This is a genomic window from Streptomyces sp. NPDC058284 (assembly GCF_042881135.1).
In the GTDB taxonomy this organism is placed as follows: Bacteria; Actinomycetota; Actinomycetes; order Streptomycetales; family Streptomycetaceae; genus Streptomyces.
The window spans coordinates 610369-668039 of sequence record NZ_JBHVYE010000001.1; the positions used below are offsets into that span (position 1 = coordinate 610369).

39 protein-coding genes, 1 tRNA gene and 1 pseudogene (2 of these 41 only partly in view) are annotated in these 57671 nt (G+C 68.5%); 30 read left to right on the forward strand and 11 right to left on the reverse strand.

Annotation, left to right across the window (positions count from 1 at the left end):
* The 3 genes from ACFVYR_RS02355 to ACFVYR_RS02365 form a co-directional block, all read left to right on the forward strand.
* On the forward strand, positions 1-543 hold the final stretch of the coding sequence (locus tag ACFVYR_RS02355) for a hypothetical protein (protein WP_384247726.1). 564 nt of this gene lie to the left of the window's left edge; only the last 543 of its 1107 coding nucleotides appear in the window; the start codon falls outside the window, past its left edge; it ends in the stop codon at positions 541-543.
* Positions 544-567: 24 nt separating this feature from the next.
* On the forward strand, positions 568-1431 hold the full coding sequence (locus tag ACFVYR_RS02360) for a phytanoyl-CoA dioxygenase family protein (protein ID WP_384247728.1): 864 nt from the start codon (positions 568-570) through the stop codon (positions 1429-1431).
* A 63-nt stretch (positions 1432-1494) separates the two neighbouring features.
* On the forward strand, positions 1495-2352 hold the full coding sequence (locus ACFVYR_RS02365; RefSeq protein ID WP_384247729.1) for a class I SAM-dependent methyltransferase: 858 nt from the start codon (positions 1495-1497) through the stop codon (positions 2350-2352).
* Between the two features lie 30 nt (positions 2353-2382).
* Here the strand turns inward: ACFVYR_RS02365 and ACFVYR_RS02370 are convergent, their stop codons facing one another.
* A complete protein-coding gene (locus ACFVYR_RS02370) occupies positions 2383-3339 on the reverse strand; it encodes a Gfo/Idh/MocA family protein (RefSeq protein WP_384247730.1) in 957 nt (318 codons plus the stop codon).
* A gap of 59 nt (positions 3340-3398) precedes the next feature.
* The gene (locus ACFVYR_RS02375) at positions 3399-4400 is read right to left on the reverse strand and encodes a zinc-binding dehydrogenase (RefSeq protein ID WP_384247732.1); all 1002 of its coding nucleotides are present in this window, start codon (positions 4398-4400) and stop codon (positions 3399-3401) included.
* Between the two features lie 273 nt (positions 4401-4673).
* Here ACFVYR_RS02375 and ACFVYR_RS02380 point away from each other — a divergent pair, with 273 nt between their 5' ends.
* On the forward strand, positions 4674-6194 hold the full coding sequence (locus ACFVYR_RS02380; protein WP_384247733.1) for a glycoside hydrolase family 3 protein: 1521 nt from the start codon (positions 4674-4676) through the stop codon (positions 6192-6194).
* A gap of 38 nt (positions 6195-6232) precedes the next feature.
* On the opposite strand, the gene ACFVYR_RS02385 is transcribed toward ACFVYR_RS02380, so the two are convergent.
* Both ACFVYR_RS02385 and ACFVYR_RS02390 read right to left on the reverse strand, forming a co-directional pair.
* Positions 6233-8590, reverse strand: coding sequence for a collagenase (locus tag ACFVYR_RS02385; protein ID WP_384247734.1), 2358 nt, complete (start codon positions 8588-8590; stop codon positions 6233-6235).
* A gap of 191 nt (positions 8591-8781) precedes the next feature.
* Complete coding sequence (locus ACFVYR_RS02390) at positions 8782-9930, reverse strand: MFS transporter (protein WP_384248015.1); 1149 nt, start codon at positions 9928-9930, stop codon at positions 8782-8784.
* Positions 9931-10098: 168 nt separating this feature from the next.
* Here ACFVYR_RS02390 and ACFVYR_RS02395 point away from each other — a divergent pair, with 168 nt between their 5' ends.
* The 7 genes from ACFVYR_RS02395 (at position 10099) to ACFVYR_RS02425 (ending at position 17353) form a co-directional block, all read left to right on the forward strand.
* On the forward strand, positions 10099-10845 hold the full coding sequence (locus ACFVYR_RS02395; RefSeq protein ID WP_384247736.1) for an AraC family transcriptional regulator: 747 nt from the start codon (positions 10099-10101) through the stop codon (positions 10843-10845).
* A 167-nt stretch (positions 10846-11012) separates the two neighbouring features.
* Positions 11013-12215, forward strand: coding sequence for an NAD(P)/FAD-dependent oxidoreductase (locus ACFVYR_RS02400; RefSeq protein WP_384248016.1), 1203 nt, complete (start codon positions 11013-11015; stop codon positions 12213-12215).
* 57 nt (positions 12216-12272) lie between these two features.
* Entirely contained in the window at positions 12273-12596 is a 324-nt protein-coding gene (locus tag ACFVYR_RS02405) for a (2Fe-2S)-binding protein (RefSeq protein WP_384247737.1), read from the forward strand.
* 40 nt (positions 12597-12636) lie between these two features.
* Positions 12637-14463: an FAD-dependent oxidoreductase gene (locus tag ACFVYR_RS02410; protein ID WP_384247738.1), complete on the forward strand. Its 1827-nt coding sequence runs from the start codon at positions 12637-12639 to the stop codon at positions 14461-14463.
* A 107-nt stretch (positions 14464-14570) separates the two neighbouring features.
* Positions 14571-15479 (forward strand): dihydrodipicolinate synthase family protein, encoded by a 909-nt coding sequence (locus ACFVYR_RS02415; RefSeq protein WP_384247740.1) that lies wholly within the window; start codon positions 14571-14573, stop codon positions 15477-15479.
* A gap of 86 nt (positions 15480-15565) precedes the next feature.
* A complete protein-coding gene (locus tag ACFVYR_RS02420; RefSeq protein ID WP_384247741.1) occupies positions 15566-16570 on the forward strand; it encodes a proline racemase family protein in 1005 nt (334 codons plus the stop codon).
* A 93-nt stretch (positions 16571-16663) separates the two neighbouring features.
* Positions 16664-17353 (forward strand): GntR family transcriptional regulator, encoded by a 690-nt coding sequence (locus tag ACFVYR_RS02425; RefSeq protein WP_384247743.1) that lies wholly within the window; start codon positions 16664-16666, stop codon positions 17351-17353.
* Between the two features lie 329 nt (positions 17354-17682).
* Here ACFVYR_RS02425 and ACFVYR_RS02430 read toward each other — a convergent pair whose 3' ends face one another.
* The 3 genes from ACFVYR_RS02430 to ACFVYR_RS02440 form a co-directional block, all read right to left on the reverse strand.
* Positions 17683-18084, reverse strand: coding sequence for an integrase core domain-containing protein (locus tag ACFVYR_RS02430; protein WP_384247744.1), 402 nt, complete (start codon positions 18082-18084; stop codon positions 17683-17685).
* 188 nt (positions 18085-18272) lie between these two features.
* On the reverse strand, positions 18273-18554 hold the full coding sequence (locus ACFVYR_RS02435) for a hypothetical protein (protein ID WP_384247746.1): 282 nt from the start codon (positions 18552-18554) through the stop codon (positions 18273-18275).
* A 24-nt stretch (positions 18555-18578) separates the two neighbouring features.
* Positions 18579-18767, reverse strand: coding sequence for a hypothetical protein (locus ACFVYR_RS02440; RefSeq protein ID WP_384247747.1), 189 nt, complete (start codon positions 18765-18767; stop codon positions 18579-18581).
* Positions 18768-19035: 268 nt separating this feature from the next.
* Here ACFVYR_RS02440 and ACFVYR_RS02445 point away from each other — a divergent pair, with 268 nt between their 5' ends.
* From ACFVYR_RS02445 to ACFVYR_RS02495, 11 genes are all read left to right on the forward strand, one after another.
* Positions 19036-21147 (forward strand): helix-turn-helix domain-containing protein, encoded by a 2112-nt coding sequence (locus ACFVYR_RS02445; RefSeq protein WP_384248018.1) that lies wholly within the window; start codon positions 19036-19038, stop codon positions 21145-21147.
* 942 nt (positions 21148-22089) lie between these two features.
* A complete protein-coding gene (locus ACFVYR_RS02450; RefSeq protein ID WP_384247748.1) occupies positions 22090-24213 on the forward strand; it encodes an AIPR family protein in 2124 nt (707 codons plus the stop codon).
* A gap of 228 nt (positions 24214-24441) precedes the next feature.
* Positions 24442-26592, forward strand: coding sequence for a restriction endonuclease subunit M (locus ACFVYR_RS02455; RefSeq protein ID WP_384247749.1), 2151 nt, complete (start codon positions 24442-24444; stop codon positions 26590-26592).
* Positions 26589-27872 carry an AAA family ATPase gene (locus ACFVYR_RS02460; RefSeq protein ID WP_384247751.1) on the forward strand — a complete coding sequence of 428 codons (1284 nt, stop codon included), beginning with the start codon at positions 26589-26591 and terminating at the stop codon, positions 27870-27872. The genes ACFVYR_RS02455 and ACFVYR_RS02460 overlap by 4 nt, the downstream gene beginning before the upstream one ends.
* Entirely contained in the window at positions 27869-28513 is a 645-nt protein-coding gene (locus tag ACFVYR_RS02465; RefSeq protein ID WP_384247752.1) for a hypothetical protein, read from the forward strand. Before ACFVYR_RS02460 ends, ACFVYR_RS02465 begins: the two co-directional genes overlap by 4 nt.
* A complete protein-coding gene (locus ACFVYR_RS02470; RefSeq protein ID WP_384247753.1) occupies positions 28510-29925 on the forward strand; it encodes a restriction endonuclease subunit S in 1416 nt (471 codons plus the stop codon). Before ACFVYR_RS02465 ends, ACFVYR_RS02470 begins: the two co-directional genes overlap by 4 nt.
* Positions 29925-34208, forward strand: a complete 4284-nt coding sequence (locus ACFVYR_RS02475; RefSeq protein WP_384247755.1) for a protein kinase — start codon at positions 29925-29927, stop codon at positions 34206-34208. Before ACFVYR_RS02470 ends, ACFVYR_RS02475 begins: the two co-directional genes overlap by 1 nt.
* The gene (locus ACFVYR_RS02480) at positions 34199-35842 is read left to right on the forward strand and encodes a hypothetical protein (RefSeq protein WP_384247756.1); all 1644 of its coding nucleotides are present in this window, start codon (positions 34199-34201) and stop codon (positions 35840-35842) included. The genes ACFVYR_RS02475 and ACFVYR_RS02480 overlap by 10 nt, the downstream gene beginning before the upstream one ends.
* A 5-nt stretch (positions 35843-35847) precedes the next feature.
* The gene (locus tag ACFVYR_RS02485) at positions 35848-41382 is read left to right on the forward strand and encodes a hypothetical protein (RefSeq protein ID WP_384247757.1); all 5535 of its coding nucleotides are present in this window, start codon (positions 35848-35850) and stop codon (positions 41380-41382) included.
* Positions 41383-41452: 70 nt separating this feature from the next.
* On the forward strand, positions 41453-42934 hold the full coding sequence (locus ACFVYR_RS02490) for a hypothetical protein (protein ID WP_384247759.1): 1482 nt from the start codon (positions 41453-41455) through the stop codon (positions 42932-42934).
* A 275-nt stretch (positions 42935-43209) separates the two neighbouring features.
* Entirely contained in the window at positions 43210-43653 is a 444-nt protein-coding gene (locus tag ACFVYR_RS02495; RefSeq protein WP_384248020.1) for an NUDIX domain-containing protein, read from the forward strand.
* 24 nt (positions 43654-43677) lie between these two features.
* Here the strand turns inward: ACFVYR_RS02495 and ACFVYR_RS02500 are convergent, their stop codons facing one another.
* Positions 43678-44445: an IclR family transcriptional regulator gene (locus ACFVYR_RS02500; RefSeq protein WP_384247761.1), complete on the reverse strand. Its 768-nt coding sequence runs from the start codon at positions 44443-44445 to the stop codon at positions 43678-43680.
* 278 nt (positions 44446-44723) lie between these two features.
* On the opposite strand from ACFVYR_RS02500, the gene ACFVYR_RS02505 reads away from it, so the two are divergent.
* Positions 44724-45245 carry a hypothetical protein gene (locus tag ACFVYR_RS02505; RefSeq protein ID WP_384247762.1) on the forward strand — a complete coding sequence of 174 codons (522 nt, stop codon included), beginning with the start codon at positions 44724-44726 and terminating at the stop codon, positions 45243-45245.
* Between the two features lie 210 nt (positions 45246-45455).
* Here ACFVYR_RS02505 and ACFVYR_RS02510 read toward each other — a convergent pair whose 3' ends face one another.
* Entirely contained in the window at positions 45456-45776 is a 321-nt protein-coding gene (locus ACFVYR_RS02510; RefSeq protein WP_079259476.1) for a helix-turn-helix transcriptional regulator, read from the reverse strand.
* Positions 45777-45797: 21 nt separating this feature from the next.
* Between ACFVYR_RS02510 and ACFVYR_RS02515 the strand changes: the two genes are divergently transcribed.
* Both ACFVYR_RS02515 and ACFVYR_RS02520 read left to right on the forward strand, forming a co-directional pair.
* Entirely contained in the window at positions 45798-46802 is a 1005-nt protein-coding gene (locus ACFVYR_RS02515; RefSeq protein WP_384247764.1) for a hypothetical protein, read from the forward strand.
* 194 nt (positions 46803-46996) lie between these two features.
* Positions 46997-48697, forward strand: a complete 1701-nt coding sequence (locus ACFVYR_RS02520; RefSeq protein WP_384247766.1) for a hypothetical protein — start codon at positions 46997-46999, stop codon at positions 48695-48697.
* Between the two features lie 242 nt (positions 48698-48939).
* Here ACFVYR_RS02520 and ACFVYR_RS02525 read toward each other — a convergent pair.
* Positions 48940-49027, reverse strand: a tRNA-Leu gene (locus tag ACFVYR_RS02525).
* A 137-nt stretch (positions 49028-49164) separates the two neighbouring features.
* Between ACFVYR_RS02525 and ACFVYR_RS02530 the strand changes: the two genes are divergently transcribed.
* Positions 49165-50508: a DUF2254 domain-containing protein gene (locus ACFVYR_RS02530; RefSeq protein ID WP_384247768.1), complete on the forward strand. Its 1344-nt coding sequence runs from the start codon at positions 49165-49167 to the stop codon at positions 50506-50508.
* 150 nt (positions 50509-50658) lie between these two features.
* Here ACFVYR_RS02530 and ACFVYR_RS02535 read toward each other — a convergent pair.
* Positions 50659-50819: pseudogene (locus ACFVYR_RS02535) on the reverse strand (aldehyde dehydrogenase); the annotation flags it as partial.
* A gap of 227 nt (positions 50820-51046) precedes the next feature.
* On the opposite strand from ACFVYR_RS02535, the gene ACFVYR_RS02540 reads away from it, so the two are divergent.
* The 4 genes from ACFVYR_RS02540 to ACFVYR_RS02555 form a co-directional block, all read left to right on the forward strand.
* A complete protein-coding gene (locus ACFVYR_RS02540) occupies positions 51047-52747 on the forward strand; it encodes a thiamine pyrophosphate-binding protein (protein ID WP_384247770.1) in 1701 nt (566 codons plus the stop codon).
* An 11-nt stretch (positions 52748-52758) separates the two neighbouring features.
* Complete coding sequence (gene frc, locus ACFVYR_RS02545; RefSeq protein WP_384247771.1) at positions 52759-53988, forward strand: formyl-CoA transferase; 1230 nt, start codon at positions 52759-52761, stop codon at positions 53986-53988.
* Complete coding sequence (locus tag ACFVYR_RS02550) at positions 53989-56145, forward strand: acetate--CoA ligase family protein (protein WP_384247773.1); 2157 nt, start codon at positions 53989-53991, stop codon at positions 56143-56145.
* A 254-nt stretch (positions 56146-56399) separates the two neighbouring features.
* A protein-coding gene (locus ACFVYR_RS02555) for an OFA family MFS transporter (protein ID WP_384247775.1) crosses the window boundary here: on the forward strand, positions 56400-57671 show its 5' portion. Its footprint extends 108 nt past the window's final position; only the first 1272 of its 1380 coding nucleotides appear in the window; the start codon lies at positions 56400-56402; its stop codon lies off the right edge, out of view.

A 57671-nucleotide genomic window follows, 5' to 3' on the forward strand; every position in this document is an offset into this window, starting at 1 on the left:
CTGATCGACCAGACGCTCGCGCTGCTCGCCGCCGAGCGGCCCGCGCTGCTCTTCACGACCTCGCGGCTGCTCGTGGAACTCGCGATGCGGCTGCCCCGCCCCCTGCACACGTACGGCATCCGGGCGGTCTGCACCGGCGGCACCTCGTGCTCCGCCGCGGAGGCGGAGTTCCTGCGCGAGGAGCACCTGCCGGGGGTGCAGTGGATCGACACCTACGGCAACACCCTGGTCGGCCATGCGCTGCAGGCCGACGCCGTGGCCGGCGCGCCCGCCGTACCGGGCGGGACCGGCCACTCCTATCATCTGCCGCCGCCCTTCGCGGTGTTGCGGGTCGTCGACCCGGCGGACCCCTGGCAGGAAGTCGCGGTCGGGCAGCGGGGCCGCGTACGGGCCACGACCCTCCTGGAAGACCTCTTCCTGCCCAACCTTCTGGAGCGGGACAGCGCGGTGAGGACCGGGCCGCACCCGTGGTTCCCCTGGGACGGAGTCGCCGCCGTGCGGCCCTTCCAGGAGTCCGCGGAGGCGGTGGAAGGCGTCTACTGACCGAAGGATCGAGGGACACGCACCGTGAACTTGTCGTCGAACGGCGTACCCATACCCTTCACGCCGGAGCTCTTCGGCCCGCTGCGATCCAGCGCGGACCTCCGGGCACCGGCGGCCGACCCCGACGTGCTGCGGGAGCGGCTGCACGCGGACGGCTACCTGTACCTGCCGGGGCTGCTCGACCGCGCCGAGGTGCTGCGGCTGCGCGGCCGGTACTTCGCCCTCTTCCCACCGGGTCTGCTGGCGCCCGGAACCACCCCCGTGGACGGCGTCTTCTCCGGGCGGGTGCCCGCGGGCGTGCCCGAGCACGGGGTGGAAGGCCATCCGGCCCATGCCTTCGTGCGCTCGGCGCCCTTCGCCCACTTCGTGAGCAATCCGGTCCTGGCCGAGCTCGCCGCCCACCTTCTGGACGGCAAGGCGGAGATGCTGCCGCGCCGCATCCTGCGCCACTTCCACCGGGGCACCCGGCGCGCCTCGCGTGCGCATGTCGACTTCGACTACATGGACGAGGGCTCCCCGCGCGTCGTCACCTTCTGGATCCCCGTCGGCGACTGCCCGCCGCGCACCGGCGCCCTGGTCTATTTGGAGGGCTCGCACCGGCTGTCGCCCGAGGAGTACGCCCCGCTGCGCGACGTCACCGACCGGCCCGGGGACCGCCGGCAGATCTGCCACGATCTGGAGCTGACCGCCCGCACGCTGGGCCGCCGCTGGCTGCACGCCGACTTCTCGGCAGGTGACGTGATGGTGCACCTGCCACGCGTCATCCACGCCTCCCTGGACACGACGACGGACACGATGCGGCTGTCCGTCGACGCCCGTTTCGTACGCTCGGGCGACACCCCGGACCCTCGCTGGCTACGGCCGTGGTCGGCGGACGACGGCGCTTGAGGGCACCCGTGGTGGGGAAACTGTGACGGAGCCGGAGGGGCGTCCGCCGCGAAAGGGAGCACCATGACCGACGAACCGGGCGCCGCGCCGGACAGCACCGCGATGCGGACCGCGCTCTGGCGGGCCCTGCACCTCCAGGTCGACCAGCCGCCGCACGTGGTCGAGGACGAGGTCGGCCTGCGCCTCGTGGCCCCGGACGAGGCGTGGCGCGACCGCCCGGACATGGACGCGCGGGCCACCAGCGCCTTCCGGGCGTCCGTCGTGGTCCGCGCCCGTTTCGTCGAAGACCTGATCGCCGAGCAGGCCGGCCTCGGCGTCACCCAGTACGTCATCCTGGGAGCAGGCCTCGACACCTTCGCCCAGCGCAAGCCCGACCTCGCCTCGCGCCTGCGGGTCTTCGAGGTCGACCGGTCCGCCACGCAGACCTGGAAGCGCCGTCGGCTGGTCGAACTCGGCTACGGCGTCCCGGACTGGCTGCACCTGGTGCCGGTCGACTTCGAGGCCGGTGCCTCCTGGTCCGAGGAGCTGGCCGCGGCCGGATTCGACCCCGCCCGGCCCGCGGTCGTCGTCTCCACCGGCGTCAGCATGTACATCAGCAAGGCCGGCACCACGGCCACGCTCCGCCAGGCCGCGGCCCTCGCCCCCGGCTCGACGTTCGCCATGACCTTCCTGCTGCCGTACGACCTCGCCGACCCCGCGGAGCGCCCCGGCCTGCGGACGAGCGAGGAAGGCGCACGCCGGTCGGGCAACCCCTTCGTCAGCTCCTACACTCCGCGGGAAGTGCTGGCCCTGGCCCTCGAAGCAGGCTTCAAGGACGCCCGGCACGTGGCGGGTGTCTCGCTCGCACAGCGCTACCTGGCCGACCGCACCGACGGCCTCCACCCCTCGACCGGCGAGGACCTGCTGCTCGCCTTCACCTGACACTCGCCTCCCCCTCAGCGCCTGGCAGATTCAGCCCCACGGCCTGACCGCCCGTCCGCCCGCCGCGTCCGAGCGCTCCGCCGCGACGATCACGTCGTCGACCAGCACGGCCTCGGCCAGCGGACAGACGGGGACGGTGCCCGTCGCGACGGCGGCCGCGAAGTCGGCGATCAGCGGCTGGTGCGGGTTGGCCCCGGGCGGCAGCAGGAGCGACGACGACGGCCCGGCAGCGCCTTCGACGCGGCCGGAGTCCAGCGGGTCCAGGCGGACGGTGCGGTCCCCGCCGGTGAGCCGCATCCGGTCCACCGGCGGCCCGTCCCCCCACTCCACGAGGCAGTGCGCCCGCAGCCCCGAGCGCCAGCGCAGGGTGACCTCGGCCTGCCGCTCGGCGCCGCGCGGGAAGCGTCCGCCGAGCCGGGCCGTGATCTCCTGCGGCCGCCCGAACAGGTGGAGCAGCAGATCGATCCGGTGGCTTCCGGCGTCCGCGAGGACACCGCCGCCCGACACGGCGGGGTCGGTGCGCCAGCGCATCGGATCGTCGGGCCCCGGCTCGAAGGAGCACCGGAACCGCACCTCCACCCGGTCGGGCGTCCACCCCTCCAACTCCTCGCGCAGCCTGCGTACGGCGGGTGCGAGCCTGCGGTAGTAGGCGACGCCCGCGCACGGCCCCGCCGTGTCGAGGGCGCCGCCGGTGCCGAGGCCGCCGGCGAGCGGCTTCTCGATCAGTACGGGCAGCCCGGCCGCCAACACGGCCTGGGCGAGCGGCACATGGCCCACGACGGGCGTGGCGACATACACGGCGTCCACACCGGACAGCAGCACGCCGGGGTCGCCGCCGGACCGCGCGACGCCGTGCCGTTCGGCGATGTGGGCGGCGCGGCGCGGGTCACGGCCCCAGAGGGCCACCGGTACCTCACCGAGCGCGTGCAGGGCGGGCAACACCCGCCGGGTCACGATGTCGCCGTATCCGGCGATGCCCCATCTCACGCCGTTTCCCCCTTCTCCCGCACCTCGCCCCTCGCCCCTCGCCCCTCGCCCCTCGCCCCTCAGGGGACGATCGCCACCTTCAGCGTCGCGGGGGGCGGGCCGTCGTAGGGGGCCTGTTCGGCGTCCGGGAAGAGGGAGCGGCTCGCGGAGAGCTGTTCCATGGCCTTGGGGAGTTCATCGAGCGGGTAGGTGTGGGTGAGGAGGTCGGGCAGGCGCAGGGCTTCGGTGCGGCGGTGGGCGAGGCGTTCGGCGACGGCGAGCGCCTCGGCGCGAGCGGTGTCCAGCGGCTCGGCGGAGCTGTGCACGCGCAGGCCCTTGCGCTCCCAGGTGACCAGGTCGACGGTGACGTGCGTGTCCACGTGGTGGGTGCCGAGGAGGACGACGAGGCCGTTCTGCCGTACGAGTCGCACGCAGGCGTTGAGGGTGGTGGGGGTGCCGACGGCGTCCACGGCCACGTCGAAGTCGGCGCCGACGGCGTCCAGTTGTTCGGCGCTGCCGTCCACGCGTCGTACGGCGTCGGCTCCCGCCGCCAGGGACCGCTCCAGGCGCCAGTCGTCGAGGTCGACGGCGACGACCTCGGCGGCGCCGCGCGCCACGGCGACCCGCAGCGCCATCTGCCCGACAGGCCCCTGCCCGACGATCGCCACCCGGTCGCCGAGCCTGACCCCGCGCGTGGCGTGCACGGCCAGTGGAAGGAGCTGCAGGATCGCGCCCTGCTCGAAGGGTACGGAGTCGGGGAGCGCGCCCACGGCGACCTCCCTGGCGAGCGCGTAGTCGGCGTATCCGGTGGTGAGCGGCGTCCGCACGAAGACCCGCTGGCCGGGTACGACGCGGCGCACACCCGCGCCGGCCGCTTCGACGACCCCGGCGATCTCGTGGCCGAAACAGCCCTGGGCGCAGTGTTCCCGCAGCCCGTGGTAGTGGAAGTAGGCGAGATCACTGCGGTTGCAGACCGTGCAGGCCCGGACCCGGACGAGCACCTCGAGCGGGCCGGGTTCGGGCACCGCGACGTCGGTGACCAGCCTGATGTCGCGCCTGCCGACGAGTTCGTACCTGCGCATGACCCTCTCCTCCAGCGGATGCGATCAGCGGTTGCGATCAGCGGAAGTCTCAAGGATTCACCAACTCGCGCCGTGTCATGGTGTATTCGCCCGGCTCGACCGGTTCCGACTCCTTGACAGCCCTGTTTGGTACGAGCCAATATCCACTATCCGATTGGCCTGGACCAATCAGCAGGAGTCCCACTGCACGACCGGTGCACCGTACGTCTCACGCATCGTCCTGCGCCCACGCACCCGCATCAGCCACGTACCCGCATCTTCGGAGGTCGCGCCATGGCACCGAGCAGTGACCCGACTCTGGAGCACCTCGCCCACTCCGTGCTGCAGCCCGGCTTCGAGGGCACCACGGCCCCCGACTGGCTCCGCCGCAGGATCGCCGACGGCCTGGGCTCCGTCGTGCTGTTCGCGCGGAACATCGAGACGCCCGAACAGGTCGCGCGGCTCACCTCGGACCTGCGCGCGGAGAACCCGGACCTGATCGTCGCCATCGACGAGGAGGCCGGCGACGTGACCCGCCTGGAGGCCTGGACCGGATCGTCCCGCCCCGGCAACCTCGCCCTCGGCGCCGTCGACGACATCGACCTGACCGAGCGCGTCGCCCACGACATCGGCCGCGACCTGCACGCCGCGGGCATCTCGCTCAACTTCGCGCCCAGCGCCGACGTGAACTCCAATCCGCTCAACCCGGTCATCGGCGTGCGGTCCTTCGGGTCCCGCACCGCCGTCGTCTCCCGGCACACCGCCGCCTGGATCCGCGGTCTGCAGGGGGCCGGTGTCGCCGCCTGCGCCAAGCACTTCCCCGGCCACGGCGACACGGTCGTCGACTCGCACTACGGCCTGCCCCAGGTGAAGGGCTCCGCCGAGGAGATCGCGCTCACCGCGCTGCCGCCGTTCATCGCGGCGATGGAGGCGGGCGTCCGCGCGGTGATGACCGCGCATCTGCTCGCCCCCGCGTACGACCCGGACCTGCCCGCGACCCTCAGCCCCCGCATCCTGGTGGAGCTGCTGCGCGGGGAGCTGGGCTTCGACGGCCTGCTGGTCACCGACGGCATCGAGATGGGCGCAGTGACCGACCGCTACGGCATCGACGGGGCGACGGCGATGGCGGTGGCCGGTGGCGTGGACGCGGTCTGCGTGGGCGGCGAGAGCGCCGACGAGGCAACGTTCGACCTGCTCTCCACGGCCCTGGTGAAGGCGGTGCTCGAAGGCAGGCTCCCCGAGGCGCGGCTGGCCGAGGCCGGCGCGCGCGTACGGGAGTTCGCCGCCTGGTCGGGCGAGCGGTCCCGGGCCGTGGCCCGTGACGCGGGACCCTCCGACATCGGCCTGGTCGCGGCGCGCCGCGCGGTGCGGGTACGCCACCGCTCCGGCACCGCGAAAGCCGCCCTGCCGCTCGCCGGCACACCGCACGTCGTGGAGCTCTCCCCCACGATGAACCTCGCCGTCGACGGCCACACCCCCTGGGGCGTCGCCGTACCGCTGCGCGACCTGCGCCCGGGCACCACGTCCGTACGCCTGACGGAGCCCGAACTCGCCCACCACGGTGACCTCGTCGACCGCGAGGTGCTGACTCCGGCGACGGGCCGCGCGCTGGTCGTCGTAGTGCGCGACGCGGCCCGGCACCGCTGGATGACCGACGCCCTGAGCCGGATCCTGCGCAGCCGCCCCGACGCCCTGGTCGTCGAGATGGGTGTCCCGGCGGGCGACGCGTTCGGCGCCACCCACCTCGTCACGCACGGCGCGACCCGGGTGTCGGGGATCGCGGCGGCGGAACTGCTCGCGGGCGCCGCGAGCTGATCCGCCGCCCCTCGGGGTTTCGGTCACAGAGCAGGCTCTCAGCCCTTCAGCGGGCCCTCGCAGCCGAAGTCGGCACTGCCCGCGCGGCCGTCGGACCAGATGTCGACCCTGCCGAACGTGCAGTTCATGTCGGCCAGGTTGTTGTCACCGGCCGCGGAGCGGTCGAGGAGGAAGTAGTCCACCGTCTCCGACATGTCCTCGAAGACGGCGTCCGGGTCACCGGCCGCGCCGAGGTTCGCGGTGATCCGGCCCGTGCAGATGTACCGCGGACGCTCCGGCGCGCCGTTCGTGCGGCAGTCGGGCGTGATGCCCGTCGTGGCCACGAAGGAGGCGCGGACCTGCGCGGCGGTGGTGTCGCGCAGCGCGCTTACCGGCACATACCTCGTGTCCGGCACGAAGAGGTCGTCGACGTGCGCGATCTGCTTGTCGAGGAAGGCGTCGTACCGGCTCTGCAGGCCCCCGTCCCCGCCGAGCCGGTCGCGCCAGGCGTCGAAGCCCGCCGGGTCGTCGGCCCGCAGGTACCCGTACATCTCCTTCAGGAGCGCGGGGCGCTCGCTCCACAGGAACTCGAAGAACGTGCCGGCGTAGTCGTAGAAGCGGAAGCCGTCGCCGTCGTACGTGGCGTGCAGGAGCTGGTCCACGCTCATCCGCGGCCCGCCGTTCGCCGTGTCGTCGATGATCCCCCTGACCAGTGACTTGCGGACCTTGATGCCGTCGTCGCGGGTGGCGCCGTCGAAGAACTCGGCCGTCCCCTCGTCCATCGCGGTGGTCCGGTCGCCCTCGTACCACCGGCCCTCACCGAAGAAGCCCGGCACCGCCCAGCGGCCGTTGAGGTAGTGCGTGTACTCGTGGCGGAAGAGCTCCTCCAGCGTCAGCGTGGAGTCCTGCGGGACGCGGCGCTGGTAGGTGTAGAAGGTCGCGCCGCGCTCGATGTAGACGCCGCCGTTGTTCGTGTCCATCCCGGTGAGCAGGGGGTGGTAGTTCTCGTAGTCGGCGCGCGAGGCGTAGAGGACGGTCGTCAGTCCGGTGTTGGGGTCGCCCGCGAGGGGCTCCTCGGTGCCGACGACGCGGTGGAAGTGCGCCTTGACCTGCTTGCTCGCGTAGTAGAGCTGGTCGACTGTGTCCCGGCCGAGCGCCGTACGGACCTTCATCCCGCCCTTGTCGTACGTATAGGTCCGCGGGAAGAGGCGTCGCTCGATGTCCTCCTTGCACACCTTGTACGGCGCGCAGGCCCCGAACGTGTTCAGCCAGGTGGCGACCTTGGCCCAAGGGGCGCTGCCCTCACCGAAGTTGCGGGCGGTGACGGCGACGAGGCCGCCGAGCCCGGAGACGGTCTCCTGGGTCAGTCCGTCGATCTGCCCGAACCTGCCGTACTCGCTCAGTGCGTCCCGCACCACCCAGGCGTTGCCGGTGCCCTTGAGGTGGGTGTACGCGCCGAAGGCCTTGAAGGCGGCCCGGTAGGAGGGGTCGGCCTTCACCGCGGCGTGGAAGGCGGTGTCCTGGTTCCCGGGATAGACGCCGAGGTAGCTCAGGGAGAGCGCGGCGAGCGCGGACCCGGCCCAGCCCGCGTCCTTCGCGGTCTCAGGGTGAGCGGCGTCCATGGTGGACAACACTCGCTTGACCAAGGGGAGTTGGTGCTGCCGCAGCCCCGGGGCGCTCGCCGCGTAGAGCGCCTCGCGCAGCGACGCGGCGTTGGCCGGGGTCACGTCGAAGGTGCGGGCGGCCGAACCGAAGGCGTCGACGGCACGGCGCATCGCGTCGACGGTCGGCCCGTCGGTCACGTCGATCTCGTCGTGCGAGAAGTCCTGGTAGGCGACGGCGTGGAGGTAGGTGAGCATCTCCAGGAGGTTGCCGCCGTTCCTGCCGTCGTGGGCGGGGGCGAGCCGGGATATGCGGCCTGCGACGGCCTGGACGTGGGCGTCCGACATGACGGGGGCGAGGCGCCGGTCCCAAGTCCAGAGGAGCGTGCGCAGGCAGCCGTCGGCGGTGACGGCCGGGTCGGCGAGGAAGTCGGCGAACCGCTCGGGCGAGAGGCCGGTGACGCCGTCGAGGGTGCAGGGGGCGGCCTCGGCTCTCACCGTGCGCCGCTCCTTCGGTTCCGGCGTGCGCGCACCCGGGGTGCGGCCGCCCTTGAGCCCGCCGGGCGCCGGGATCTTGTAGGCGCTCGGCCTGGGAGCCTTCGCCTTCCGGTCGACGATGTCGAAGGGGCTCGGCTTGTCGGGCGTGGACGCCTGGGAGGTCGCGGAGGTGGCGGAGGTCGCGGCGGCGCTGGGTCCGGCCGCCGCGGGAGAGGAAGTGGCCGCGTGCCCGTACTGGGCGGCCGAGACGCAGAGGACCGCCGCTATCGCGCCGGAGAGCGCGGATCTGCGCAGGGTTCGTGGACGTGGTCGGTACACCGATGGCTCCTGTGGGGTGGGGAGGCGAGAGGTGACACCTCGGTCAACTGGCGTGCCTGGCGTCCTACTTGCGGGCCGCCGCCGCGCCATGTGATGCGTAACGTAGTAATGTGAAATTGCACTGACAACCCCTCAGACGCCAGGAAACGTCCCGCCCCCCGCCTCACACACTCGCTCGCTGGCTCACTCGCTCAGGACCGGGACACGGCTGCCGCCCCCGGCTCGCGCAGTGTGCGCAGCAGGAGCCAGCCGAGCGCGGGCAGCACGACGAGCGGTGCGAGTGCGACGTGCAGGGAGGTCGCGTCGGCGACGGTGCCGATCAGCGGGCTCGCGAGACCGCCGATGCTCACGGTCAGGCCGAGTGTGACGCCGCTCGCGGTGCCCACGCGCCGGGGCAAGTAGTCCTGGCCGAGGGTGATGTGCAGGGAGAAGGGCACGTACAGGGCGGCGGAGGTGAGCGCGACGAAGACGTACAGGAGGGGCCCGGGGACGAGGACGACGCCCGCAACGGCGAGCACCGACGAGGCGTACGACCAGCGGACGACCGGCAGACGGCCGTGCCGGGCGGCGAGCCGTCCGCCCGCGACGGTTCCGGCCGCCCCGCCGACGTAGAGCACGAACAGCGCCACGGTGCCGGAGACTTCACCGCCGCCGGTGCGCTCCCGCACGTACAGGGCGATGAAGGTGCTCAGTCCGGTGAAGACGATGGATCGGCAGACGATGGCGCCGGACAGCTTGACGAACGACGGCCAGTCGTCCTCGGCGGCAGCGGTCGAAGCCGGGACCTCGCTCTTGGGCTCCGCCGCCTCCCGAGCCCTGACGCTCCGCAGCGCGGCCACGCACAGCGCGGCTCCCGCGAGGGCGGGCACGACCAGGAGCGGGGAGGCGCCCAGGCCGCCCGTGGCGACGACGGCGGCGACCAGCAGCGGCGCGAACGCGAAGCCGACGTTTCCGCCCAGCGAGAACCAGCTCATCGCGGTGTGGCTGCCCCGGCTGGCCTGCCGCGCCACACGCGCGGCCTCCGGGTGGTACGCGGCGACGCCGATGCCGGACACGGCGACGGCCAGCAGCGTCAGCACGTAGTTCCCGCCGACCCCGGCGAAGGCGACCCCCGTCCCGCCCACCAGTGTGCTCACCGGGAGCAGCCACGGCATGGCCCACTTGTCGGTGAGCGCGCCGAACAGGGGCTGCACCACCGAGGAGAGCAACGAGGCAGCGAGCACGATGCCGGACGCGGCGGCGTAGCTATAGGCACGCTCGGAGACGAAGAACGGCACGAGGGCGGCCACGGCCCCCTGGTAGATGTCCACGCAGGCGTGGCCGAGGGAGAGGAGGGGGATGGGGCCGGGGCGGGAGGAGGGCCGAGCCTCGTTGCCGGGGGCGGGGCGGCGGCCCGGGGCCGCGTTAGCCGCGTCAGCCGCGTCAGCCGCGTCCGGAGTCTGTTTCGTCGACATCGCCTCATCGTCGTCGCGGCCCGCCCTGGCCCGCTTCCGATAAAGTGCCAACCTGTGCCGAATATCCGCCACACCCCCGACGCCCCCACCGCGACCCGGGAGTTGGCTCCCGGCGAACGCATCGACGCGCACCGCCACGACAACCACCAGATCGTCTACGCGGGCTCCGGCGTGGTGGCCGTCACCACCGACGCGGGCACCTGGTTCGCGCCGGGCACCCGCGCCATCTGGGTGCCCGCGGGCTGCGTGCACGCGCACCGCGCCCACGGCCACCTCGCCCTGCACCTGGTCGGACTGCCCGCCGCCACGAATCCGCTCGGCCTCGCCACCCCGACCGTCCTCGCCGTCAGCCCGCTGCTGCGGGAACTGATCCTCGCCTGTACCCGGTCCCCGCACGACGATTCCGCCGAGCGCCGCCGCCTGCGCGCCGTACTCCTCGACCAGCTGCGCGCGTCCCCGCAGGAGCCCGTCCAACTGCCCGCCCCTTCGGACCCCCGCCTCACCGCCGTCTGCGACCTGCTGCACCAAGACCCCGCGGACCCACGCGGCCTGGCCGAGCTGGCCACCGCGGCAGGCGCCGGCGAACGCACCCTCAGCCGCCTCTTCCGCCGCGAGCTGGGCATGACGTTTCCCCAGTGGCGCACCCAACTGCGCCTCTACCACGCCCTGCGCATGCTGGCCGACGGCCTGGCGGTCACAGCGGTCGCACACCGCTGCGGGTGGTCGTCCACCAGCGCGTTCATCGACGTGTTCCGCCGCGCCTACGGCTACACACCGGGAACGCACCTCCGCCGCGACTGACCTCGAGCCGCACGCGCTCAACTGCCTTGTCCGTACGGCCCCTTGGCAGCGCCAGTGCCATGTGAAATATTACTGCCGTGCTCACGGGACATTCGTCCGGACCACCGGACCCCTCGGACCCCTCGGATCTCTCAGCTCCTCCGGACTCCCCGGGCCGCTCGGACCTCATCGTCGTGGGGGCGGGCGTGGTCGGCGCCGCCTGCGCCTACTACGCCGCGCGTTCCGGCCTCCACGTCACGGTCATCGATCGCGGCCCCGTCGCCGGCGGCACCACCGGAGCGGGCGAGGGCAATCTCCTCGTCTCCGACAAGGAGCCGGGCCCCGAGCTCGAACTCGCTCTCCTCTCCGCCCGGTTGTGGCGGGAACTCGCCCGCGGACTCCCCGCACGCATCGAGTACGAGACGAAGGGCGGCCTGGTCGTCGCCTCCAGCGAGCAGGGCCTGACCGCACTGCGCGACCTCGCCGCCGAGCAGCGGGGCGCGGGCGTCGAGGCCGTCGAGGTCCCGGCCGACCGCCTCGCCGACCTCGAACCGCACCTCGCACCCGGCCTGGCCGGTGGTTTCCACTACCCGCAGGACGCGCAGGTACAGCCCGCGCTCGCCGCCGCCCACCTGCTGCGGGCGGCGGCCGACGCCGGACGGCTGACGCTGCGGCTGGGTGAGGAGGTCACCGCGTTCCTCACCGGACCGAGGGGCGAGATACGGGGCGTACGGACGCAGCGGGGCGAGGCGCGGGCGCCCCATGTGCTCAACGCCGCGGGCACGTGGGGCGGCCAACTCGCGCGCCTGGCGGGCGTGGAACTGCCGGTGCTCCCCCGGCGCGGTTTCGTCCTCGTCACCGAACCGCTGCCGCGCGTGGTGCGCCACAAGGTGTACTCCGCGGAGTACGTGTCCGACGTCGCGAGCGGCTCCGCGGCGCTGCAGACCTCCGCCGTGGTGGAAGGCACTCCGGCAGGCCCGGTGCTGATCGGGGCGAGCCGGGAGCGCGTGGGCTTCGACCGCACGCTGTCGGTGGAGGTCCTGCGGCGCCTCGGGGCCCAGGCGCTGCACCTGTTCCCCGTACTCGCCGAGGTGCGCGCGATCCGCACCTACGCCGGGTTCCGCCCCTACCTCCCGGACCACCTCCCGGCGATCGGCCCCGACCCACGCGTCCCCGGCCTGTTGCACGCCTGCGGCCACGAGGGCGCGGGCATCGGCCTCGCCCCGGCGACGGGGGCGCTGCTCGCCGCGATGCTGACGGGACGTGAACTGCCGGTGTCGCCAGTACCGTTCGCGCCGGACCGCTTCGCTTCGGAGCGCTACGCCGCGGACCGCCGCGCTGCGGACTGCCGCGCTTCGGACCGCCGCGTACGGGCGGACACCCCGCGATGAGGCCCCGCCGCGCCCTCGCCACCCACATCCCCACGGCCTCCGGGAGGAGTCGCCCACATGGCACGTGACGACCGGGCCCCCGCCGATCTCGTGAAGGCCGCCCCCGGGGGCACCTTCCCGATCACCTTCGACGGACATCAACTCGACGCGCTGCCGGGCCAGTCCATCGCCGCCGTGCTCTGGTCCGCGGGAATCCTCGCCTGGCGGACCACCCGCGTCGGCGGTCGGCCGCGCGGTGCGTTCTGCGGGATCGGCCAGTGCTACGACTGCCTCGCGACCGTCAACGGAGTGCCCAACAGGCGAGCCTGCCTGGTCACCGCCCGGCCCGGCGACGCCGTCACCACTCAGGAAGGGCATGGCCATGCCGGGCTCGACGTCTGAGGCGCCGCGAGGGCATGAGGCCATGGAAGGGGCTGATGCCATGGAAGGGCCTGAGACCTTGCAAGGGTCCGAGGCCATACAAGGGCATGAGGCTTCCGGGGCGTACTCCGACCTCGGGCGGTACGACGTCGTGGTGCTCGGCGCCGGGCCCGCGGGCCTTGCCGGTGCCGTACGCGCGGCCGAACTCGGCCTGACCGTGGCACTGTTGGACTCAGCGGGCCGACCGGGCGGCCAGTTCTACCGACACCCGGCCCCGGCCGCACGCGCCACCCGACCCGAGGCCCTGCACCACGACTGGCCCCGCTTCGCCAACCTGCGCGACCGCCTGGAGGCGAGCAACGCCACCCTGCTCTTCGGCCACCACGTGTGGACGGTGACGCGCGAGTCCGAGAACGACTGGACCGTGCACGCTCTCGCCGGCGAGGACGGGTGGGGCGGGGCGGGGGAGACGGGTGAGGCGGGCAGGGCGGAGGACGCGCGTGAGGCGGGCAGGGCGGAGGACGCGCGTGAGGCGGGCAGGGCAGGCGGTCCGAGCGGGCCGGGACAGCGGCCGGTGATCGTGCGGGCCCGCACGATCCTCCTCGCCACCGGCTCGTACGAACGCCACCTCCCCTTCCCCGGCTGGACCCTTCCCGGCGTGGTGGGCGCGGGCGGCGCCCAGGCCATGCTCAAATCCGGTCTCGCCCTGCCCGGCAGGCGCGTGGTCGTCGCGGGCAGCGGGCCCCTCCTGCTGGCCGCGGCCACCTCGCTCACGGCGGCCGGGGCGGAGGTGCCCGCACTGATAGAAGCGTCCGGATATCTCGGCTATGCCCGCCACCCCCGCGTACTCGCCGCCCAGCCACGGAAGCTGGCGGAGGCCGCACTCCACGGCACGGCGCTGCTGCGCCACAAGGTGCGTGTGCGCACCCGACACGCGGTGACCGAGGCGCACGGCACGGACCGGGTGGAGGCGGTGACGGTATCCCGTCTCGACCACGACTGGTGCCCGGTACCGGGCACCGGGCGCCGCATCGCCTGTGACGCGCTGGCCGTCGGCCACGGCCTGATTCCGCAGATCGACCTGGCGACCGGCCTGGGCTGCGCCACCCACCGCACCACCGACGGCACGCACGCCCTCTCCCTCGGGCCACTGCAGGAGACCTCCCTGCGCGGGATGTGGGCGGCGGGCGAGACCTCCGGCATCGGTGGCGCCCAACTGGCGATCGCAGAGGGGGAGTTGGCGGCCCTCGCCATCGCCGCCAGGCTGACCGGGCGACGCCCCGCCCCGGCCTCGTACTTGCGCACCCTGCGGCGCGTCCGCGACCGGATGCACGCCTTCGCCGACGTCATGGCCGCCGCGCACGCGCCGCGGCCGGGCTGGCTCAGGTGGCTCTCCGACGACACGGAGGTGTGCCGCTGCGAGGAGATCACCGCGGGCCGCGTCCGCGAGGCCGTCACGGACTACGGCGCCCATGACGCACGCACCGTGAAGCTGCTCACCCGGGCCGGCATGGGCTGGTGCCAGGGCCGCATGTGCGGGTCGGCGGTGGCGTGCCTCGCCGCGTCGCCGGGCCCCGTGCAGGGACCTGCCCGTCCCATACAGGGACCTGCCGACCCCCGACCGCAGCCGTCCCCGCCCCCGGACCGCCGCCCGCTCGCCACCCCCGTACCGCTGGCGATCCTGGCCTCCCTCCCGGAAACCTCTCAGCCGGAATCCCCTCTGCCGGAGACTCCTCTGCCGGAATCACCACCCGTGGAACCACCCCCACCGGAAACACCACCGTCGGAAACACCACCGTCGGAAACACCACTCCCGAAGCCGCCCCTTCCAGAGGCCCAGCCCTCCGAAACACCGAACGCCTCCCTCCCGGACAACCCTGCCGCCTAAGCCACCCCAGCCCCCTCAGCCCCTTACTCCCCCCAGCCGCCTCTACCGCCCCCACCTCCCCCCACCTTGCCCACCTCCCCACCCCACCCGACAGAAGGGCAGCCCTCATGACCTCAGCCACCTGGACCGCCGAACGCCCCTGGCGCGGCATCATGGTCGCCACCGCACTCCCCCTGCGCGAAGACCTCTCCGTCGACTACGACGCGTACGCCGAGCACGTGCGCCACCTCATCGGCAACGGCTGCGACGGCGTCGTCCCGAACGGCTCCCTCGGCGAGTACCAGACCCTCACCGACGACGAACGCGCCCGCGTCGTCCGTACCGCCGTCGAGGCCGCGGGCGACGGGGCCCGCGTCATGCCCGGCGTCTCCGCGTACGGCAGCGCCGAGTCCCGCCGCTGGGCCGAGCAGGCGGCGGACGCGTGCTGCGGTTCCGTACTCCTGCTGCCGCCGAACACCTACCGCGCCGACGAGCGGGCCGTGCGCGACCACTACACCGAGGCCGCCAAGGCCGGGCTGCCCGTGGTCGCGTACAACAATCCCCTCGACACCAGGATCGACCTCACCCCGGAGCTGCTGCGGCAGCTGCACGGTGACGGCAGCGTCGTGGCCGTGAAGGAGTTCACCGGGGATGTCCGCAGGGCGTACGAGATCGCCGAGCTGGTCCCGGACCTGGACCTGTTGATCGGAGCGGACGACGTCCTGCTCGAACTCGCCCTCGCCGGCGCGGTCGGCTGGATCGCCGGCTACCCGAACGCGTTCCCGGCCTCCTGTGTCGAGCTCTACGACGCCGCCTGCGCCCGTGACCTGGACACGGCGCTGCCCCTCTACCGTTCCCTGCACCCGCTCCTGCGCCAGGACTCCAAGACGGAGTTCGTGCAGGCGATCAAGTTGTCGATGGACATCGTGGGCCGTCGCGGCGGCCCGACCCGCCCGCCGCGCTCCCCGCTCTCCGGCCCCACGGCGGACCTGGTGCGCTCGGCCACCGAGAAGGCGCTGGCGGCGGGCCACCGCTGAGGCACCCGCCGCCCGCCAAGCCTCCCCCCGGCTGCTTGCCGATAGGCCCCCGCCACCGCGCCGAGACCGAGAACCGGAAGGGACCCATGCGCACCCGCAACGTCTTCCACGCCGTCGACTCGCACACCGAGGGCATGCCCACGCGCGTGATCACCGGTGGCGTCGGGGTGATCCCCGGAGCCACCATGGCCGACCGCAGGCTCCACTTCGTCGAACACCTGGACCACCTACGCACCCTGCTGATGTACGAGCCGCGCGGCCACTCCGCGATGAGCGGCGCGATCCTCCAGCCCCCGACCCGCCCCGACGCCGACTACGGAGTGCTCTACGTCGAGGTGTCCGGGCTCCTGCCCATGTGCGGCCACGGGACGATCGGCGTGGCCACCGTCCTGGTCGAGACCGGCATGGTCCAGGTCACCGAGCCGGTCACGACGGTCCGCCTGGACACACCGGCGGGCCTCGTCTCCGTCGACGTACGCGTGAGCGACGGGGCGGCCACCTCGGCCACCCTGACCAACGTCCCCGCGTTCTGCGTCGCGCTGGACCGCAAGGTCGAGGTGCCGGGACACGGCACGGTCACGTACGACATGGCGTACGGCGGGAACTTCTACGCGTTCGTCCCGCTCGACGCGCTGGGGCTGCCGTTCGACCGGGCGCGGAAGGACGACCTCCTCACGGCGGGCCTCGCCGTCATGGACGCGATCAACGCGTCACCGGAGCGCCCGACGCACCCCGAGCAGCCGGACATCACCGGCATCAAACACGTCTACCTCGCCGCACCCGGCTCGGACGCCCGCCGCTCCCGGCACGCGATGGCGATCCATCCGGGCTGGTTCGACCGCTCACCGTGCGGAACGGGCACCTCCGCGCGCATGGCCCAGCTCCACGCCCGCGGCGAGCTCCCGCTTGACCGCGACTTCGTCAATGAGTCGTTCATCGGTACGGAGTTCACGGGCCGGCTGGTGGCGGAGACGGAGGTGGCGGGCCGGCCGGCGGTCGTCCCGCGCATCACCGGACGGGCCTGGATCACCGGCACGGCCCAGTACTTCCTGGACCCCGACGACCCCTTCCCCGCGGGCTTCGCCCTCTGACGCCCGAAGCCTCGTCTCCCTCTCCCCCAACTGACAACGTGACATTGTACGTTGGTGATCCGCGCGGGCGCGGGGACCACCGGAGGGGACACCATGGGGCACCTGAAGCAGAAGAACCTCATCACCACCAGGGAGCGGCTGCGCGACCAGGTCGGCCACGCGCTGCGGGCCGCCCTGATCTCCGGAGAACTGCGCCCCGGCGAGATCTACTCCGCGCCCGGCCTCGCCGAGGACTTCGGCATCTCGGCGACACCGGTCCGCGAGGCGATGCTCGACCTGGCGCGGGAGGGCCTGGTCGAGCCGGTCCGCAACAAGGGGTTCCGGGTCACCGAGGTCGACGAACGCGATCTCGACCAGTACACGGAGATCCGCAGCCTGATCGAGGTCCCGATGATCGGCCGGATCACCCGGACCGCGGCCCGCGAGGACCTGGAGGTGCTGCGGCCGGTCGCCGAGGAAATCGTGCGCGCCGCCCGCGACCACGACCTCATCGGCTATCTGGAGGCCGACCGCCGCTTCCACCTCTCGCTGCTCGCCCTCTCGGGCAACGACCGACTGGTCGAGACGGTCGGCGACCTCCGCAAGCGCTCCCGCCTCTACGGCCTGACGACCCTGGACGAACGCGACCAGCTGACCCCCTCGGCCGAGGAGCACATCGAACTCCTGGACCTCATGCTGTCCGGCGACGCGGAGGCCGCGGAGCGCTGCATGGCGCGGCACCTGGGCCACGTGCGCTCCCTGTGGGCCGACGAACGCGCCACGCCCCCGCACCCCGCGCGCTGACCACCCACGTCCGTAGCCCTGGTGACGTGCTCCCCGAACAGAAAAGCAAAAGACCCCTGATGAACAGGGGTCTTAGCTGGTGGGACGTTCACGAGATCCTTTGACCAGCAACAACAGTGCTAATTGATGTTGAGGTTCCCGCGAGACGCAAGATCCCTCCCCGAGTGTATGCACACGCAATTTATTGATGGGATGCATCTACGCCCCTGAGGTAGCCCGTCGTACCACTGCCATGCAGACACTCTGCCTGCGTCTCACGGCTCGCACGGGCAACGTGAGCCGGAGAAACCGTGCCCGATTGCCTGTGCGTGCCGACAACCCCCGTCGCCCTATGCGACCTGCGCGCATTTGTGGATGAGGCCGCCGAGGCGATCCCGCCGGATGACACGCGATGGGCCATCGATGCCAGGCGGTTCAGGCGCGCCGACACCGTCGGGGCATCGCTGCCCGAGTGATCGGTGAGGTCGATGTTCGTTGTGGTGGTCGGCGTACTCGTCGACGACGAGGCGCAGATGTCGTTCGCCCGCGATCAGGATTCGGTCGGTGGCCTCGCGTCGGCAGGATCCCACCCAACGCTCGGCGATCGCGTTCATCCGAGGCACGCCCGGAAGGATGGGCACCACCCGGGCGTCGATAGCGTTGAAGAACGCGTCGAAGCCCTCAGTGAAGTAGCCGGCGTTGTCGCGGATCAGGTACTGGATGCCGATGTTGCACGTGTCATCCAGGCCCATGAGGAGGTTTTCGGACTTACTGGGTGGCCCACACGACGGTGACGTGCCGGGTGACGCCGGCGATGTGGACGCGACGGGTGCCGTGCTCGATGAAGAACAGAACGAACAGACGCAGCAGGAAAACCGTTATCCACATGGAAGACGTCGACGGCGAGGATGCCCGTGGCCTGGGCCTTGAGGAACCGGGTCTAGGAGCGGCTGGCCCGCTGGGGCGCCGGGTCGACCCCGGCGTGCTGCAAGATCTCCCAAACGGTGGAGGCTGCGACCTTCCAGCCCAGGTTCAGCAGTTCGCCATGGATACGGCGGTACCCCCATCCATCGTTTTCGCGGGCCAGGCGCAGCACCAGAGCACGCAGTGCCTCGGGCTTGACCGGACTGCCCGGGCCGCGGTGCGGATAGGTCCACTCCTTCGCGACCAGCCTCGGATGCCAGCGCAGCACGGTACGCCGCGTGACCCGCAGCTTCAGCACTGAACAGTGACGCTTGCCCAGGAGTCAGAGCAGGGCTGCGAACACGGCGCGGTCCCTGCGGGTGAAGGCGGGCTTGAGGCTGCTGCGCTGCAGGACGGCCAGCTGCTGCCGGAGTACAAGTATCTCGACATCCTTGGCCACGGAGGAGCGGGCCAGCAGGCGCAGCCAGCCGAGCAGGAGGCAGCCGAATCGGTAGGCCAGAGGGAACGTCACGATTCCCAAGCGTACGCCGACGGGCTCACGAGTGCTTTCGATGTGCTCATGCCGTGACCCTCAAGTCGCAGTTCAGCGTGGGTGACAGGGTTGTGGGCACCCACAGGCTCGGGATCGAAGGAATGCCCAGATTGACGGCGGCCATGGTGCAGATTTCCAAGTGCTTTGACACAGAGCGGACTTCGCGACCGAGCGGGGTCTATTGACTTTGTAGCAACGTTGCTAGAAGCTTGCGGCAATGTTGAGCTAGGGAGGGGCCTTGTCGCTCATGCATGGAGTCAGTGACACCCAGTTGGGACATCGACTGGCCCAACTACGCGAGCACAACGGAATGAAGCAGGCGGAGCTCGCCCGGAAAGTCACGTGGAGTCAGGCGGTGCTATCGCGCATCGAGGCCGGTGAGCGCACACTCTCGAACGACGAGCTCGCGACGCTGCTGGAGGCCATCGGCTCCGATGAGGCCGCCGACCTAGCCACTATCCTCGGTCGAGACTGGCAGCACCTCCCGAGACCAGCGCTTGATCATCCAGACCAGCATTTGCTGTGGCGAGCCGAGCAGATGATGGTGGCGCTGGAGGACGCGGGCAAGAGTCCTGAAGTGCCGGCCGCCTTCCGGACCCGGCTGGACGAATATGTCAAGGAAATCTCACGTTTGGCCACTCTGCTTCTACGACGCAAGCACCAAGTCGCCTTCATCGGCAGTATCGGTATCGGAAAATCCACCGCGATCTGCCGAGCAATGAACCTTGAGGTCACTGGCCCGCAAGGTCACAGCGTGCCTGTGCTGGAGACCGGTGCCGGTGGGGTCACGCTGTGCGAGGTCCATCTGCGTCGCGGACAGGGACACGGCATTATCGTCGAGCCTCGAACCCACGACGATATCCGTTCCGATGTGGAGGACTTCGTCGACCAAATCATGCAGTCGCGCCCGTGTGTAGCCGACGAAGACGGCACCCCGGTGGTCCCCCGCGAGATCGAGCGGGTCATCCGGAACATGGCGGGGCTTTCGGTGAAGCGCATCAAGAACGCGGACGGAAAGAGAGTGTCCACTGATCCGGCCAAGGAACTCATCGCGGAGTTTCCGGTGCGGCGGGATCTCGTCGTCGAGGTACTGACTCGGATGGGCCTGCATCGGCGCGACCGGCGCGACGAGTGGCACAGCCCCACGCTCACCGCCACCCCGTTGGAGTGGATGAAATCGACCTTCGAGCAGATCAACAATGGTCGACATCCAGAATTCTCCCTTCCAGCACGAATCGACCTCATTGTCCCTGATTTGCTGGAGATCGACGACTTCAACGTAAGGCTGATCGACACCCGAGGAATTGACCAGCCATCCGGCCGCGCTGATCTCGAAGAGCTGCTGGAGGACCCGCATACGGTGTCGATCCTGTGCTCCCATTTCAACGACGCCCCCTCGGCGTCCATCCAGCACCTCCTTCAGCGAGCTCGCGACATCAACAACACACAGATCGAATCCAATGCCGGCGTGCTCGTCCTCGCCCGCCCCGGCGAAGCGCTGGCTGTCAAGGACGAGGCCGGGTCTCGGGCCGAGACGAGCGAGGAGGGGTACGAACTTAAGAACGAGCAGGTCCTCAACGCGCTCACGCCGTACCGGCTCGGCGAGGACTCGACGTTCTTCTTCAATGCTCTCGAGGACGAGCCAGAGGGCCTACGCACCTTCCTGCGTGAGCGCATGACACGGACACGCGACCAGTTCCAGCGCCAAATGGACGATGTTCTGGACCGGACGCAGTCCCTGCTCAACAACGCACAAAAGGAACAGGTCCAGGCCGTCCAGCGCGAAGCCGGAGGGCTCCTCTCGAGCTGGATCAAGCAACATCCAAAGCCAGCGCCAATCAGCGGACACGTCCATGACACGCTCCTGAATGAAATTCAACGCGCGCACGTGAGCAGCGTGAACGCGGCGGTCCGCAGAGAAGGTGAATGGCGATCGCTGAGCTACATGCACCAGCTCGGTTACGGCGCGCGGAAGGTCGCCGCAGATGCCTTGCGGGAGTCGGTGGACGAGTTCACCACACGATGCGAGACCCTGTCTGAATTGATGCCCGACGCGACCGATCTCCTGTCGCAGGCACGCCAGCTCATGAGCACCGCCTACGACGAGCTGCTACGCAAGGTTCAGCTCACCGGCCTTACGCTCTACCGCGACGAGCTCCGAGAAGATCCGAAGTTCTGGAGCGACAACGCCGACGAGTGGGGTCAGGGGTCGGGGTACCGCGACCGTGTTCTAGGCCGAAACCGCGAATGGTTCCAGCAGCTGCAGCGACGTGCCCTCGAAGACGAGCTCGCGGCCGTCCTCGAACGCGAGTGGAGCACGGCGCTCGAGCGTGTCGAAGCAATTTTCGAACAGACGTAAGAGAGCACACTTCATCGGTTGCAGGGCATGGGTTGCGGCATCAAACTTGCCAGGGCCACACTGATACACCGCCGTCAACAATCGGCACGTCAATTAACAACGCTGTGGGCATGCGCGAGACCCCAGTCCTCCCGCAGTGGCGGTAGTGCACGTCGCCCGCCTCTCGGAAGGCTCCATGGCCAGCTCGGCGGCGGCAGCGTCTCGAACGCCGAGCACCCGTCATCTGCTGTGCACTGCTGTACTACCGGCCGGTCCCGGGCGATCGCATATGGTGATCTGTCGGCTACGAATCCGTCCAGGCGCACGACTGGCGAGCTAGCCGAGCGTCCGTGCGCATGACCGGCACGACCTCGACGTCCACGTCATCCCGTTCCTGCATCTGCCCCGCAAGGGCAGCTACACCAACCTTCGGACTCGATCTTCCCTGCCACGGACTCGACCACTTGGGCCAACTCGTCCATCAGCGCGACGGGCGCCTCGGTTTCCTCGTCAACCCGGTCAGCCGCGAGGGCTGCTCCGAGTTCGGTTGCCAAATCCATCGACTGTGTCGCCGTGCGACCGTCGCCGTTCAGACTCGCATACTTGCCGGCCTCGGCCGCAGCCATGACCAGGCGCAACAGAACCCAGGCCGCCGCCAAGACAGTCCGTGTTGTCCACCCTGACCGGACGCACAGCGTGAACCGTCTCCGCACCTTCGCGCGCCTGGTCCGAGGCTCTCACGGTCGCGTCCGCCACGGTTTCTGACGTGACCAGGTGGACCGCCTCCTCGGCATCGATCCCCGTCCGCTTTGCGAGCACCGTTGTTACGGGCGATCACCTTGGTGAGGACCTCGGCGGTGCGCGCCTGCACTTCAAAGCCGAGGAAGATCAGCAACCGACCGCACCGCACAGCAGTCCCTCGATAGAGTGATCCGCCTGACACTCTTGACGGGGAGCGATGGCATGAGCGTGGTGCAGGTCCGGTACGTCCGCAAGGTGCTCGAAGAGCGCTTCACGGATCTGATCGACCTGACGGACAAGAAGTGGCCCACAGAGAAGCACCGGGAGGATGACCTCCTCAGCCGTAGCCTCGCCGCCCTCGCCACCCAGATCGAGCACCCGTGTAGCGACGTGATTGCCGCCCAGTCCGTCTTCGACGGGCAAGACGACCGCGGACTCGACGCCATCGCCATCGAGTTACGGTCCGCACAGCCTCGGATCACCCTCATCCAGGCCAAGTGGAACCACCAGGGCAGAGCCAAGTTCGGCGAGGACGAAGTCCACAAGATGCTGCGCGGGCTGGATCTGATCCTGCACCTCGATTTCAACCGGTTCAATCGCCGCTTTCAGCGGCATGTACCGCAGCTTGAGCAGGCCTTCGACACCGAGGGGGGAACGCCGAAGATCACCCTCGTGCTCGCGCTGATGCGCACCGAGCCGCTCAACTCCGAAGTGCTCCAGCTCCTCCAGGACGGCATCGACAAGCACAACCGGGTCGTAGACATGGTCGACTACAAGATCCTCGATCTGCGTGACTTCCACCGCGAGATCCTCGGCAACGCCGCTGCACCGAAGATCGACTCCCGTGTGCGCCTCGAAGGCTTCGGATACGAGTCAATGCCGTACCAGGCCATGTACGGGACGATGTCCATACCGGAAGTCGCCGCCCTATTCACCGAGCACCGCCGGGGGCTGTTCGCCAGGAACATCCGCGACGCGCTGGACCTGACCGATGTCAATGTCAAGATCCGGAACACCCTGCTCGAACACCCCGAGCACTTCTGGTACTTCAGCAACGGCATCACGATGCTTTGCGACAGCGTCAAGCCCGCCGGGCCCTCGGTGGTGCCGGGCGGCGTGGGTGACTTCAACCTCAAGGGCGTCAGTGTCGTCAACGGGGCCCAGACCGTGAGCGCGATCCACAAGGCCTACACCACCGACGCCGAGAATGCCTCCAAAGGCCGGGTGTTAGTGCGCCTGATTTCCCTGGAGAATTGCCCACCCGGCTTCGGCGACCAGGTCACCACGAGTACGAACACGCAGAACCCCATCGAGGACCGCGACTTCAAGTCCCTCGACCCGGGCCAGATCAAGTTGCGCGAGGACTTCGCGCTCTTACTGCACCGCAGCTACGTCATCAAGCGTGGCGAGCCGAAACCCGACCGCGAGCACGGCTGCTCGATCACCGAGGCAGCCGAGGCACTTGCGGCCGCTCACCCCAACGCGGAGTTCGCCGCGCTGGCCAAGCGTGACCTCTCCGCGCTCTGGGGCGATGACACCTATAAGGAGCTTTTCGGCTCTTCACCCGAGGCGCACAGGGTGTGGCGCTCCGTCCAACTACTGCGTGCGGTCCGCGACCGGCTCACCGAACTGCGGGAGGGGCTGCGCGGACGGGCCGAGGCAGCGGCAAGTTACGGTGACCTTTTGATCACCCATGTCGTGTACCGCCAGCTCGACACCAGCGCCATCCAGGACCCGGCCACGGACTGGGACGTGCAGCTCGCTCATGTTCCCGCGCTCGTCGAGGACGCTCTCGGCTGGGCTCTGCAGGCCATCGACAAGGAGTACGGGCCCACCAGTCACGTGATCGCAGCCGTACGGAACACCGAGCGTATGCAGAGGGTGGCGCGCACCGCCGTACGAGGCATGCTGGCCGGCCACCCCGCCCCGCCGCTAGACGCGGAGTACCAGGTCGCCGACAGCGATGAACCGAAGGGCCGGCAGGTGGATGCCGTCAAAACGCTGGTGACCGCCGACCGCATAGCCGATGGCACAGTGCTGGAGTTCCGTCCGAGAAGCAGGCCGCAGCGTCGCGAGATGACGGAGTGGCTGGCCGAGGACCCCGCCCGGGGTCTGGCCGTGTGGCGGAATTCTGCTTCGAAGCAGTTGCAGTGGCAGGCCGACATGCAGTGGTACTCACCCAGCGGTCTGGTACGACACATGCGCCGCATGGCGTCGGGGAAGGACACCTCGGTGCAGGGCCCCGAGCACTGGTACGTCCCCGAGGAGGGATCACTCAGCTTCCTCGCCGACGCGGTGCGCGCCGAGCAGGGCCTGGTGGTGAGCGAGACAAGCGAAGAAGAGTAGGGCTCCCACCTGCTGTGATGCGCATCCCCTGCAAGCCGCGTAGCACACGCCGCGTCCCGCTCTTCACGCTCGGCGGACGATTGTCGGTGGTGCGGAGTAGGCTCACCCCTCGTCCTGAAGGGCGGGACCTGCCCGCTTTCACGGCCGTAAAATCGCTGGTGGAGCGGGATCGGTCACTGGCTTCCGTTCGCCGTACGAGCCCTGATACACAGAGATGAGTGGACCTTGATGGAGGAACTGACCTTGGACCTGGACAACCCGCGTCCCGCGGAACCGGAGGCATCCCCGGAGGCGGCGCCCCAGCCCCAGGTCACCACGCTCGGCGAGGGCCAGATCGTCGACTACATCACCAACACTCCCGTCAAGGACACCCCGAAGGAGAGGGTCCGCCAGCGCATCGCCCGTGCCCTGTTCCACGAGCACGGAATCTCCCCGGGCGACATGGCAGCGGACTTTCCCATTACGGTCAGTACAGACGGAGCCCGCGCCCGGAAGAAGAAAGCCGACATCGCGATCTTCGTGCACGGCACAAAGCCGTCCGAACGCTCCGAGGAGAACCTCCGGCGGGTCGTGGTCTGCAAGCCGGGGCCCAAGCGCGGCAAGAATGTGGTGAAACTCCGTGAGCCCGCCCAGGCGCAGAAGGATCTTCAGGAGCTAAAGGATCTGCTCGGCGCCGAGGATCGCCCGCAGTGCACCGACGGCATGTGGACTGACGGAGTCGACTTCTTCTTTCTCAAAAAGATCGTTAACACGTTCGGCGCGACGTATGAGGACCGCAGCGACTGGGACGTCGCGCCCGAGAGCGTCGGTAGCCGTACGGTCGTCTCCCATCAGCGGCTGCGTCGAGCCGAGCCGGAGATGCTCAAGACGACTTTCCGTCGCTGCCACAACTACATTCACGGCAATGAAGGCATGCCGAAGGACGCCGCATTCTGGCAGTTCCTCTACCTGCTCTTCGCCAAGATGTACGACGAGCGCAAGAGCCGCGGAACGGGCCGCGCCCGGTTCCGGACGGACATGACAGAGCCGTTCTCCGACGAAGGCCGGGCCGCCATCCGCAAGCGGATCGAGAGTCTCTTCGAGGAAGTCAAAGCCGAGTACGCGCCGCTGAACATTTTCAAGCAGACGGATGAGATCACGCTCTCCGACCGGGCCCTGGCGTTCATCGTGAGCGAGCTTGCCCCCTATGACCTCGGCGGCACCGACGTCGACGCCAAGGGCATCGCCTACCAGGAGCTGGTCGGCACCAACCTCCGCGGGGACCGAGGCCAGTACTTCACTCCGCGCGGCGCCGTTCGGCTGATGGTGGAGATCCTCGACCCGAAGGAGGACGAGACTGTCCTCGACCCGACCTGCGGCACTGGCGGCTTCCTTCAGGCCACACTCGACCACCTGCACCACACCTGGCAGAGGGAAGACGGAACGTACGGCTTCCCGGACAGCCCTGAGCAGCAGGAACGCTACCGGGACAAGCTCCGCGCCTACGCCGACAAGCACCTGTTCGGTTCGGACTTCGATCCGTTCTTGGTGCGCGCCACCACTATGAACATCATGACCCTGGCGGACACCACAGGGAACGTCTTCCACATGGACTCCTTGGCCTTCCCGCGAGGGCATCTGTCGGGTGTGGAGCCCGCGAAGGCGAAGATCCCGCTCGGTGAGACTGTGGACGTGCTACTCACCAACCCGCCCTTCGGCGCGGACATCCCGATCAGCGACGAGTCGGTACTGGGCTCGTTCCGCGATGGCGTCGCCAAGTCCTGGGGGCGAGACAGGGTCACCGGCGAGCTCGTGGAGAGCATCAGCAAGCCGACGAGCATGGCTCCCGAGGAGCTGTTCATTCAGCGGGCCATTGAGTGGGTCAAACCCGGTGGCCGTATCGGCATCGTCCTGCCCAACGGCGTTCTGTCCAACCCTGGCCCCACTACCGAAGCTATTCGCCGTTACATCCTGGAGCAGTGCTGGGTTCTTGCCAGCGTCGAACTGCCGGTGGAGACCTTCATCGTCGACGCCAACGTCAACATCCTGACCACGCTACTTTTCCTGAAGAAGAAGACCGCCCAAGAGGTGCGCAACCATCGCATCGGCACCGAGATGCCCTACCCGGTGTTCATGGCCGTCGCCGAGAAGGTGGGCTTCGATCGGCGCGGCAATGAGCTGTACAAGCGACACCCGAACGGTGACGTGGTGATGGAGGCGACGGTCGAGCGCGAGCGGATCAGGATCAACGGAAAGGACGAAATCCGGGAGCTGAAGCGGAGCCGGCCGGTCGTCGACAACGACCTGCCGGTCATCGCTGAGAAGTACCGGGAGTTCCGCGCGAAGTACCCCATGCCAGGGGTCGACCCCCGCGCAGCTTCCACCGGCGGCCCAGCATGATCACTAGAATCGAGGCGTACCAGTACCGCTGCTTCCGTGCGCTGGCTGTGGAGCTCGGCCAGTTTCAGGTGCTCGCCGGGCCCAATGGTGCCGGCAAGACGACCCTGCTGGACATCCCGGGCCTGCTTGGCGATCTACTGCGACCACGGCAGACCGTGGCCGACGCGTTCCTCGTGCCGCAGGACAATGCGGCGGTCCCCCGCGCGCACACGCTCCGGGAGCTGGTGCACTGCAACCGTGGCGATACCTTCACGCTCACGGTGGAGGCACAGCTGCCCGACGAGCTCGCCCGGGAGTTCGCGGCGGAGACGGCCAGCCCGCACCCCCCGACTCACCTGCGGTACGAGGTTAGCCTGGAGATCTTCAACGACACGCTCCAGGTCGCCGAAGAGTACCTGTTCCTGTTCAACGAGCATCGCAACCGGCCGCTTCTCGGCAGCACCCTGCAGGGACGGCCTACTGGCGGAAACCGGATGCCGGCGCACCGCGATTGGCGTTACGTCGTCCGGCGCGAGCGCGGTGACGACCCGTACTTCCGCTCGGAGCTGCCCCGCAAGGCGCAAGGCACCACCAGGCGTGTCCCCGCGGAGCAGCTCGCTCTGGCGACACTCCCTCAAGACCGCGACCAGTACCCCGCGGCCCTCTGGTTCATCGAGCTGGTCCAGCAGAACGCCGTCTCATACGCCCCCGACTGGGGAGTACTACGCAAGGCATCCCCTCCCGGCGACCGCCTGCTGCCGCTGCGGGGTGATGGCCGCAACGTCCCGTGGCTGGTGCTCAGCCTGCAGGAACAGGATCCGGACAGCTACCAGGCATGGGTAGAGCACGTCCAGACCGCGCTGTCCCAGATCGACACGGTGGATGTGCGCGTACGCGACGACGATCGCTACGCCTACTTCGACGTCCAGTACCAGGGCGGCCACCACGTCACCAGCAGCGGCCTGTCCGATGGCACCCTACGGGTGCTGGCACTGACGCTGTTGCCATACCTTCCCGAGCCTCCCCGGATACTCGTCACCGAAGAACCTGAGAACGGCATCCACCCACGGGCGATCGAGACCGTCGTCCAGTCGCTGGCATCGATGTACGACACCCAGGTGTGGGTGTCCACTCATTCGCCATTGGTTCTTGCCCATGTCGAGCTCAGTGACGTGCTCGCCGCCCGCCTCAACGGTGACGGACAGGTCACCGTTGTCCGGGGTGATCAGCATCCGCAGCTCAAGGACTGGCAGGGGACACTCGACATCGGCACGCTCTTCGCGGCGGGGGTACTGAGTTGACGACGGAACGACGGGTCATCTTTCTGCTGGCCGACGGGGCCATGGAACAGATGCTGCTTGGCTTCTTCGGTCGGGATCAGTTCCCCACACGGCTCGGTTGTGCCCCCTTCGCGTACAAGACAGTCGTTGCCCCGACCAAGGATCCGGGCGTCTACAACACAGCGCGGGAGCTGCTGCGACCGTACGAGCGCGACGAGTCATACGCCGTCGTACTTGTCGATGCTGATTGGAAGGGCAGCCCCGGCGCGGACGCGATCCGGGCAGAGGTCGAAGAACAGCTCGACGGGGTGTGGAAGAACTCTGCCGTGATCGTCCTCGACCCCGAACTGGAAGTGTGGTTCTGGCGCGATCACCCCGAGCTTGGGAAAGTCCTGAATCTCCCCCGGCAGCACCGCAGCACACCGGTCCGGGAGCTGTTGCCCGCCATGGGGCCCGCCTCCTGGCCTCCAGGGCAGGCCAAACCGACCGATCCCAAAGAGGCGCTGCAGTTCCTGCGGAAGAGCAAGCAGTACCGCGCGGACAAGTCCAACGCCGTGTTCAAACGGGTCGCAGCGCTGTCCGCTAAGGGCTGCACCGATCCCGCGTTCCAGCACCTACAGACCACCCTCCGCACCTGGTTCCCCCCGGAGTACACCTCGTGAAGCTCGTCAGCCTGTCCCACCCGGTCACGTCGGATTGGCTCGCCGACCAGGGGTTCCGACTAGATTCGGCGCCCTATTTGTCAGGGGCATTGGAGGCTCGGAAACTGTTGGAGCGGTTTCCGAATACAGTGCACCTGAACAACGTGACGGCGGGGCACAATGCGGGAATTTTTAACGGCCCTAAATTCAGCAGGGTTTACCTAGACGACCCGAAGTACACCGTTCCTTTCCTAGGTAGCACCGATATGATGGAAGCAGACTTCAGCTTCCTGCCCCGGCTGAGTACGAAGGTCGCGGACAAGTTTCCGTACCTCGAAGTCAAGCCAGGCATGACGCTAATCTCGTGCTCAGGAACGATTGGGCGGATGGCTTACGCACGCCCGGACATGGCAGGCATTTGGTCTTCCCAGCACGTTATGAAAGTGGCAGCGAACACCGAGCGGATCCTGTCCGGCTACCTCTACACCTTCCTGCGCAGTAAGTTCGGCGTCCCGATGATCGCGAGCTCGGCATACGGCGCGATCATCCAGCACATCGAGCCCCACCACATTGCCGACCTGCCCGTACCGCGGTTTGACGCGAAGCTGGAAGAGCGGATCCACCGCATGGTGGAGACCAGTGCCCGCCTGCGCGCACGCTTCCAGGCTGGACTCGTGGCTGCAACGGAGGACTTCTTCAGGAGCGTCGACCTGCCTGAGCTGATCGATATTCGCTGGCATCAGCAGGAGCGGGACCTCGGGTTCGAGGTGGACGGGGTTGGGCCGGCCACCCTGCGGGCGCTCAACTTCGCTCCACGGGCTTTGCGACTCATTGACAAGTTGGCCTCGGTGCCAGGCAAGACATTGGGCGAAATCTGCGCGGGCGGCACGCTCAGGACTGGCGCCCGCTTCAAGCGCATTGACACCGATCCCACGCATGGCGTGCGGCTCGTTGGGCAACGCCAGGCGTTTTGGATCCGCCCCGAAGGGCGTTGGATCAGTGCTGCCCAGGCTCCTAACGACATTCTGCAGCAGGATGAAACAGTTCTCGTAGCAGCCCACGGAACCCTGGGGGAGAACGAGGTCTACGCTCGCTCGATACTGGTCACAGGGAGCTGGTTGGACAATGCGTTCAGCCAGGACTTCGTCCGCGTTCTGAGCGGAGACGAAGAAGTGACGGGCGCGTATCTATTCGCATTGTTCCGCTCAGATGCCATGTTCCGGATCCTTCGATCCATGAGCGTGGGGGGGAAGCAGCAGGAATACCACTCCCGGCTCCTGCGCGAACTTCCTATCCCGCTCGCCGCTCCCGAAGACCGCCACCGCATCACCGAAACAGTCCGCCGTGCCTACCGCAACCGCGACCGCGCCGAGATCCTCGAAGACCAGGCACTGGCCCTGCTGACCGAAGCCATCGAGGAGGCCGCTGCCTGATGGGTGCAAGGATCGTTGCCATTGGGGAGGCCGTCAACGATGCCGAGCGGCGGGTGATCGCGCATCTGCGCGATCAGGGCCCGGACGACTGGACGGTCCTTCACTCCGTCGAAATCCCGCAGCGAGACGAGCTGTTCGAGGTCGATCTCGTCGTGGTCACCGGGCACGCCGTGTACGTCATCGACGTCAAGGGCACCCGGGGCCGCATCGAGGTCGAGGGAAGCCGGTGGCATCCTGCGAGACGTGCGCCGTTCAGGAGCCCGTTGCCCAAACTGCGCGGCCACGCCAAGAAGCTGAAAAGCATCCTGGAGAACGCGCACCCACAACTGGCCCGTGTCTACACGGACGCGCTCGTCGTGCTGTCGGCCCCTGACGCAGTACTGGTCGATCACACGCCGGACCAGCGGGACCTCAAGGTGACCGTGACGCTGCCCGAGCTAATCGGTCGTCTAGCCGACGCCGGCCGCGTCCCTGTGGCGACCCGTCCTGTGGACGCCGAAATCTCAGCGCACCACGCGACCATCGTCGACACTGTCCAGGGCAGCTCCCGTGCCCCGTCCGGCCCGCTCCGCTTCGGGAGCTGGGAGGTGATCGAGCGGCTCAGCGAGTCCCAGCGCGCTCCCGGCATTGACGTACTGGACGAGTACCGGGCGAAGAACGCCCTCGCGGTGCAGGGTTCGGGCACGGTGCGGTTGTCGGTACGCGCCGCTGACCCGTACGCTCCCGCCGCGGAGCGGATGACGCGGCAGAAGCAGATCGGGATCGCGTACGAAGCACTTGGCAAGCTGCCTCCCCACCCGCATATCGTCGGGGTGCGGGACTTCTTCGCGCTGGATGACGAGAGCGCGTACGTCACAGTCTACGACGATGTTCCGGGCCATGCGCTGCGGCTTCATCTGGGTGAGGCGGCCGACGATCCTCTCACCGCGGACGCGAAGCTGCGGACCATCCGTCACATCCTCCTCGGCCTGGCCCATGCGCACAGCCGCCGCATCGCGCACCGCGAGCTCAGCCCGTCCACCGTCCTGATCACGCAGGACGGCCGGGCCGTGCTCACGGGCTTCGACTACGCGAAGACGGCGCAGCAGCGCGGCCACACCGTTATGCACCAGGCGCGTGCCGCTGCCGAGGCGGCATACCTGGCGCCTGAGTGCCATGCCGATCCAAGACGGATGCTCGAACCCGCGGATATCTACGCCGTAGGCGTCATCGGCTTTGAGTTGCTCACGGGCCATGTGCCGTTCTCCTCCGCCACGGAGCAGGCCAGTGCGGGCGGCCAGCTGCCCGCCAGTGAGCTCGAAGCCGCCGGTGTTCGTACCGAGCTGGCGCACTGGTTGCAGACGTTGTGCGCCACGGATCCCAGAGAGCGCCCGGCAGCTGTCGAAGCTCTGCGCAGACTGGATCTCGCGGTGGGCGCGCAGCGTGCCCCTCGGAAACGTCTGAGCTCCGCGGGGCAGGCTGCGCCGCCCGGCACTCCGCCACCGGAACCCGCGGCAGCTGCCGACGGGCCCCGCGACCCCTCGTTCTTCAAGAACCTGGCCGCCGACTTCCAGCTCGGCACGAAGTACATCGTGCGCAATCGGCTGGGCCGCCCCGGTTCCTTCGGTGTGGCCTACCGGGTTTACGACACGATAAGGAACGTCGACCGGGCGGTGAAGCTGGTCCTGCACGACCGGGACTCGCCGCTGGAGCGGCTGCGCCGAGAGGCGAGCGTTCTGGAGCGTCTGACCAGCGCCCCGCACCCCAATGTGGTGGCGATGGTGGACGCCGACCGGTTACTGCCTCCGGACAACTATCCGTATCTCGTCTTCGAATTCGTCGAAGGCCGGGACGTCAGCGAGGTGATCCGCGACGGTCGGCTCGGCCCGGCCGACGTACTGCGCCTCGGAACCGATACGGCCCGGGGGCTCGCGCACATCCACAGGCTCGGGGTGTGGCACTGCGACATCAAGCCGAGCAATCTGCTGTGGACCGATGACGGCGTCAAGCTCATCGACTTCGGCATCTCCAAGACCGCGGACTCCTCCGAGGGACATACGCACACCAGTCCCCGCTATACCCCGCCCGACCTGGATGAGGTGCCTGCCGACGGCAGCGGTTTCGCCGATCGTGATCTGTTCGCCCTGGGCGTCACGATGTACGAGGCTCTCACTGGCGGGCAGTACCCGTGGGGGGACGCGGGTCAGCCGCCGCCCGGCATGCAGGCCCTTGATCCGCGCACCATCTTCAGCGGTTTCGGCGATCTTTCGCCTGGGCTGGTGGGCATCCTGCTGAGGGCTGTCTCGCCATACCGCGCGGAGCGCTTCAGCTCGGCCGAGGAACTGCTCTCCGCGCTGGAGGCTCTGGGAGCCGCCCGCGTGCCTGTGCCTCAGTCCCCCCAGCCCGAGGAAGCCGGCCCTGCCAGCGCGTCCCCGGCCGCCCCGGCTGCCGAACCGGCGCCCAACACCAACCCGTACGTGGCCCACTTGCAGACGCTCTACAGCCAGAGCCACCGCAGCAACCGCGGCACCCGTGGCCTCGACCCTCAGGGCATGCAGGTGTACGTCGAGACGGCCCTGGACCGCGCGCTGGTCCCTGCTCTGCGGGCGGGAAAGCACGCGCTGGTCATCGTCACCGGTAACGCGGGCGATGGGAAAACCGCGTTCTTGGAGAGCTTCGAGGCCCAGGCGCGCAAACTAGACGCCCGGTTCGGACCCGATCGCCTCAACGGCAGTGATTTCACGCTCGACGGACATCGCTTCCGGACCAACCACGACGGCAGCCAGGACGAGGCCGATGCCGACAGCGACGACGTACTGGAGGACTTCTTCGCACCGTACGCCGGCGAGGACGCCACCGGCTGGGCGGGGCAGGGGGAAACTCGCCTGATCGCGGTGAACGAGGGACGCCTGGTGGACTTCCTCAGCGACCACCACGAGCGCTTCCCCCTTCTGTCCAAGCTGGTCAACATCGGCCTGACGGGCGGGGAAACCGATGACGCGGTCGCCGTGGTCAACCTCAACGCGCGTGACGTGACCGCCCGCCCGGCGGACGAGGAAGGCGATCCTGTCGACGGCGAGTCGATTCTGGAGCGGATGCTGGACCGCATGACGCATGAGCGTTTCTGGGAGGGGTGCGCGTCCTGCGACATCGCCAATACCTGCTACGCGCGCCACAATGCCCAGACGTTCCGCCACCCTGACGCGGGTCCACAGGTCAAGCGCCGACTGCGCAGGGTCTACGAGCTAACCCAACTGCGCGGTCGGCTCCACATCACCCTGCGCGATCTGCGTTCCGCTCTCGCCTACACGCTCACCTCGGGACGGGACTGCGCGGAGATCCACGCAGTGCACACGGCGGACGAAGCGCAACCCCTGCTCGACAGCTACTACTTCTCTGCCTACCTGGGCACCCCACCGGCTCCGACCGGACTACCCAGAGAGCAAGACCGGCTGCTGAGGCTGCTTCGGGAGACGGACGTTGCCGCTCCGCCCCAGCCACAGCTGGACCGGCGGCTCGACTACACCGGGCTCATTGACGACCGCGCTTTGGTGGCCATCGACGGCCGCTCCGATCGGGACAGGCAGCTGATCGCGGCGCAGTTCGCCATGCTGGCGTGGTCCACCTCCGCGCTGTCGGCGGACGTCCTCGCCCATCGCCGCCATCTGGGCGCGGCCCGGCGGCTGCTCTACTTCGAGCTCCGGGACGACGCGCGTGCCGAGCGCATGCTGCCCTACCCCTCCGCGCTGGGATTTCTTTCTCTGCTCGCCTCCCCGACGGCCGCCGCCGCAGCCCGCGACGAGTTGCTGTACGCGCTCAACCGGGGAGAGGGACTGGCTGCGCCGGACCGGATCGGTGAGGCCATGGCGTTGAAGCTTCGGGACGTGCCGCACGGCACGGTACGCAGCTTCCGGCTGTTCCCCGCGGCGGGCTTCACCCTGGAGCCCGGGGAGGCCCCCGCCTCCGTATACGTCGAAGGCAGCCGAACGGCACTACGACTGCGCTACCAGGCTCCTGACGGGCAGCAAGGGACAGAGGCTGAGCTGGCCATCGGGCTCGACCTGTTCGAGCTGCTGCAGCGCTTCGCCCAGGGGTACCGGCCGGGCGTCGCCGACGTGCAGGGGCAGCAGCTGGCCCTCGCCGTGTTCAAGAATCGGCTCGCCTCAGTGCCGTACCAGGAAGTGTTGCTCACCGCCCACGGACACGATCTGCGCCGGGTCCACCGCACACCGGATCACGCGCTGCACATGGAGGACCTGTCCGCCGTGTCCGGTGACGGGGACGAGGAGGAGACATGGCGCTGACCAGCGTGCACAGCAAGTTCCACCATCCCGGGGTGAGCCGTGTCGACTACAAGACACTCCACATGGACCGGGTCCTGACCGCTTTCCTGGCCCGCTTGTGGCATCGCGGTCTGCCGAGCAAGCTCAGTCGCGCCGGAGATCTCACCGTCGACGACTTCGTGGACCTCTTCCTGGCCAACCCCGATGTCTTCGAGGGCTTCGACCGGGACTCGACGACCCGCTGGGTGAACACACACCTGATGGATCTGGTTAACCGGGGCCGGGTGAACGAGGCAGTGGCGGGCCCCCGCCCACTGCACGGCTTCACCTACCGCTTCCGCAACAGCCGCAAGTCCCGTCCGTACGGGGCCGATGAGCAGCTCTACGAGATGCTCGCCGAGACGCCGAGTGCGCTGCAGGAGCTGCGGTCGTTCTTCTTCTCTGACGTGGACCGGACCACCGGTGCGATCAAGCCGGGTCCTGACACTGACGTGGAGACGCAGGCTCTGCTGCACTTGGTGAGCAAGGCGTACGGCAAGGTCGAGGACCGGCCGGACACGAGCAAGCCCCGCAGGCCCTATCCGCTGCTATGCCGGGAGCCCGCGCGGCTGCTCGCGGAGGACGTCATGCGGCTGCTCTACCACCAGGAGCACATGCCGCGCACGGTCCTGGTGGAGTACTTGAAGATCCTCTTCGCCTTCCATCTGGCGCTTTACCACCTGCGGATGATCAAACTGCTGCCAAGAGCGGTGGCCGCCGGCAGCGTGGACATCTCGTGTGCGAGTGGGCACAAGGGAGCGGATGCGGCCCATCAATGCCCCTACCGCGTCCACCTCTTCGTGGACGTCGAGGGTGTCCCCGGCACCCCGGCTGCCCTTCTCGCGGAGCACAGCGCCAGCGTGTGGTATGGCCGCATCCAGCGGTTCGTCAAAGCCACGTTCGAGGTGAAGAAGCTGGACGAGTTCGCCGAGCACCTGATGACCAAGCGCCGCAAACTCACCGCCCCCCAGGGCCGTCCCTACTTCTCGGCCGCCGAAGTCCTGACCTTGCTGGGCAAGGGGTACAAGAGCGAGCGGGACAACTTCTTCGACCAGCGCGTGAACGGGGTGCTGGACGACGAGACCGACCCGCCCGCCGCGGTACGGCAGATCGCGGACCTGGGCCTGAGTCCGTTCGACGAATACATCGAGATGCTGCTGCACTACAAGGGCCGCTACCACCGCGGATACATCGTCGACTGCCTGGACTCCCTGCTACTAAAGAACCGGCCCGGCGCACTGCTGGCCCAGCCTCGTGGCACCCGAGGCGAGCGCCGCTTCGTCCTCGACGCACGGCTGCTGGAGATTCTGCTGCAGATTTCGCTGCTGCGCCCTGGGTCTGACGGGAATCTGTCGACCTCACCCATGCGCATCGACGAGTTCCTCGCCGTGCTGCGCGAGCGCTATGGCCTTTACGTCGACCAGCTGCCCGATTCGGACGGCTTCACGGGCGCCGACCTCGACGACCAGGTCGCGCTGCGAGCGAACTCCACCGCTTTCACCCATCGCCTCCGCGAGATCGGCTACTACCAGGACATGTCGGACGCCTATCTGACGCAGACCATCACTCCTCGCTACTCCATGGGTACGACGCCCAACGCGGAGGTGGTCCGGTGAGCACTGTGGGACTGACCGAGCCGAGCACCGCAGATCTGCGCGATGCGCTGGAGGGCGTGCTGGTGCCCCGGCTCACCTCTCTGCTCGCCTCGCGCGACGCGGGCCACTGCATGCGGGTGACCGAAGTGGACGCCGCCCTCGCGGCGCGTCTGGTGCGCAGGCTCAGGAGCGCCAACGGCGCAGGAGCCGAGGTGTGTCTGCTGGGGCCGACACGGGACACCGAGGAAGGCAGCGAGCTGCGGGATGTCACGGTGACCAGCACCAAGCTGGTCGAGCTGCGCAACCGCACGGAGCAGCCTCAGTCGGACGGCGCCGTCGGCCCTCTGCTCGTCTTCGTGCCGCCGGGGCTCAGGGCCAGCGCAGAGGACTCCTTCGGTGTCGCGACCTTCGAGGAGATCTCTCTCGGGGACAGCTACGACCTCCTCGCCGCTCAGCTGCTAGACGAGGTGCCGGCCACGCTGCGACCAAGCGTGGAGGAGCTGCTCGCGCTCCTGGGCGAGGCCCCCCAGCGCGCGAGTGCACGGGCCCGTGCCGCGTACCTGCTCACTCTCAAGGCCAACGGCTACGGAGAACAGGCCGCCGGGGCTGCGGTCTTCCATTTCGGCCTGGTTCCGGACTTCGAGCTGTTTGCCCAACCGGGCGAGGTGCGGGAGCGAGCCGACCGCAATCGCAACCTCGTCGACAAGCTGACCGAGTCCGCCCACTCGGAGCGACAGCGGGTGCTGGAACTCGGGCTCATTGACTCGGAATTCGCCGGCCGCCTGGCCGAATTCGTGGCCCGCTGCGGGCTGGAGGACCGCGTCGCGTGGACGCGGCGTATCGTCGTCGACCGGGAGAACTGGGCGCTTTCTTTCGGGAACTGGCGCCTCGACGACCGCCAGCGTGCCTCGATCTCCATCGATGTGCAGGAACTGGGATTGCCCCGCGCGGGTGACGTGCCCGACGATCTGGCCACGTACCCCGCGTTGTCCGCCATTGCTGGCCAGCCTTATCTGCTGGCCGGCCCCAAGGGCGTCAGCGAGCTCCTCGCCCACTTCACGGTCGACCCCGCCCCCCGCAAGGTGGAGGGGCTCGCCCGGTTCCGTGTGGAAATCGCGTCGGAGAAGTCCGGGCCGGTCGGCCGCAGCACCTCGGTGAAGAAGGCTGCCAAGGCCGAACACAAAGCGAAGCTGCCCAAACTCACCAAGATCGACTGGGACGAGGGATGGCACTACCTCACCGTCACACCGCTCGACGACCAGGAACAGCCTCTCGATGTCGAGTCGGCCAGTGACGGTCTACCAGGGGGGCAAAGCGAGCGGTTCTACGTCGTGCCCGATGCGGAGACGGAGGAGCCACCAGAGCGCAGTGCCGGCCGGTACGAGGGTGTCGTACAGGCCCTGCGCGACCTTCAGTTCCAGGCGCTAGCGAACGGTGACGACCCGGCATGTGTCGCGCTCGGCGAAGTCCGGTGGAAGACAGGCACCGGCCGCGCCCAGCAACGGACGCTGAGTGCCCGGGTTAGCGCCGCCGGAACGGTGGACATCCGTCTCTCCCCCACCCTCACTGTGCTTCAGCAGCGCATCCTCGGGGCGGCAGACCGGCCGGGGTTGTGGCAGCTCAGCCTGGGACCGGCGAGTGCCGGAGATCCTGTGCTCGATGCCGATGACGGGTTGGTGGCCTCGCTGACCGGTAGGACAGCCGAAGCCTTCGACGCCTTCCTCGCGGCGAGGCGGGGCTATTTCTCCGCGCTCCGCGGCGCCAGCGACGCGGCAGAGGAAGGGGGTCTCCTGGTCACCGAGGCCGTCGACTTCTCGGCGGTGCGCATAGAGCTCGCCGCGTACGCGCAGGCGTACACCGAGCTCATCGCGGCGCAACTGCACCACCTGGAGCGGGCCGGGGACACGGAGCGGGCGTCAGTTCTCGTCCGTCTCGCCCAGATCCTGCAGTTCGACTGCGTGGCCGCGACGCTCACCGATGGGCTTGGACAACGCCACCACGTCCTGCTAGTGGCTCCTACGCACCCGCTACGCGCCCTGTGGCTGGCGACCTGGTCGGCCCTGGGAGCCGACTGGATCACGCGGCTGACGGGCGCCGACCGGCGCCAGGTCATCGCCGCTCGCGGCTCGCTGATGGACGAGCTGTCCTCGCTAGGGTTTCCCTTCGCGGTGCCGCGGCAGGACGGACGCCTCCTGGTGGCTGCGGAGAACCTCACTCCGTACTGGGGGGCCTACCTGCCCAGTGAGGTGGAAGACCCACGCGGGCTGCTTGGCCAACTGGCCTCGGTACTGCGACTGCCGACTGCTACATCTGGTACCGGTGCCGGGTCCACCGGTCTGTCGGGCACGCATCTCGCAGACCGCGTGGAGCGCTATGTGCGCCTGCATCCGTATGTCCACACCCTCGTGATGAACGTGGTGAACGCGGGGCGCGGTGAGCTGCTTGCCGACATGCTGCTGGAGCTCCAACGGCGGGAGGTGACGCGGTCTCTCCGCTTCGACCTGCGTCTGTGTGTTGGCGATCCGGAGGCGCCGGAGGCGGGAGAGGCGCTCGCTGAGCTGCTGCGCGCGGAGGCCCAGGTCTCGGCCGCCGAGGCGGAGGCGTTCCTCAACCCTTCGGGGGGCGCGTTCCAGGCGAAGCTGGCCTTCTCCGTCCGGTCGGTGGACGAGTTCACTGCCAACCCTGGCGACTTCGACGCGCACCTCACCGTTCTCATCGATGCCTTCGGCGGGGAACAGCTCGGCTCAACCCAGCACGAGGACATCGCGCACGCGCCGGTCCACGGACTGGTGCAGGCGATGGCATCGCGGTACGTGGAAAACGAACAGCAGGTCGCGTGGCGCAAGTTCCCCCGGCACGGCGAAGCACCGGTTCTGGACGATGCCGAGGACCTCACCACGCTTCTCGGCCACCTCCCCGCGCTCATGGCCTCGGCCGCCGCGAGTGTTGCCACCGCAGGCCGCGCACTGCGACACGTCCCCTGCGCCGTGCTCGCCCTGGAAACCGCGGACCGAGCTCTGCTGTACCAGGCCCATCAAGTCAGCGACTGGGTCGTCACCATCGACCGGACCTTGGGGTTGGAGTACTTCGACCACTCCGGCGATGACGGACGTCCCGAGTACGTCATCGACTACGTGCCGCAGGCAGGCGGAACTCTGGGCCACCAGATCATGGTCAGCTCCAAGTCCGTGGACGAACTGCGCGCCTTGCTCGGTCCAGTCGCCGCGGACCACGACCTGGATGTCGACCAGCGGCACCTTTACACATTCTTCGACCAGTTGCGGCTGCTGTCGGGGAACCTGGCCTTCAAGCTGGCGTCCGCCGCTCCCACCCAGCGCACGGAAGTCCTCGGCCTCTCGCTCGCCCGGCTCTACCTCGACTACCAGGGTGTCCTCACCAACCAAATCATCGTCCCTTTGGACGCACACCCAGAGCTGTATCGCGAAGCACGCCGCCAGGTGCGAGAACTGGGGGACTCCCTCTCCTTCCGCCGCAGCGATCTGGCCCTGTTTCACCTCGACGACCGGCGCAGGACGATCACCTGCCGCCTGGTCGAGGTCAAGTGCTACACAGCCCTGAACAACATCGGCGCCTACCAGCAGCTCAAGGCGAAGGTCGCCGAGCAGCTCGAGCGCAGCCAGGACGTTCTCGCGACCGCCTTCGACCCGCATCGCAGCACTCCGGACCGTGTCGACCGCGGTGTGAAGAACCTCGGGCTCAGCTCCTTGCTCCGCTTCTACCTGACACGTGCCTTCCGTCACGGCACGATGGGCAAGGCCCCGTACGAGGCAGCACACCGCCTTCTGGACCGCCTCGACGACGGCTATACGCTGCAGTTCACCCGCAGTGGACTGGTCTTCGACCTCGCCCGGTCGGGCACCGACCGGGAACTCGACCACGCCATAGAGTTCCACCGCATCGGCCGCGACCTGATCAAGGAACTGATCGACGCGATCCCGACTGTCCAGAACAAGGTCCAGCCGCAGCCTCAGGACCTCGGACCGTCTGATGACACTCCCTATGGCAGCGGCGGTGATCCAACCGCCACCCTGTCTCGGCTCGATCTGACGGTCCCCCGGATTGCCGACGCTGCGTTCCGCGCGCCAGAGGTCGAAGACGTACCCGCCTCGCCGGCAGCGGACCGAGAGACACCTGCCTACCCAGAAGCTGTGGAGGCGACATCAGGAACCGCCCCCACGGACACCGTTCCTGGTCCTCAGCAGCCGTCCCCGTCGACCACGCTGAGTGAGTCGCCACAGGCACAGGCAAGGCCGGAGCCCGCGCCATCGCCGCCGGTCGTCAGTTATACGGCGTCCCATGACACACCGGCTACCGACGTGCCCCGCGCAGTTCCCTCACTCGTTCCGGACGCGTTCCTCGGCGTCATGCGCCCGTCCCCTCAGTACGGCGTACTCGGTGACATCGCCGGCCGTACCATCGCCCTCGACCTCAATGAGACGCACACCATCAGCCTGTTCGGCGTCCAGGGCGGCGGCAAGAGTTACACCCTGGGCAGCATCATGGAAATGGCCTCCCTCCCGGCACCCCCCGTGAACGAGCTACCGCATCCGCTGGCGACCGTGGTCTTCCACTACAGCCAGACGCAGGATTACGCGCCCGAGTTCACGTCCATGGCGCATCCGAACGACGACGAGACGCAGCTCCGAGCGCTCAAGGAGCGCTACGGGGCACAGCCCAAAGCCCTCCAGGATGTCCTGCTCCTCGTGCCGGCGGCCCAGCTCGCAGAGCGGCGCTCCGAGTACCCAGGTATCGAGGTGCAGCCCCTCACCTTCGCGTCGAACGAACTGCAGGCCGCGCACTGGCGCTTCCTCATGGGCGCGGTCGGCAACCAGTCCGTCTACATCCGCCAGCTAACTCGCATCATGCGAGCCCACCGGGACAACCTGAACCTGGCGGCCATCCGCCAGGGCGTGGAGGAGTCCGAACTACCCGATCACCTGAAGCGGCTGGCGCAGGAACGGCTCAACCTCGCCGCCGAGTACATCGACGACACAACGCGTCTGACCAGCCTGGTCCGGCCGGGTCGGCTGATCATCGTCGACCTGCGCGACGAGTTCATCGAGAAGGACGAGGCACTCGGACTGTTCGTCGTCCTGATGCAGCTGTTCGCGGAAGCCCGCGACGGCGGCGAGCACTTCAACAAGCTCGTCGTGTTCGACGAGGCTCACAAGTACATCGACAGCCCGGACCTAGTGGCAGGGCTGGTTGAGACCGTCCGAGAGATGCGCCACAAGGGCATGAGCATCCTGGTCGCCAGCCAGGACCCACCCTCGGTCCCGATCTCACTGATCGAACTCTCCGACCATGTCATCCTGCACAAGTTCACCTCCCCCGCGTGGCTCAAGCACCTGCAGAAGGCCAACGCCGCACTCTCCACACTCAGTTCCGACCAGATGTCGCGACTGCAGCCAGGCGAGGCATACGTGTGGGCGAGCAAGGCCACGGACCCGGCGTTCACTCACGGGGCCGTACGCATCCGATGCCGCCCGCGCGTGACCAAGCACGGTGGGGCCACCAAGACGGCTGGCGGAGGACAGTAGCCCGGGCCTCGGTCATGGGCATTTGACCAAAACACCGCATTTCAGCAGCCGCATCCAACAGGGGAGAAGCATGTCGCGCAGCACGTCCGGAGAGCTCACGGCGCAGCGGGAAGAGTGGTTCCGTGAGATCCAAGAGGGGCTGCTGTGGCACGTGAGGGATGTCCCGGCCCTGGGCAAGGACCGCCTGCGCGACGACCTCGGCGAGCCCAGGCTCATCGGCTCCATGCTGGTCGCGCGGGTCGCCGTCCAGCTCGCCCGGGGCGAGAACACATCGAACATCCGTGGAATGCTCGCCGCCAGCCCGCTATTCGCGGCGCCCGGCCCTGATACCGAAGAACTCACCAAACTCATCGGCAAGATACAGTTCGGGTTCGAGCACGACGGACTGGCCAACACCGCTGTGGTACTCGACGGCCTGGGCCTGCTCCCCTGGAGTCCGGAGAGCACCTACATGCTGCTGATCGAATATTGGGCTGCCCAGCGGGGCCGTACTGTGCCTCGTTCGCGTGTGGAACGGGAGCTGAGCGAATTGTGGGACACAGCGGACTCACGTGTCCTCGCGGCGCACTCCTCGCTGCCCGCTTTCCCGCTGGAGGGGTACCCCGACCTGTGGGAGAGGCTGAAGGCCGAGCCGGATTTCCGGGTCGGCAATGCCGGAGCCATGGTGCTGACCCAGCGTGGTGGCGGCGACCAGGCCTGGGAGAGCTGGATGTCCACCCGCCCCTGGAGCACTCTCAAGGCCCGCCACTTGGTGAGCCTTGGCGGCGATCTCGTACGCTGCCAGGTCGCGCAGCGCGCTCTGGGCCGTCTCCTCGATCAGGCTCCGTCGGGCGATGAGTTCCGCGGGGTTCTCGTGCGGGCCGCGGAGATCATCCAGGAGCAGCTTGAACGCATCGCGCTGGCCGTGGAGGGCATGAGCGCCATCGAGTACGAGCTGTTGCGTGAGCGCAGCAAGGATGAGCACTTCCAGGACGGCTGCCTCGCCACCTTCCAGAAGCATCTGCTGAAGCGCTACCAGATCTTCTACCCCTTCCTTGAGCATGAAACAACACACGGCACATGGGGCCCGCTCCCGTGGTGGTCGATCGCCCTTCACGACGAACGCGAACGGCAGGCGGCGGAGGAGCTGCTTGTGCGCGGCGGCATGCAGCTGAGCATCATCGCCAAGACCCGCGATGCTGACGAACTCGTCATCACCTGCCAGGAGCCGGGACTCGGGCCGTCGGGGCTCGCCGCCCGCCTCCGCTTCGACCTCCGCGACGCCATGCACGCCTGTGAGCTGCTACTTCTTGCCCGCCGACAGTCCGTGGCGGTGGACTTCCTCACAGAGCGCATCGACGAGTGGGACGATCGCGAAGTGGACCTTGCCGGCACTCTGGATATCGCAATAGGCGCCGACATCTGTGCGACGCTCGCCGACATCGCGACGCGTGCCCTGCGCCGACTCATGCCAGGTGCGTCAGGACCGGCCCTCTACCATGACGCGGTCCCGGCGCTTGAGCGACTCCTGAAGTCGTCGCGGCTCCCCGAGATCTGCCGCCACCCGAGGTAGCGGCAGACCCGCTGCAGTGAAGCTGCGCTCGGTGATCAGCGACATCACCAGAGTGGCCGACTGCACAATTCTCAGGCAGCGGTCATTGCGGTATCCGTGCGGCTTGTGGGCTGCCCGGGCGCGGATCACATTCACCGCAGCAAGCTCAGAAATGAAACTCCCGTCGATCCAGGACACGAGTGGCCGGTTAAGCGGCCACATGTCACGATTGGACTGTGCTTGCTTTCCTGGACGCCGCCGAGAGTTCGAGGTGCCCTACCGTGCCGCCTGCCAGGATGCGGCGGGTGGTGTTCGTCGCGTTGCTGAGCTCGGACGGGCGGCTTGCCCTGGTGGCAGACGACCTGCCTGGAGCTGCTCCCCGATGGGTGCTCCCGTCAGGATCGGTCCGAGCCGCAGAGCCCTACCGTGAGGCGGCAGTGCGCGTACTCCGCGATGCGGTCGGCGCAATGCCGGTGCACGGGGGCGCCGTTGAAGGATGCCGTTGGGCTCAGGTGCCTGTGCCCATAGGCCGGAGCCGTCGAGAGGCGCACGTGTTCATCTTTCGTCTCGTTGGGGCTGGTGCTCCGCCGGAGCATCTGCCCTGGGGAGCGACACACTGGGCGGGGCCTGAGCAGTGGCAGGAGTTGTGCACACGGTGCGATCTGCCAGATGTGGATGTGCTGTTGACGGGATATCTGGAGGGGTGGATCCCGGACGGGCGGATCATGCTGGGGCCGTGAATCCCGGCACCTCGGCGCCCGCTGTCATTCTGCCCTGGCGATCGTGGTGGCGGTCTCCTGCAGGGCCGTGGCAACCGCTGGCATGTCCTGTTCACGCAAACGTACGGCGGGTGCGTACACGGAGATCGCGGCGAGCGGTTCCCCGATGCGGTTGCGGATGGCCACGCTTACGCCGTGCAGGTCGTGTGCACTTTCCTCAAGGTCTGCCGCCCATCCCCGGACTCTGACTTCCTCCAACTCCACCTCAAGCAGCGGCCACTCAGTGATGCTTCCTGCCGCCGTGGCAGGGAGCGCGGCCGGAAGTGTCGCGCGTACATCTGCCGGGTCGCGCAGTGCAAGCAGGGCTTTGCCCGCCGCTGTGACGTGGGCGGGGAACTCCTGTCCGAGCGGAACGCTGACGCGCAGGACATGCCGGCACTCGACTCCGTCGAGTAGTCGGACGACGGCCGCATCCAGGGAGTACAGGCACACCGTCTCCTGCAGCTTCTCGGAGAGCTCCTCTAGGGATCTGCGCGCCTGTCGTCGGACGTCCAACTGTGCGATCGCGGCCAGCCCCATGCGTACGAGCTGTGGCCCCGCTGAGTATCCGTGCTGGCCAGGATCGTGACGCAGGAAACCCGTGCGCTGCAGGGTGACCAGGATGCGGTGTGCGGTGGAACGTGAGATACCAAGCTCCCGGGCGGTTTCGGTAACACCGATTTCCCCCCGGTCATACGCCAGGACTAGAACATCCAGGGCCTTCGTCGCCGAACCCAAGGCCTCTGTCGCCGACAGATGCTTGCCATCCACCATGAAGGAACCGTAGCGCTCAAACGTTCCCGGGGACCGGGAGCTTCGACAGAATCCACACGTCAGGTTTCTGTCGTGGCACGTCCCCCAGCTCCGGTGCCGCATCGCTCGAACCCGGCGAGCCAACTCTGCACCAAGACAGGTCGAGTCCTGCGATAACCCCGACCGGACTTGCCGTGCTTGAGCACACTGCTGACCGTTTGACAGCGCCTCACAGGAACTGCGTGCGTGCCACAGTGTGCCGTCCCTACACTGGCAGCGGCCTTCCTTAGGAGTTCGCTATGGCGGGATACCGGACCAGCGCACCTGCGTTAGACAAGGGTGTCTATATCGGCCAGGCCCGGCATGCCGTGAAGGAGCTGATCACTTCACTGCGCGGCGAGTTGGCGACATTGGAAGCTGTGTACGCGATGATGTGCCAGGGCGTCGAACCCACCGATGCCTGCGAAGTGCCGTCGGACGCCGACGAGGACACGGAAACCGCCCAGCCTTCCCGGGAGGGTCCGTGTGAAGTTTCTGTCGCCGGCGAGGATCCTTCGTCCGAAGATGCCTGCGCGGGCATGGGCACTCGGGCCCTGGGACCACCGCGTAACGGAAGCATGCGCGATGCGATCCTCATACTCCTGTGCGCCGCTCAAGAGGCAATGTCCATCACCGATATTGCGGCGGCGGTGCGCCCGGGAGCGGACGCGACGGTCCGCTCATCCGTAGGGAAAACCCTCAACCGTATGAAGCAACTTGGCGAGGTGGAAAACGTAGCACCGGGAATGTTCCGGGCCGTGCTGTCATCCCGGGCTGCTTGATCTACCCGAGAACGACCCTAACCCAACAAGCAGGCCTCCCTCGATTAGCGGTCGAGGGAGGCCGCCAAACACGCGAACGGACGCTTCTCCTAGCAGGGTTCTGGTCCGTCGCGCACGTTCACTCTAGCGCTCCCACGGGTGGCGTTATAGGGCGTCTGCGCCATCCGGCACTTGAGCGTGCACGACTGACCTCAAATAGGCAATTGGGGATCAGTCATGAGCACATTGGGTCGCATTCGATCCGGGCCAGAGCGCCAGGCCCAGGGCGCGCTCCAGTCGGCAGACCGTCAGCACATCCGGCCAGGTGGCGCCCGCCAGCAGATCGCCGATGGTCTGTCTGCCGACGTTGCTCTGGGCGGCCAGTGCACGCAGCGAGAGCTCCGGCCTCTCACGCAGGGCGGCGGCGAGGCGGCGGGCAATCGTCTGGACCACCGCCGCGGCGGGCTCCCCGGCGATCCGGGCATCCGGCCACTCCTCCGGATCGACGGCGTAGCTCCATGGCGGCGCCGTGCGCGCTCGGCCTCCGGTCATAAAGATGCGTTCCTTCAGATCGTGATCGACACTGACACCAGCGGCCGGTTAACCGGCCACCTGTCATGGGCCTTGCGCCTGGAGGTCGCTGTGTCGAATCGCCTGCTGGCCTACGCACCGAAGGCGGAGACGGTGCCACCCGCCCAGTGGCGCCGCATCGCTCCGGTCGTCCGCTCGCTGGGATTCATGGCCGCCGCAGCGGGACCCTACGGCCCAGACGTGATCATGACACCGCTCGCACGGCTGGTCGCCTGGGTCGAGGCCCAGGGCCTCCCGCTCGAACCCTCGGTGATCCTTGACCAGAGCACCGTCGAACGGTTCATCCTCGTCGGCTGCCGCGACATGGCCGCCAACAGCCGCCGAACCTGCAGCAGCCAGCTGCGCCGGGCCTCCGAAGCACTCCTGCTGGACCAGCTCGGACAGCATCCGCCGATCCGGCTGAAGGCCACCGCCGTCCCAGTGGCCCCCTACCCGCCGGCAGAAATCGCCTACTGGCTGATCTGGGCGCAGAGCCTGCCCACGCCCGCCCAGCGACGCAACGCCTGTCTTCTGTTCTGTCTCGGCGTCGGCTGCGGGCTCGCCGTTGAGGATCTTGTGTACGTTCAGGGGCGGGACATCCTCGCAGGCCCCACCGGCCGGGCACTGGTCAAGGTGCACGGGCGCCGTCCGCGCACTGTCGTATGCTGGTACGCCTACGCGGAACTGCTGCTGGCGGAAGCCGCCCACATCCCGGCAGACGCGTACGCCTTCCGGCCGGACTGGCAGGACCGCACCAGCAAGCACATCGCATCGGACTGGCTGGCCAGGTACCCGCGCATCATCGGCCGTTGTGACGGTGCAGTGCTGCAGACCCAGCGGCTGCGCACAACCTGGCTCGTCGATCTGCTGAATGCAGGTATTCCGCTGAAGGTGATCCTCAAAGCGTCCGGACTCGGGACCCTGCACAGCCTCTCGCGCTACCTCGTCTTCCTCCACGACGTGCCCGAAGCGGAGGCATCCGATCTGTTGCGGGGGGCGGCGGCATGAGCAGGAAGAACCCGGAAGACAAACCCTGCCGACGTACCGGCCTCGCTCTACGCCCTGCACCGCAAGCCCCCGGCCGGACCCTCAACGACCGCGTTGTGAGGCAGGTCTTCGACCTCGTGCGCCACAGCGGAGTACTGGAACGCCTTCCCACCAACGAGCACCGGCCAGGCCCGAAGGGCTTCCCGTTCCGCACAGTGCTGATCGGCCTGGTCCTGTCGCAGTACATGGGCAAGAGCGCGAACATCAACGACGCATGGGAGACGCTCTTCTTCGCCCTGTCTCCAGGATCCAAAGCCCTCCTTGACGTCCCCGACGTCGACCTGCACATCCGCGAGGGCGCAACCCGAGAAGAAGTCGACCGCGTCGCGCACCACCAGTACGCGACGTCGAAGCGCGTCTACCGGTCCTGGTCCTCGATGACCCGGCGCCTCGACCCTGCACCGCACGACCGCCGCAAGCGGCTGTCTCTCAGCGAGGCCAAGAAGATCCGACGGAAGTGGAATGCCCGCGACAACCAGGACACCGTGCGTAACCTGGAGGCCATCGCCCAGGATCTGATTCTCGCTCCGGTGATGGCTTCCTACCGGCGCGGCGACTTCGCTCGGTGGCCTGGCCACATCGCGGTCGACGACACTCCGGTTCCGGTCTGGGGCAAAGAGCCGGACTACCACCAGGACCGGGCCTCGCTTGAGATCACCGCCGGGATGTACGTGAAGGGAGGAACGCAGAAGAAGTCGCCCAGCGGCAAAGCTGCGGCCTCCACGAACACCGGCACCCGGCGCGGCACGGCAAACAAGCCAGTGCCTCGCAAGACCAAGTCGGCACGGGAGAAGAAGGCCAGGGCGCCGGAGAAGAGAGAGTTCCGCTACGCCATGATGGCCGCGTTCCCAGGCCATGGCCATGGCGACCTCGCCGGCGCCTATCCTGCGGTCTGCCTCGGCATGATCCTCCACACCCCGGGCACCGAACCCGGCCCGGCCGCCCTGCGCGCCATCCAGCCAGCCTTCGAACGAGGCCTGGTCAAAGACCTGTTCTGCGCCGACCGGGGCATCACCCAGGCCAAGCCTCACAACCTGCATCTGCAGCTGCTCAAACTCGGCCTCAACGCGGTGAAGCACTACAACGACGACAAGGTCGACCGGCAGGGAGATTTCCGCGGCATGCAGCTGGTCGGCGGCGAGTTCTACTGCCCGCTGATGCCCACCCCGCTCGTAACTGCGGGCGCCACATACATCGACAGCCGCACGGACGAAGACCGCGCCCACGCACTCAACCTGATCCAGTCCCGGAAGGACTACCAGGCCAAGATCAAGGAATACGGGCCCGCAGGGGATCAGCGTCGACAGTGCCCCGCCCTCGGGCCGCACGCCACGGTCACCTGCTACCGCCGACCCCAGCCACGCCCGTCCACCGTCGTCGACCTCGACGCCCCCACTGTCCGTACCCCGGCAGCCCTGCCCACCATTCCCAGGCCCAAGAGGGACACCCCTGTCTACCCAGACATCTGCAGAGGGATGAGCATCACCGTCCCGGGCACCGTCTTGGCCAAGTGGCGGCAGAAATACGCCCTGCTCACCCCTCTGTGGCAGGAAGCCTGGTCCGGACTGCGCAGTCAGAACGAGGGCGGCAACGGCAACCTGAAGAAGTCCGCCCTCGACAGCATCGACAATCCCCAGCTCCGCCTGCCGCACGGACGCGTCGCACAGACCCTGCTCAATGCCGTCATCATCTTCGTGGCGAACCTCAGAGCCATCCGACGGTTCCTCCGTGACCAGGGCATCCAGCCCCGCAAAGCCAGCACGCAGAGCGCCGCAGCCCAACCCGGTGAGCCCTCCGACCCGCCCCAGGCGCGACCGCTTCCGACCGAGCAGGTCGAGCCTCCGCCACGTGAGTGACACACCTCCACAGCGCTCCGCCCCCTGAAAACCCCACATGCCTGCGCCACGGCCACCAGCCGTCGCGCAGGCATGTCCTGTTTCCGCAGGTGAGAAGCGCAGTACCTGGACCGCCACCGCCTCACCCCCTTATCGAGCCGATCACGAGGCTCAAAGCCCCAGAAACGACGAAATACCGGTGAGTCACATGACTCGACCGGTAATTCGTGAACGCTTCGGGACGATCTCGTGAACGTCCCAGCTGGTGTCCGAGGGGGGACTTGAACCCCCACGCCCGTTAAAGGGCACTAGCACCTCAAGCTAGCGCGTCTGCCATTCCGCCACCCGGACCGGGTGCCTGCCGAGCGGGTGTTCCCCGCGGCGACATGGACAACAATACCAAGGTTTCGGAGTGCCTTTCACCTGCCTATCCGCCCGTCCGCCGGGAGATGCACGGTGGCCCGCACCCAGCCACCTACAGTCTCACCATGAGTGACGGGTCGATTACTGGTACCGCTGGGGCGCTCGGCGACATGAAGGTGCGTCGGCCCCGGATGCTGTCCCCGCTGCGCGAGCACCTGCGGGACACCATGTGGTTCGCGCCGACCGCGGCGCTGGTGGCGGCGATGCTCCTGTGGTGGGCCGCGTCGGAACTGGACACCTTGATCGTGGAGACGCTGCGGGACAACGGCGACTACGACGGGATCAAGGACCTGATGGGCATCGCCGAGGACGCCAGGGCGGTGATCAGTACCATCGGCAGCGCCATGATGACGTTCATCGGTGTCGTCTTCAGCATCTCGCTGGTGGCCGTCCAGATGGCCAGCGGGCAGTTCAGCCCCAGGGTGGTGCGGCTGTACGTCCGGTCCCGCATCACCAAGATCACGCTTGCCGGGTTCATGGCGACGTTCCTCTTCTCCCTGATGACGCTCACGTCGTTCGACAGCGAACGGGACCCCCGGCTCCTGACGAGCGCACCGCTGGTCGAGGCGGTGATCGCGATGGCGATGGTGCTGCTGAGCCTGCTGTTGTTCGTGGCGTACGTGAACGGGACGGTGCGGATGATGCGGATCGGTTTCGTGATCGACAGGATCGCGCACGAATCGTTCCGGGTGGCGGTGAAGCAGCCCACGGAGCTTCCGGTGGAAACGGAGCAGCTCGGTCCCGAGACCGCCCGGGTCACACACCGGGGCAGGGCAGGCGTGCTGCGGGACGTGAACATCGCGCGGGCCGTGCGGGCGGCCCGGCGCCAGGGGATCGTGCTGCGGCTGATCCCGCGGATCGGCGACTTCGTGGTGCCGGGGACGCCCGTGTTCACGGTGCACGGCGGGACCGCGCCTTCGCGCCGGGCGCTCGGCTACACCGTGTACGTGGGCGTGGAGCGCACCTTCCACCAGGATCTCGGGTTCGGTCTGCGGCAGCTCTCCGACATCGCGCTGCGCGCCCTCTCCCCCGCGGTGAACGATCCGACAACCGCCGTCCAGGCTCTGGACCGCATCGTGCAGTTCCTGGCGTCGATCGCCCCGTACCCCCTGGGCGCGCTCGGGCACCGCGACCGGCACGGGGCACTGCGACTCGTACAGTCCGTGCCGGACTGGACCGCCCTGGTCGATCTGGGGTTCACCGAGATCAGGGGGTGCGCGGCCGGTAACCCCCAGGTCACGCGCCGCATGCTGGCCGGTCTCGACGATCTGCTGCTGCTCGCCCCCGAGGATCGACGCGAGCCGCTGCTGCGGCATCGAGGGCTCCTCGCGCAGGCGGTGGAGCGCTCGGTGCCGGAGGCGGCGGACCGCGCGTTCGCGCTCCTCCCGGACCGACAGGGTATCGGCTGACATCTGGACGGACAGGGCTTCGGCTGACGTCTGGAACGGCAGGGCATCGGCTGACGTCTGGAACGGCAGGGCATCGGCTGACGGACCCGTACCGTTCCATGGGCATGTCGGTGTCGCCCCTCCGCGAGCACTCCCGTCTCGCCCCGGGCATCACACCATGCGGTGTTGGCTCGGGAAGTTGCCCGGCAGCCCCTCTTCCGCGGGGCCCGGGTCACGGCACGCACGAGCACCTCGCCGCCCACGAGCGCGCCGCGCAAGGACCCGTCGAACCCACCGAAGAGCTCCTCCCTGTCGCCGCGCGAGCGTGGTTGGCGGGCAGGGTCCGGCCGTCGGTCCGCCATATGCCGTGACCACCGTGTCTGTCCGGATGCGCTCCCCTGGCTCCCGAAAAGTGCCGCACGCCCCCTGTACACCACTCACCGGATGCGGGATAACAATCTGCATACAGTGTTCGTCGACTGTATGCAGTCTGCTCTGAGGGCGCCCGGAAAGCGTGTGAGCGCACTCCAACTCTCCAACGAAGGGACAGGACTTCGTCATGCCCGAGGACAACAGCCAGAACGACATCTCCGGTGGGCACCTGGTCGCCAAGGCGCTCAAAGCGGAGGGCGTCGAGGTCATCTACACCCTCTGCGGCGGCCACATCATCGACATCTACGACGGCTGCGTCGACGAGGGCATCGACGTCGTCGACGTGCGCCACGAGCAGGTCGCCGCCCACGCCGCCGACGGCTACGCCCGCGTCACGGGCAAGCCGGGTTGCGCCGTGGTGACGGCAGGTCCGGGCACGACGGACGCCGTCACCGGTGTCGCCAACGCCTTCCGCGCGGAGTCCCCCATGCTGCTGATCGGCGGACAAGGGGCCCACAGCCAGCACAAGATGGGGTCACTCCAGGACCTGCCGCACGTCGACATGATGGCGCCGATCACCAAGTTCGCCGCGACCGTGCCCGACACGGCCCGCGCGGCCGACATGGTGTCCATGGCGTTCCGCGAGTGCTACCACGGCGCCCCGGGACCGTCCTTCCTGGAGATACCCCGTGACGTGCTCGACGCCAAGGTGCCGGCCGACAGGGCACGCGTCCCCGAGGCCGGCCGGTACCGCGCCTCCACCCGCTCGGCCGGTGACCCGGAGGCGGTCGAGAAGCTCGCCGACCTCCTGGTGCACGCCGAGAAGCCCGCGATCCTGCTCGGCGGCCAGGTGTGGACGACCCGTGGCACCGAGGCGGCCATCGAGCTCGTACGCACCCTCAACGTGCCCGCCTACATGAACGGCGCGGGCCGAGGCACACTGCCGCCCGGGGATCCCCACCACTTCCAGCTCTCGCGGCGATACGCCTTCTCCAACGCCGACCTCATCGTCGTCGTCGGCACCCCCTTCGACTTCCGCATGGGCTACGGAAAGCGGCTCTCGCCGGACGCCACCGTCGTCCAGATCGACCTCGACTACCGCACCGTCGGCAAGAACCGCGACATCGACCTCGGGATCGTCGGGGACGCCGGGCTGGTCCTGCAGTCGGTCACCGAAGCCGCGTCAGGACGCACCCTCCACGGAGACGGCAGCAGCGGGGCCACCCGGCGCAAGGAGTGGATCGACGAGCTGCGCACGGCCGAGCAGACCGCGATCGAGAAGCGCCTGCCGAGCCTGAAGTCCGACGCCTCACCCATCCACCCGTACCGCCTGGTGAGCGAAATCAACGACTTCCTTACCGAGGACTCCATCTACATCGGCGACGGCGGCGACATCGTCACCTTCTCGGGGCAGGTCGTCCAACCCAAGTCGCCCGGCCACTGGATGGACCCGGGACCGCTCGGCACCCTCGGCGTCGGCATCCCCTTCGTCCTCGCCGCCAAGCAGGCACGCCCCGACAAGGAGGTGGTGGCCCTCTTCGGAGACGGCGCGTTCAGTCTCACCGGCTGGGACTTCGAGACCCTCGTCCGCTACAACCTCCCCTTCGTCGGGATCGTCGGCAACAACTCCTCGATGAACCAGATCCGTTACGGCCAGAAGGCCAAGTACGGCGAAGAGCGCGAACGCGTCGGCAACACCCTGGGCGACGTCCCCTACGACAAGTTCGCCCAGATGCTCGGCGGACACGGCGAAGAGGTGCGCGATCCGGCCGGCATCGGGCCCGCGCTGCGCCGCGCCCGCGAGTCCGGCAAGCCCTCCCTGATCAATGTATGGGTCGACCCCGACGCGTACGCCCCGGGAACCATGAACCAGACCATGTACAAGTGAGGAGCCCGGCCATGACCAAGGCTCTCGAAGGCATCCGCGTCCTCGACATGACGCACGTCCAGTCCGGCCCCTCCGCCACCCAGCTGCTCGCCTGGCTCGGCGCCGACGTGGTGAAGCTGGAGGCCCCCTCCGGGGACATCACACGCAAGCAGCTGCGCGACCTCCCCGGCGTCGACTCCCTGTACTTCACCATGCTCAACTGCAACAAGCGGAGCATCACCCTCAACACCAAGACCGAACGCGGCAAGGAGCTCCTCACGGAGCTCATCCGGCGATCCGACGTCATGGTCGAGAACTTCGGACCCGGCGCCGTGGACCGTATGGGCTTCGCCTGGGACCGCATCCAGGAGATCAATCCGCGCATCGTCTACGCCTCGATCAAGGGCTTCGGAGACGGCCCCTACACCAACTTCAAGGCCTACGAAGTGGTCGCCCAGGCGATGGGCGGCTCCATGTCGACGACCGGCTTCGAGGACGGCCCGCCGCTCGCCACTGGCGCCCAGATCGGGGACTCCGGAACGGGCATCCACGCCGTCGCGGGAATTCTCGCCGCCCTCTTCCAGAGGGAGAGCACGGGTCGGGGCCAGCGCGTGAACGTGGCCATGCAGCACGCCGTGCTGAACCTCTGCCGAGTCAAGCTCCGCGACCAGCAGCGGCTCGCACACGGGCCACTCGCGGAATATCCCAACGAGGTCTTCGGGGACGAGGTCCCGCGCTCCGGGAACGCTTCCGGCGGCGGGCAGCCCGGGTGGGCCGTCAGGTGCGCGCCCGGCGGCCCGAACGACTACGTCTACGTCATCGTGCAGCCCGTGGGCTGGCGGCCGATCACCGAACTCATCGGTCGCCCGGAGCTGGCGGACGACCCCGACTGGTCCACTCCGGAAGCCCGGCTGCCCAAGCTCGGCAAGATGTTCCAGCTCATCGAGGAGTGGTCCGCGACGCTGCCCAAGTGGGACGTCCTGGAACGGCTCAACGCCCACAACATCCCCTGCGGCCCGATCCTGTCCACCAGGGAGATCATCGAGGACGCCTCCCTGATCGCCAACGAGATGGTCGTCGAGGTCCCACACCCCGAGCGCGGCAGCTTCACCACCGTCGGCTCCCCGTTGAAGCTCTCCGACTCCCCCGTGGACGTGGTCGGTTCACCCCTGCTCGGCGAGCACAACGAAGAGGTGTTCATCGGCGAGCTGGGCCTCGGCGACGAGGAACTGCGCCTGCTCAAGACGGACGGGGTGATCTGAGTGACGGCCGAGGACAGCTTGCGGGCGGTGCGCACGCTCCTCGACGCGGTGCGCGCCGAGGGACGTACGGCGCTGACCGCTCCCGAGGGAAAAATCATCGCGGACGCCTACGGAATCGCCGTACCGGGCGAGGCAACAGCCAGTGATGTCGACGAGGCCGTGGCGCACGCCGCCGGGTTCGGCGGCCCAGTCGTCATGAAGATCGTCTCCCCGGACATCCTGCACAAGACCGACGCGGGCGGCGTGGTGGTCGGTGTGGAGGGCCCCGCCGACGTACGGGCGGCCTTCCACCGGATCGTCGAGAACGCGCGTACCTACGACGCGCGGGCCCGCATCGAAGGCGTCCAGATCCAGGAACTGCTGCCGGGCGGCCCGTCGGCGCAGGAGGTCATCGTGGGAGCGGTGACCGATCCGACGTTCGGGAAGGTCGTCGCCTTCGGGCTCGGCGGTGTGCTCGTGGAGGTCCTCAAGGACGTCACGTTCCGCCTGGCGCCCGTGGACGCCGACGAGGCCGCCTCGATGCTCGACTCGATCCGGGCGGCGGAACTCCTGCGCGGGGTGCGCGGCGCGGAGCCGGTGGACAGGCGGGCCCTCGCGGAGCAGATCCGCCGGGTCTCCCAGTTGGTCACCGACTTCCCGGAGATAGCCGAGGTCGACCTCAACCCGGTCATCGCCACCCCCCGGAGCGCGATCGCGGCGGACATCCGGATCATCCTCTCCGAAGAGGCCCCCCAAGCGCGGCGCACGTACACGCGCGCGCAGATGCTCGCCTCGATGCGCCGGCTCATGCAGCCCCGCTCCGTCGCCGTCATCGGCGCCTCCAACGAGCCGGGGAAGATCGGCAATTCGGTGATGCGCAATCTCATCGACGGCGGCTTCTCCGGGGAGATCCACCCGGTGAACCCCAAGGCCGATGACATCGTGGGCCGCAAGGCGTACAAGAGTGTCACGGACGTTCCCGGCGAGGTGGATGTGGCGGTCTTCGCGATCCCCGCCAAGTTCGTGGCGTCGGCCCTGGAGGAGGTGGGCCGCAAGGGCGTGCCCAACGCGGTCCTCATCCCCTCCGGGTTCGCGGAAACGGGTGAACACGCTCTCCAGGACGAGATCGTGGCGATCGGTGAACGGCACGGAGTGCGCCTCCTCGGTCCCAACATCTACGGCTACTACTCGACGTGGCAGGACCTGTGCGCCACGTTCTGCACCCCGTACGACGTGAAGGGATCGGTCGCCCTGACGAGCCAGTCGGGCGGCATCGGCATGGCGATCCTCGGTTTCGCGCGCACTACGAAGACAGGTGTTTCGGCGATCGTCGGGCTCGGCAACAAAGCGGACCTGGACGAGGACGACTTCCTGACCTGGTTCGGCGAGGACCCCCACACCCAGTGCATCGCCATGCACCTGGAGGACCTCAAGGACGGCCGCGCCTTCGTGGAGGCCGCGCGGGCGACCGTCCCCAAGAAGCCGGTCGTCGTCCTGAAGGCCGGCCGCACCGCGGCGGGGGCGAAGGCGGCCGGGTCCCACACGGGCGCCCTGGCGGGCGATGACGCCGTGTACGACGACATCCTCAGGCAGGCGGGCGTGATCCGCGCGCCGGGGCTGAACGACATGCTCGAGTACGCGCGCGCGTTGCCGGTCCTGCCCACTCCGAAGGGCGACGGCATCGTCATCATCACGGGCGCCGGCGGGTCGGGGGTGCTGCTCTCCGACGCCGTGACCGACAACGGCCTGAAGCTGATGGAGATCCCCGACGACCTGGACGCCGCCTTCAAGGCCTTCATCCCGCCTTTCGGGGCCGCGGGCAACCCCGTGGACATCACGGGCGGGGAGCCCCCCTCCACGTACGAGGCGACCATCAGGCTCGGCCTGGAAGACCCGCGCATCCACGCCCTCGTCCTCGGCTACTGGCACACGATTGTCACCCCGCCCATGGTCTTCGCCGAGCTGACGGCGCGCGTCGTCGCCGAGTTCCGTGCGCGCGGCATCGAGAAGCCCGTGGTGGCGTCGCTGGCGGGCGATGTCGAGGTGGAGGAGGCCTGCCAGTACCTGTTCGAGCGCGGCGTCGTGGCGTACCCCTACACGACCGAGAAGCCGGTCGCCGCGCTCGGCGCGAAGTACCGCTGGGCGCGGGCGGCCGGGCTCTTGGAGGGCGGCCGATGAGGTGACCGGTTCGGGGCCGGCCCGCGGTGCGTGCCCGCCGGCCCCGGTGCCGGCATGGTCTACGCGGCCTGCCTGAACATGGTCGGCAAGTGGTATCCGGAGACCGCCGAAGAACTGGTGGCCCGCGAACGTCGACCCGCTGCGCCCGGCGCGCCATGCCGACTTCATCGCACTGTTCCTGTCGCAAGCCGGCAGGCCGAAATCCAAGGACATCAGCCCCAATCCGCAACCCCTCGGTGAGGAGATGGCTTGATATGACGGCGGAACCCATCGCCGGCCCCCATGCGGCGGCCGACCGCGACACGCCGTACAGAGAGCTCAAGGACGCGCGCGGTCGCGTCTACCGCATCGGCGAGAGCGACCGGGACATCCTCGGCCGGCCCCGCTGGACGATGGTGGCGTTGCCCTGGGTGGCCATGCTCGCCATCAGTGTCTTCGAGTACGCGTTCGGGGCGGCGGAGGACACCCTGTCCGCCGCGCACCACTGGACGTCGTCGAACACGTTCTGGGTGCTCAGCGTCTGGATCTTCTTCCAGGCGGGGGTCTCCTTCCCGGCGGGCAAGCTGCGCGAGAAGGGGCTCCTGACGAGCAGGGCGGCGATGCTGACGGGCTCGGTCCTGTCTCTGCTCGGCTTCGTCAGCCTCAGCCACGCGCCGAACGTGGCGGTGGCGATGGCCGGCTTCGGCCTGCTCGGTGGCGTCGGTTCGGGTCTGATCTACTCGACGTGCGTGAACATGGTCGGCAAGTGGTATCCCGAGCGGCGCGGTGGCAAGACGGGCTTCGTCAACGGTGGGTTCGCCTACGGCGCGGTGCCGTTCATCTTCCTGTTCTCGTACGGCTTCGACACCTCCAACTACCGGACGGTGCTGGATCTCGTCGGCTTCTACGTCCTGGCCGTGACGCTGGTGGCGGGGCTGTTCTTCAAGGACCCGCCGAAGAACTGGTGGCCGGCCTCGGTGGACCCGCTACGGCTCGACGGGGACCCACGCACGGCGGCGGCCCTGGCCAAGAACCCGCCCGCGGTACGGCAGTTCACGCCCGGCGAGGCCCTGCGCACCGGGGTGATCCCCCTCATGTGGGTGGGCATGCTGTGCTGCGCCGGAGTGTCGATCTTCGGAATCTCCTTCCAGGTGCCGTTCGCGAAGGAGATGGGCTTCGGCCCGCTGATCGCCGCCTCGTCGATGGGCGTCATGTCGGTGATCAACGGCACGGGACGCGGCGTGGTGGGCTGGCTCTCGGACCGGATGGGCAGGCAGCCGACCTTGACGTACGTCTGTCTGGCGCTCTCGGTGGCGCAGTTCGGGGTGCTGTGGGCGGGCGAGATGCGCAACCAGCCGTTGTTCCTCGTCTTCGCGTTCCTGTCCGGATTCGCCGGCGGCGCCTTCTATCCGCTCTTCGCGGCACTGGTACCGGACTACTTCGGAGAGAACAACAACGCCTCCAACTACGGCATGGTGTACAGCGCCAAGCTGGTGTCCGGCCTGTTCGGCGGTGGCATGGGGGCCATGGTCGTGGACTCCTGGGGG

What these genes read in the sequence shown, in the direction of transcription:
- ACFVYR_RS02365 (WP_384247729.1), top strand. Translation starts at nt 1,495, where the DNA reads ATGACCGACGAACCGGGCGCCGCGCCGGACAGCACCGCGATGCGGACC.
- ACFVYR_RS02375 (WP_384247732.1), bottom strand. Translation starts at nt 4,400, where the DNA reads ATGCGCAGGTACGAACTCGTCGGCAGGCGCGACATCAGGCTGGTCACC.
- ACFVYR_RS02380 (WP_384247733.1), top strand. Translation starts at nt 4,674, where the DNA reads ATGGCACCGAGCAGTGACCCGACTCTGGAGCACCTCGCCCACTCCGTG.
- ACFVYR_RS02405 (WP_384247737.1), top strand. Translation starts at nt 12,273, where the DNA reads ATGGCACGTGACGACCGGGCCCCCGCCGATCTCGTGAAGGCCGCCCCC.
- ACFVYR_RS02410 (WP_384247738.1), top strand. Translation starts at nt 12,637, where the DNA reads ATGGAAGGGCCTGAGACCTTGCAAGGGTCCGAGGCCATACAAGGGCAT.
- ACFVYR_RS02415 (WP_384247740.1), top strand. Translation starts at nt 14,571, where the DNA reads ATGACCTCAGCCACCTGGACCGCCGAACGCCCCTGGCGCGGCATCATG.
- ACFVYR_RS02420 (WP_384247741.1), top strand. Translation starts at nt 15,566, where the DNA reads ATGCGCACCCGCAACGTCTTCCACGCCGTCGACTCGCACACCGAGGGC.
- ACFVYR_RS02425 (WP_384247743.1), top strand. Translation starts at nt 16,664, where the DNA reads ATGGGGCACCTGAAGCAGAAGAACCTCATCACCACCAGGGAGCGGCTG.
- ACFVYR_RS02430 (WP_384247744.1), bottom strand. Translation starts at nt 18,084, where the DNA reads ATGGGCCTGGATGACACGTGCAACATCGGCATCCAGTACCTGATCCGC.
- ACFVYR_RS02445 (WP_384248018.1), top strand. Translation starts at nt 19,036, where the DNA reads ATGCATGGAGTCAGTGACACCCAGTTGGGACATCGACTGGCCCAACTA.
- ACFVYR_RS02450 (WP_384247748.1), top strand. Translation starts at nt 22,090, where the DNA reads ATGAGCGTGGTGCAGGTCCGGTACGTCCGCAAGGTGCTCGAAGAGCGC.
- ACFVYR_RS02455 (WP_384247749.1), top strand. Translation starts at nt 24,442, where the DNA reads ATGGAGGAACTGACCTTGGACCTGGACAACCCGCGTCCCGCGGAACCG.
- ACFVYR_RS02460 (WP_384247751.1), top strand. Translation starts at nt 26,589, where the DNA reads ATGATCACTAGAATCGAGGCGTACCAGTACCGCTGCTTCCGTGCGCTG.
- ACFVYR_RS02475 (WP_384247755.1), top strand. Translation starts at nt 29,925, where the DNA reads ATGGGTGCAAGGATCGTTGCCATTGGGGAGGCCGTCAACGATGCCGAG.
- ACFVYR_RS02480 (WP_384247756.1), top strand. Translation starts at nt 34,199, where the DNA reads ATGGCGCTGACCAGCGTGCACAGCAAGTTCCACCATCCCGGGGTGAGC.
- ACFVYR_RS02490 (WP_384247759.1), top strand. Translation starts at nt 41,453, where the DNA reads ATGTCGCGCAGCACGTCCGGAGAGCTCACGGCGCAGCGGGAAGAGTGG.
- ACFVYR_RS02495 (WP_384248020.1), top strand. Translation starts at nt 43,210, where the DNA reads ATGCGGCGGGTGGTGTTCGTCGCGTTGCTGAGCTCGGACGGGCGGCTT.
- ACFVYR_RS02500 (WP_384247761.1), bottom strand. Translation starts at nt 44,445, where the DNA reads ATGGTGGATGGCAAGCATCTGTCGGCGACAGAGGCCTTGGGTTCGGCG.
- ACFVYR_RS02505 (WP_384247762.1), top strand. Translation starts at nt 44,724, where the DNA reads ATGGCGGGATACCGGACCAGCGCACCTGCGTTAGACAAGGGTGTCTAT.
- ACFVYR_RS02510 (WP_079259476.1), bottom strand. Translation starts at nt 45,776, where the DNA reads ATGACCGGAGGCCGAGCGCGCACGGCGCCGCCATGGAGCTACGCCGTC.
- ACFVYR_RS02530 (WP_384247768.1), top strand. Translation starts at nt 49,165, where the DNA reads ATGAGTGACGGGTCGATTACTGGTACCGCTGGGGCGCTCGGCGACATG.
- ACFVYR_RS02540 (WP_384247770.1), top strand. Translation starts at nt 51,047, where the DNA reads ATGCCCGAGGACAACAGCCAGAACGACATCTCCGGTGGGCACCTGGTC.
- frc (WP_384247771.1), top strand. Translation starts at nt 52,759, where the DNA reads ATGACCAAGGCTCTCGAAGGCATCCGCGTCCTCGACATGACGCACGTC.